General features: G+C 42.2%; 41 protein-coding genes. 31 read left to right on the top strand and 10 right to left on the bottom strand.

Annotated elements, in window-relative coordinates; genetic code table 11:
• The first annotated feature begins 233 nt into the window (after positions 1-233).
• The 5 genes from lexA to CWC18_RS17265 all read left to right on the top strand — a co-directional run bounded on the left by lexA (position 234) and on the right by CWC18_RS17265 (position 5,315).
• Positions 234-851 (top strand): transcriptional repressor LexA, encoded by a 618-nt coding sequence (lexA, locus tag CWC18_RS17285; RefSeq protein WP_138591910.1) that lies wholly within the window; start codon positions 234-236, stop codon positions 849-851.
• Positions 852-1,186: 335 nt separating this feature from the next.
• On the top strand, positions 1,187-2,290 hold the full coding sequence (gene coxB, locus CWC18_RS17280; protein WP_432760758.1) for a cytochrome c oxidase subunit II: 1,104 nt from the start codon (positions 1,187-1,189) through the stop codon (positions 2,288-2,290).
• Entirely contained in the window at positions 2,287-3,873 is a 1,587-nt protein-coding gene (ctaD, locus tag CWC18_RS17275) for a cytochrome c oxidase subunit I (RefSeq protein WP_138591908.1), read from the top strand. Before coxB ends, ctaD begins: the two co-directional genes overlap by 4 nt.
• On the top strand, positions 3,873-4,430 hold the full coding sequence (locus CWC18_RS17270) for a cytochrome c oxidase assembly protein (protein WP_138675782.1): 558 nt from the start codon (positions 3,873-3,875) through the stop codon (positions 4,428-4,430). Before ctaD ends, CWC18_RS17270 begins: the two co-directional genes overlap by 1 nt.
• Before the next feature lie 9 nt (positions 4,431-4,439).
• A complete protein-coding gene (locus tag CWC18_RS17265) occupies positions 4,440-5,315 on the top strand; it encodes a cytochrome c oxidase subunit 3 (RefSeq protein WP_138675781.1) in 876 nt (291 codons plus the stop codon).
• On the opposite strand, the gene CWC18_RS17260 is transcribed toward CWC18_RS17265, so the two are convergent.
• On the bottom strand, positions 5,203-5,523 hold the full coding sequence (locus tag CWC18_RS17260; RefSeq protein WP_138591905.1) for a DUF2909 domain-containing protein: 321 nt from the start codon (positions 5,521-5,523) through the stop codon (positions 5,203-5,205). The two genes, CWC18_RS17265 and CWC18_RS17260, sit on opposite strands and share 113 nt — an antisense overlap.
• 13 nt (positions 5,524-5,536) lie before the next feature.
• Here CWC18_RS17260 and CWC18_RS17255 point away from each other — a divergent pair, with 13 nt between their 5' ends.
• The 13 genes from CWC18_RS17255 (at position 5,537) to CWC18_RS17195 (ending at position 17,921) form a co-directional block, all read left to right on the top strand.
• The gene (locus tag CWC18_RS17255; RefSeq protein WP_138675780.1) at positions 5,537-6,259 is read left to right on the top strand and encodes an SURF1 family protein; all 723 of its coding nucleotides are present in this window, start codon (positions 5,537-5,539) and stop codon (positions 6,257-6,259) included.
• A gap of 5 nt (positions 6,260-6,264) precedes the next feature.
• The gene (locus CWC18_RS17250) at positions 6,265-6,756 is read left to right on the top strand and encodes a transmembrane cytochrome oxidase associated protein (RefSeq protein ID WP_138591913.1); all 492 of its coding nucleotides are present in this window, start codon (positions 6,265-6,267) and stop codon (positions 6,754-6,756) included.
• Between the two features lie 11 nt (positions 6,757-6,767).
• Positions 6,768-7,760 carry a COX15/CtaA family protein gene (locus CWC18_RS17245; RefSeq protein ID WP_138675779.1) on the top strand — a complete coding sequence of 331 codons (993 nt, stop codon included), beginning with the start codon at positions 6,768-6,770 and terminating at the stop codon, positions 7,758-7,760.
• Positions 7,757-8,659: a heme o synthase gene (gene cyoE / locus CWC18_RS17240; protein WP_138675778.1), complete on the top strand. Its 903-nt coding sequence runs from the start codon at positions 7,757-7,759 to the stop codon at positions 8,657-8,659. Before CWC18_RS17245 ends, cyoE begins: the two co-directional genes overlap by 4 nt.
• On the top strand, positions 8,659-9,252 hold the full coding sequence (locus CWC18_RS17235) for an SCO family protein (protein ID WP_138591901.1): 594 nt from the start codon (positions 8,659-8,661) through the stop codon (positions 9,250-9,252). Before cyoE ends, CWC18_RS17235 begins: the two co-directional genes overlap by 1 nt.
• Before the next feature lie 171 nt (positions 9,253-9,423).
• Complete coding sequence (locus CWC18_RS17230) at positions 9,424-9,696, top strand: STAS domain-containing protein (protein WP_138591900.1); 273 nt, start codon at positions 9,424-9,426, stop codon at positions 9,694-9,696.
• Positions 9,697-9,705: 9 nt separating this feature from the next.
• Entirely contained in the window at positions 9,706-10,068 is a 363-nt protein-coding gene (locus CWC18_RS17225; RefSeq protein WP_138591899.1) for a response regulator, read from the top strand.
• A 14-nt stretch (positions 10,069-10,082) separates the two neighbouring features.
• Positions 10,083-12,164: a chemotaxis protein CheA gene (locus CWC18_RS17220; RefSeq protein ID WP_138591898.1), complete on the top strand. Its 2,082-nt coding sequence runs from the start codon at positions 10,083-10,085 to the stop codon at positions 12,162-12,164.
• Complete coding sequence (locus CWC18_RS17215; protein ID WP_138591897.1) at positions 12,161-12,670, top strand: chemotaxis protein CheW; 510 nt, start codon at positions 12,161-12,163, stop codon at positions 12,668-12,670. The genes CWC18_RS17220 and CWC18_RS17215 overlap by 4 nt, the downstream gene beginning before the upstream one ends.
• 12 nt (positions 12,671-12,682) lie before the next feature.
• Positions 12,683-15,391, top strand: a complete 2,709-nt coding sequence (locus CWC18_RS17210; RefSeq protein WP_138675777.1) for a methyl-accepting chemotaxis protein — start codon at positions 12,683-12,685, stop codon at positions 15,389-15,391.
• Positions 15,392-15,437: 46 nt separating this feature from the next.
• Positions 15,438-16,259: a CheR family methyltransferase gene (locus tag CWC18_RS17205; protein ID WP_138591895.1), complete on the top strand. Its 822-nt coding sequence runs from the start codon at positions 15,438-15,440 to the stop codon at positions 16,257-16,259.
• Positions 16,252-16,869, top strand: a complete 618-nt coding sequence (gene cheD, locus CWC18_RS17200) for a chemoreceptor glutamine deamidase CheD (protein ID WP_138591894.1) — start codon at positions 16,252-16,254, stop codon at positions 16,867-16,869. The genes CWC18_RS17205 and cheD overlap by 8 nt, the downstream gene beginning before the upstream one ends.
• A gap of 8 nt (positions 16,870-16,877) precedes the next feature.
• The gene (locus CWC18_RS17195) at positions 16,878-17,921 is read left to right on the top strand and encodes a protein-glutamate methylesterase/protein-glutamine glutaminase (RefSeq protein WP_138675776.1); all 1,044 of its coding nucleotides are present in this window, start codon (positions 16,878-16,880) and stop codon (positions 17,919-17,921) included.
• Between the two features lie 12 nt (positions 17,922-17,933).
• Here the strand turns inward: CWC18_RS17195 and CWC18_RS17190 are convergent, their stop codons facing one another.
• Positions 17,934-18,983: a polysaccharide deacetylase family protein gene (locus CWC18_RS17190; protein WP_138591892.1), complete on the bottom strand. Its 1,050-nt coding sequence runs from the start codon at positions 18,981-18,983 to the stop codon at positions 17,934-17,936.
• A 39-nt stretch (positions 18,984-19,022) separates the two neighbouring features.
• Here CWC18_RS17190 and CWC18_RS17185 point away from each other — a divergent pair, with 39 nt between their 5' ends.
• Positions 19,023-20,291, top strand: a complete 1,269-nt coding sequence (locus CWC18_RS17185; protein ID WP_138591891.1) for an MATE family efflux transporter — start codon at positions 19,023-19,025, stop codon at positions 20,289-20,291.
• Here the strand turns inward: CWC18_RS17185 and CWC18_RS17180 are convergent.
• Positions 20,236-20,511 (bottom strand): hypothetical protein, encoded by a 276-nt coding sequence (locus CWC18_RS17180; protein ID WP_138591890.1) that lies wholly within the window; start codon positions 20,509-20,511, stop codon positions 20,236-20,238. The genes CWC18_RS17185 and CWC18_RS17180 overlap by 56 nt on opposite strands.
• 7 nt (positions 20,512-20,518) lie before the next feature.
• Positions 20,519-21,094: a Fe-S biogenesis protein NfuA gene (gene nfuA / locus CWC18_RS17175; protein WP_138591889.1), complete on the bottom strand. Its 576-nt coding sequence runs from the start codon at positions 21,092-21,094 to the stop codon at positions 20,519-20,521.
• A gap of 146 nt (positions 21,095-21,240) precedes the next feature.
• Between nfuA and CWC18_RS17170 the strand changes: the two genes are divergently transcribed.
• The gene (locus CWC18_RS17170; protein WP_138675775.1) at positions 21,241-23,793 is read left to right on the top strand and encodes a M14 metallopeptidase family protein; all 2,553 of its coding nucleotides are present in this window, start codon (positions 21,241-21,243) and stop codon (positions 23,791-23,793) included.
• Here CWC18_RS17170 and CWC18_RS17165 read toward each other — a convergent pair.
• Positions 23,773-24,453, bottom strand: coding sequence for a ComF family protein (locus CWC18_RS17165; RefSeq protein WP_171041146.1), 681 nt, complete (start codon positions 24,451-24,453; stop codon positions 23,773-23,775). The two genes, CWC18_RS17170 and CWC18_RS17165, sit on opposite strands and share 21 nt — an antisense overlap.
• 63 nt (positions 24,454-24,516) lie before the next feature.
• Here CWC18_RS17165 and bioH point away from each other — a divergent pair, with 63 nt between their 5' ends.
• The 3 genes from bioH to CWC18_RS17150 all read left to right on the top strand — a co-directional run bounded on the left by bioH (position 24,517) and on the right by CWC18_RS17150 (position 26,584).
• Entirely contained in the window at positions 24,517-25,254 is a 738-nt protein-coding gene (gene bioH, locus CWC18_RS17160) for a pimeloyl-ACP methyl ester esterase BioH (RefSeq protein WP_138675774.1), read from the top strand.
• 102 nt (positions 25,255-25,356) lie between these two features.
• Complete coding sequence (locus tag CWC18_RS17155) at positions 25,357-25,665, top strand: hypothetical protein (RefSeq protein WP_138591885.1); 309 nt, start codon at positions 25,357-25,359, stop codon at positions 25,663-25,665.
• A 16-nt stretch (positions 25,666-25,681) separates the two neighbouring features.
• Positions 25,682-26,584 (top strand): putative metalloprotease CJM1_0395 family protein, encoded by a 903-nt coding sequence (locus CWC18_RS17150; protein ID WP_138675773.1) that lies wholly within the window; start codon positions 25,682-25,684, stop codon positions 26,582-26,584.
• 98 nt (positions 26,585-26,682) lie between these two features.
• On the opposite strand, the gene CWC18_RS17145 is transcribed toward CWC18_RS17150, so the two are convergent.
• Both CWC18_RS17145 and greB read right to left on the bottom strand, forming a co-directional pair.
• Complete coding sequence (locus tag CWC18_RS17145; RefSeq protein WP_138675772.1) at positions 26,683-29,004, bottom strand: Tex family protein; 2,322 nt, start codon at positions 29,002-29,004, stop codon at positions 26,683-26,685.
• A gap of 91 nt (positions 29,005-29,095) precedes the next feature.
• On the bottom strand, positions 29,096-29,572 hold the full coding sequence (gene greB / locus CWC18_RS17140; RefSeq protein ID WP_119861755.1) for a transcription elongation factor GreB: 477 nt from the start codon (positions 29,570-29,572) through the stop codon (positions 29,096-29,098).
• A 194-nt stretch (positions 29,573-29,766) separates the two neighbouring features.
• Between greB and ompR the strand changes: the two genes are divergently transcribed.
• The 3 genes from ompR (at position 29,767) to CWC18_RS17125 (ending at position 32,689) form a co-directional block, all read left to right on the top strand.
• A complete protein-coding gene (gene ompR, locus CWC18_RS17135; RefSeq protein ID WP_010366398.1) occupies positions 29,767-30,486 on the top strand; it encodes an osmolarity response regulator transcription factor OmpR in 720 nt (239 codons plus the stop codon).
• A gap of 8 nt (positions 30,487-30,494) precedes the next feature.
• On the top strand, positions 30,495-31,808 hold the full coding sequence (gene envZ, locus CWC18_RS17130; RefSeq protein WP_138591882.1) for a two-component system sensor histidine kinase EnvZ: 1,314 nt from the start codon (positions 30,495-30,497) through the stop codon (positions 31,806-31,808).
• A 122-nt stretch (positions 31,809-31,930) separates the two neighbouring features.
• Positions 31,931-32,689 (top strand): NADP-binding protein, encoded by a 759-nt coding sequence (locus CWC18_RS17125; protein ID WP_138591881.1) that lies wholly within the window; start codon positions 31,931-31,933, stop codon positions 32,687-32,689.
• Here CWC18_RS17125 and hutC read toward each other — a convergent pair.
• Entirely contained in the window at positions 32,686-33,399 is a 714-nt protein-coding gene (gene hutC / locus CWC18_RS17120) for a histidine utilization repressor (RefSeq protein ID WP_138591880.1), read from the bottom strand. The genes CWC18_RS17125 and hutC overlap by 4 nt on opposite strands.
• Positions 33,400-33,508: 109 nt before the next feature.
• Here hutC and hutI point away from each other — a divergent pair, with 109 nt between their 5' ends.
• The gene (gene hutI / locus CWC18_RS17115) at positions 33,509-34,735 is read left to right on the top strand and encodes an imidazolonepropionase (protein ID WP_138591879.1); all 1,227 of its coding nucleotides are present in this window, start codon (positions 33,509-33,511) and stop codon (positions 34,733-34,735) included.
• Between the two features lie 128 nt (positions 34,736-34,863).
• Positions 34,864-36,525 carry a GGDEF domain-containing phosphodiesterase gene (locus CWC18_RS17110; RefSeq protein ID WP_138675783.1) on the top strand — a complete coding sequence of 554 codons (1,662 nt, stop codon included), beginning with the start codon at positions 34,864-34,866 and terminating at the stop codon, positions 36,523-36,525.
• A gap of 5 nt (positions 36,526-36,530) precedes the next feature.
• Here CWC18_RS17110 and CWC18_RS17105 read toward each other — a convergent pair whose 3' ends face one another.
• Both CWC18_RS17105 and rraA read right to left on the bottom strand, forming a co-directional pair.
• Positions 36,531-37,589, bottom strand: coding sequence for a formimidoylglutamase (locus CWC18_RS17105; protein ID WP_138591878.1), 1,059 nt, complete (start codon positions 37,587-37,589; stop codon positions 36,531-36,533).
• Positions 37,590-37,592: 3 nt separating this feature from the next.
• A complete protein-coding gene (gene rraA / locus CWC18_RS17100; protein ID WP_138591877.1) occupies positions 37,593-38,099 on the bottom strand; it encodes a ribonuclease E activity regulator RraA in 507 nt (168 codons plus the stop codon).
• Between the two features lie 166 nt (positions 38,100-38,265).
• Between rraA and CWC18_RS17095 the strand changes: the two genes are divergently transcribed.
• The 3 genes from CWC18_RS17095 (at position 38,266) to CWC18_RS17085 (ending at position 41,849) form a co-directional block, all read left to right on the top strand.
• Positions 38,266-38,787, top strand: a complete 522-nt coding sequence (locus tag CWC18_RS17095) for a phosphatase PAP2 family protein (protein ID WP_138591876.1) — start codon at positions 38,266-38,268, stop codon at positions 38,785-38,787.
• Positions 38,784-39,836 carry an MJ1255/VC2487 family glycosyltransferase gene (locus CWC18_RS17090; RefSeq protein WP_138591875.1) on the top strand — a complete coding sequence of 351 codons (1,053 nt, stop codon included), beginning with the start codon at positions 38,784-38,786 and terminating at the stop codon, positions 39,834-39,836. Before CWC18_RS17095 ends, CWC18_RS17090 begins: the two co-directional genes overlap by 4 nt.
• Positions 39,837-39,968: 132 nt before the next feature.
• Positions 39,969-41,849: a methyl-accepting chemotaxis protein gene (locus tag CWC18_RS17085; RefSeq protein WP_138591874.1), complete on the top strand. Its 1,881-nt coding sequence runs from the start codon at positions 39,969-39,971 to the stop codon at positions 41,847-41,849.
• Positions 41,850-41,902 lie beyond the last annotated feature (53 nt).

Raw genomic sequence — 41,902 nt, 5'->3', positions numbered from 1 at the left:
TTTTGCTTTTTGGGGTTTAGGAAAAGGAATTTGGGATGAAAAGGCAGTGAAAAGCCATGGACCCTGAAACCAGTTCAGGGAGAGGAGTCTCACACATCTGTCCTCCTGACGTAGGTCAGGATCTATAATACTCATACTTTAATTAACAATCATAGTTTTATGTGTGAAAGGTTTGCGATTTTTATGTAACTGTATATACTCACAGTAAATGTACTGTATGGAAAACCAGTTGTATGCGACCTCTGACAAAACGACAAGAACAAGTATTTGAACTAGTTAAAGTTTTTATTAAAGATACGGGTATGCCCCCAACGCGAGCAGAAATTGCGGATGCGCTAGGGTTTAAAAGTGCTAATGCAGCTGAAGAGCACTTGAAAGCATTGGCAAAAAAAGGTGTGATCGAGATGGTACCTGGTGCTAGCAGAGGGATCCGTTTACCTGCAGAAGAAGAACCCGAACAATTAGGCTTACCTTTAATTGGTCGCGTGGCTGCTGGCGAGCCTATTTTGGCTGAGCAACATATTGAAAGCCACTGTCAGGTAGATGCTTCATTATTCAAACCTGCTGCTGATTACCTATTACGTGTAAACGGTATGAGTATGAGAGATATTGGTATCATTGATGGAGATTTGTTAGCTGTACACCGTACTCAAGTCGCAGAAAATGGGCAAGTTGTTGTTGCCCGTGTCGAAGAAGATGTCACCGTTAAACGGCTAGAAAAAGCTGGTAAGCGGGTTTTTCTGCATGCCGAAAATGAAGAGTTTTCAGCGATCGAAGTAGACTTAGAACATGAATCGTTTGCTATAGAAGGCTTAGCTGTTGGTGTTATCAGAAATGGTGACTGGATGTAATTATCCTGATCATGCACAACTTCATATAGTTAAAGAGCAAGTTCACACATGAATTTGCCCTTTTCACTTTTAACATACCTAAATTCACTTATCTAAATTCAAGAACTTCCTCCCAATTCGTTTAAAAATACCTCAAAACTTGCTAATTATTCAATTATTGACTAATTGGTTAATAGTCACGCAGTGTAGTGTTCGACTAAGGTCGTAGCTCATGACAGTTATCCGATAATAAAAACATGATGCGTAATTTTAGTGAAAGGGTCATTTGCTAGCGCAAAATAAAGGGGCGTCACATGAAAGCATACCATGCTGTTGTAAGCTTATTTGTCTTGTTTATGTCTTTTGGGGCAGCAAGTAACAGCGATTACAATATGCGTAAAGGAGTTACAGACATTAGTCAAAATGTCTACCAACTCCATATGACGATATTTCTGATTTGTTGTGTCATTGGAGTCATCGTTTTCGCGGTGATGTTTTGGGCGCTTATTCACCACCGCAAATCAAAGGGCGCGATTGCTGCCCAATTTCACGAAAGTACGAAAGTAGAAATTCTGTGGACGGCGATTCCATTCATCATTCTAGTCGTTATGGCTATTCCTGCAACGAAGACATTAATTGCGATGGAAGATGCAAGCAAGGCAGATCTCACTATCAAAGTGACTGGGTCACAATGGAAGTGGCACTATGAATATATGTCACATGATGTAGATTTTTATTCTGTACTGTCGACACCCCGTGAACAAATGAACGATCAAGCAGAGAAAGGTGAGCATTATTTACTCGAAGTGGATAGGGCATTGGTTATTCCGACTGGAAAAAAGGTGCGGTTTTTGATGACATCAGATGATGTAATTCATTCATGGTGGGTGCCTGATTTTGCTGTTAAAAAAGATGCTAATCCTGGCTTCATTAATGAGGCTTGGACCAAAGTTAATGAAGTTGGCATTTACCGCGGTCAGTGTGCTGAATTATGTGGAAAAGATCATGGTTTTATGCCGATTGTTGTTGATGCCAGATCACCAGAGGAATTTGAATTATGGCTTACTGAGGCTAAAAAGGAAAAGCAACAGCAGGCAGAAGCCAGTGCTGCATTATTAGACAAAACATTGACTAAAGAGGAGTTAATGGCTGTAGGTGAACAGGTTTATATGGGGTATTGCGCAGCATGTCATCAGCCTACAGGGCTAGGCTTACCAGGCGTGTTCCCTGCGATGAAGGGGAGTGCGTTGGTTCAAGGTGATTTGAAGCCACACATTGACATTTTGCTGAATGGTCGGCCCGGGACTGCGATGCAAGCCTTTGGCAAACAGCTGTCAATTAAACAAATTGCCGGTGTGATCACCTACAAGCGTAATAGCTGGGGTAATAATACAGGTGAAGTAATTCAACCAAGTCAAATACAAGCAGAAGTAGACGCTAATAAGGAGAAAGAGCAATGAGTACATTGGTTGATTCTCAAGAACAAAATCCCGAACATCATCATACTCCGAAAGGGTTCAAGCGCTGGTTATATACAACAAATCATAAAGACATCGGTTCACTGTACTTAATATTTTCTTTAACTATGTTTATTGTTGGCGGTGCTATGGCGATGGTGATCCGCGCAGAGTTATTTCAGCCCGGGCTACAGTTAGTCGATCCGCACTTCTTCAATCAGATGACAACTGTACATGGCTTAATCATGGTTTTTGGTGCTGTTATGCCAGCCTTCACTGGGCTGGCTAACTGGATGATACCTATGATGATAGGAGCACCAGATATGGCGTTGCCTAGAATGAACAATTGGAGTTTTTGGATTTTACCATTCGCGTTTTCAATCTTGCTCATGTCGTTATTCATGGAAGGAGGGGGTCCTGCTTTTGGCTGGACATTTTATGCACCTTTATCCACTACTTATAGTAACGATAATACTGCCTTATTTGTATTTGCAGTCCATATTATGGGGATCAGTTCAATAATGGGTGCAATTAACGTGATTGTAACCATAGTGAATCTTAGGGCGCCGGGCATGACTTGGATGAAACTGCCGTTGTTTGTATGGACGTGGTTGATCACTGCGTTTTTATTGATTGCCGTTATGCCTGTCCTGGCCGGCGCGGTGACGATGGTATTAACTGATAAATATTTTGGCACTAGCTTTTTCGATGCCGCTGGAGGGGGAGACCCCGTTATGTTTCAACATATATTTTGGTTCTTCGGACATCCAGAGGTGTACATCATGATTTTGCCGGCTTTTGGTATCATTTCAACTATTGTCCCTACCTTTTCTCGCAAAAAACTATTTGGCTATGCATCTATGGTCTATGCCACCTCTTCGATTGCATTGTTGTCTTTCGTTGTATGGGCACATCATATGTTTACGACGGGAATGCCATTGGCTGGTGAACTCTTTTTTATGTATGCGACGATGCTGATATCGGTGCCTACTGGAGTCAAAGTCTTTAACTGGGTGGCAACGATGTGGCGAGGCTCCATCACCTTTGAGATCCCCATGTTGTTTTCTATCGCTTTTATTGTGTTGTTCACCCTAGGCGGCTTTTCTGGATTGATGTTGGCTATTACACCTGCTGATTTCCAATATCATGACACGTATTTCGTTGTGGCACACTTTCATTATGTTTTGGTTACTGGCGCTGTCTTTTCAATTATGGCCGGTGCTTATTATTGGCTGCCTAAATGGACTGGGCATATGTTTGATATTACTTTGGCTAAATGGCACTTTTGGTTGTCGCTAGTGAGTGTGAATATTTTATTTTTTCCTATGCACTTTGTTGGCCTTGCAGGCATGCCGCGCCGAATTCCTGATTATGCTTTGCAGTTTGCTGATTTTAACGCAATTATCAGTATTGGCGGTTTTGCTTTTGGGTTATCGCAGTTGTTATTTGTGGCGGTGGTTTATAAATGTGCCCGTGGTGGTGAATCGGTTCCTAACAAGGTTTGGGATGGAGCTGAAGGTCTAGAGTGGGAAGTCTCCTCTCCTGCGCCGTATCATACGTTTAGCACACCACCAGAGGTTAAGTAATGGAACATCATGCGTTATTAAAGAAGTTACTATTGAGTGCTCTCGCAATGTTTGCTTTTGCTTTCGCATTAGTACCCCTTTACGACGTTTTTTGTGATGTAACAGGACTTAATGGTAAACCAAGCATGGAAGCGGCCGAACAAAGCCAAGCAATTATTAATTCAAGAACGATTGATGTGAGTTTTACAACTCACGCTCAACAAAGTGCCCCTTTTGCTGTGAAATCGAAGCAATACATGGTGCAAGTGAAACCGGGTGAAATGACAGAAGTCACATTTTTTGCTCAAAATTTAAGTGATAGTGCGCGAGTGATGCAAGCTGTCCCGTCGGTATCACCAGGGAAAGCTGCTAAGTATTTACATAAAATGGCTTGTTTTTGTTTTGATAAACAAGCATTTGCTCCCAGTGAACAACTTGAATTCAAGTTATTGTTTTATGTAGATACTGAGCTGCCTACTGATGTTAAAGAATTAACCCTGTCATATACCGTATTCGATATCAGTGATTCAGTAAATGCCAATATAAATGCTGCTACCGTACACATCGGGGCTAGTTAGGAGAAAGTCGTGGAACAAAAATATGAAAACTACTTTGTGCCAGAGCAGAGTCAATGGCCAATCATAGGCGCAGTCGCCATGTTTTTCATTGCAGTAGGAGCGGGCTTAACGGTAATGCAAATTGATTCTACAGCTTCAAGTGGCAGTTACATTTTGTATGGTGGTATTGGTATTTTGATATACATGTTATTTGGTTGGTTTAAACATGTGATTGAAGAGTCTCAAAAAGGGTTGTATTCAGCGCAAATGGATCGCTCATTTCGACAAGGCATGAGTTGGTTTATTTTTTCTGAGGTTATGTTTTTTTTGGCATTTTTTGGCGCGCTATTTTACGCCCGGGTGCTATCGGTGCCATGGTTAGGTGGTGCTAGTAATAATGCTATGACTTACGAAGTGCTATGGCCAAATTTTGAAGCTGTTTGGCCTCTTTTGACAACGCCTAGCGGTGAAACGACTAATGCTATGGGATGGCAGGGGTTACCGCTAATTAATACCATTATTTTATTAACGTCTTCAGTGACAATGCATTTTGCACATGTGGCTATGGAGCGTGATGAACGTTTAAAGCTGAAAATCTTTTTAAGCCTAACGGTCTTATTGGGGGCGGTGTTTTTGGGTTTGCAGGTTGAAGAATACAGACATGCCTACAACGATTTAAATTTAACATTACAGTCAGGCCTCTATGGTAATACCTTTTATTTACTAACGGGTTTTCATGGCTTGCATGTAACGCTCGGAACCCTAATGCTACTTATTGTTCTCTTGCGCATTTTCAAGGGGCATTTGGATTCAAAGCAGCATTTTGCTTTTCAAGCGGCTGCTTGGTATTGGCACTTTGTAGACGTTGTATGGCTATGTTTGTTTGTATTTGTGTATGTTCTGTAATGACGGGATTACTATTGAGAGGAATAAATCCGAAAAATGCACTGGTTAAAATGAGCGCAATGACTAAGGCTGAGTAAAGCACTCTTCGGCCTAAATAATGCGACATTGGTTTGCCCGATTGGTTATTAGATACCATTAAGTAAAGCGCTCTAAATAAGTTGAATAAGATAAATAATAATAAAAAAACGATAATAAATTTGACCAACATTTTAGGAGCCTCTATGCGAGAAGTAAGTAAATACAAGCTTAGTTCACTTTTGGCAACTGCGACTGTTTTTGTCATTGTCGTGGTGTGTTTATCATTGGCTATGTGGCAATGGCAACGAGCTGAGAATAAAGCACTTTTGCTCGGTCAAGAAGGGGTTATTTTGACGCAAGAGACGGCAAGCCTAGAGTCGGTATTTGCTGATTCAATCGAAACTATCCATAGCGCTAAGTTCAAAGTGTCAGGGGCTTTTCTGACTGATCAAGTATGGTTTTTAGATAATAAAATAGTTGAAGGGAGACCGGGATATGACCTGATCACCTTGTTTCAAGCAAATCATTTAGATGACGTACTGTTGGTGAATTTAGGCTTTATCGCTGCACCAGCACTCCGAACGCTACCGAGTATACGCTTGCCTGAAGAAGACGTTGAGCTTGAGCTACAAATCAAAAGTAAAGATATTAAGGGGTTCACACTAGCCTCTCAGCCAGCAATGAATGCTAACTCTCATAATCTGCTGCAATACTTAGATTTATCCTACTTTACAACACTAACGGGTCTTACAATTTATCCGTTTGTGACTTATCAACTCGGTAACACGATAACTGTGGCAGTGCCCCATTACAAAGCCGTTGTTATGTCGCCGCAAAAGCATCGCGCCTATGCATTACAGTGGTTACTCATAGGACTATCGGCGGCAGTTATAGGGTACTTTTTATACCAAAGAAAGGAGCTGTAGTGATGATGAAAAACAAACCTATGTGGTTATTCCTCTTGTGTTGTGGGGTACCTCTAATACTTGCATACACTGCGCTTTCTTTTAATTGGTTACCGCAAAGTGCAACAAATAGCGGTAAGTTTGTTGATGAAGAAATTACGATTTCTGATTGGCAGCAAGCGCCTGGTGTTTTGTGGACAATTGCTTTAAATGCCCCTGTTCATTGTCAAGCGCCTTGTGAGCGGCAGTTGAACGATTTATCTAATATCCATACTGCTTTAGGAAAGAACCAACAGCGTGTCAATTTAGCTGTATTTGGTAGGGATTTTAAGGTTGGCAAGGCGGTGAGCTATCCAAATCAGCAGAACTTAGAACCAGGTAATTTATATTTGATTGATCATAGAGGATTAGTCGTACTTGAATACCAACCGAGCTTGGATGTTCAGGAAAATAGAATGCGTCACAAGGGAATGCTGAAAGATTTAAAGAAATTACTTAACTATGCGCGTAGTAGCTAAGGGGCTGGGTGATGAACTATAAAAGAATTGCATTGTTTAGTTGTTTACTTGCTGCACTTGTGGTCACTTTAGGCGCATATACACGTTTGAGCAACTCAGGACTTGGTTGCCCTGATTGGCCAGGTTGTTATGGTTTTATCACGGTGCCTACTCATGCGACAGATGTTTTACTTGCTGAGTCATTGTTTCCCAATAGCCAATTAGAGCCAAAGAAAGCATGGATAGAAATGGTACATCGCTATTTTGCTGGTTGTTTGGGATTACTCATCGCGTTTCTTTGTATTATTGCTGTACGTAATAAAAAGCAGAGTGTGTTACCTGTGAAGCTGGTGGCTCTGCTTGCTGTATTGATTGTGCTTCAGGGCGCTTTAGGTATGTGGACTGTGACATTGAATTTACAGCCGTTCGTTGTAATGGGGCACTTACTCGGTGGCTTTAGTATCTTAGCAATCTTGTCATTAGTGTATTTTAGAGTGACGAATAGCCAAGAACCGCTTGAAGATAGAGTATCTCACTATTTTAATTTGACGCTTGGGGTATTGGTGATCTTGAGTATACAAATTGCGTTTGGAGGGTGGGTTGCCGCGAATTATGCTGCTCCCCACTGCACAGGACTTCCAGTGTGCAACAATATAGAGCTGTTTTCTTTAGAGAGCTTGTTTCATTTACCTCTGGGTAAAGAAAACTATGAATATGGCGTACTACCATTTGATACTAGGCTGTCGATACACTTTGTTCATAGGCTGTGGGCACTTGTTACTGCGTTAGCCATTTTTGCAATGGCATGGAAGCTCTATCGAGTCGCAGTGAGTAAAACGTTTAAAATTGCAGTGTTATGGGTGGTTATCCTCTTGCTCATTCAATTAACTGTTGGCTCAGCCATTGTGCATTTAAAATTTCCTTTGTTATTAACCCTTTTTCACAATTTTATGGCCGCGATGCTATTGGTAAGTATGGTTAGACTTTGCTTTTTAATAAAATATCGATGTCAGGTGGCTCTATGAAAACACTATCAATAAATCACATTGTCCCTGTTTCTTTATGGAGTATAGCGCGTAACTATATTGCTATTTGCAAAGCAAAAGTAGTGTTAATGCTGGTGATCACCGCTTGGGTTGGTATAGCGCTTGCGCCAGAGACTGAAAGAACATGGTTTGCGCAGATTATGAGTTTGATTGGAATTGGGAGTTTGGCAGCAGCAGCAGCGGCGATTAATCATGTGGTCGATAGAGAGATAGATCAAAAAATGGCGCGAACACGACATCGACCTTTAGCAACCGAGCGTTTATCAGTGAGGCATGCTTTGGAGTTTGCGTGTGTGTTGACGGTGGCAGGCATATCAGTATTGCTTGTTTGGAGTAATGTTTTATGTACTGTACTTACTTTTATGGCATTACTTGGGTATGCGGTTGTTTATACATTATTCCTTAAACGAGCAACGCCACAAAATATTGTTATTGGTGGGTTAGCTGGCGCTATGCCGCCATTATTGGGTTGGGTGAGTGAAACAGGTCAACTTGATGCCGAACCACTATTATTGGTGATGATGATTTTTGCTTGGACCCCCCCTCATTTTTGGGCGCTAGCCATTGCTCGTCGAAACGACTACAAACGCGCCAATGTTCCGATGCTACCAGTGACACATGGTATCGAGTTTACTCAGATTTGCATGATTGTGTATACCGTTATTTTGGCTCTCATTTGTGTTGTGCCTTATCTGATATCAATGTCAGGTTTGTTTTATTTAGTGTGTTCAAGCATTTTGAATATTTGGTTTATCACAAAGAGCCTAAGTTTGTACTTTTGGCCTTCTGATGAAAAAGCAATGGCACTTTTTCGTTTTTCAATTAGCCATTTACTGTTACTCTTTATCGCTCTTTTTGCTGATAAATGGATTGTTTAATGCGCTCTTTTTTATTGATTTCTATTATGTACTTGATGCTAGGGTGCGCTGAAGAGCCGCAAATATCGGATCTAGTGGTACAGTATCAAAATCCTAAAATAATTAAGCCGTTTGCATTAAATGATGAAAATGGCCAGATAACGACTGAAAAAAGCTTACATGACCAGTGGACGCTTCTTTTTTTAGGTTACACCAGTTGCCCTGATATATGCCCGATGACATTGGTTAAACTATCACAAGTTTATCAGCAACTCGAAAAAGACTACCCAATATCAGTATGGTTTGTGTCTGTTGATCCGCAACGAGATACACCCGCTAAACGTCACGCGTACATCAATTATTTTAATCATGAGTTTAAAGCATTAAGTGGTCCACATGCTCAGTTATTTCCATTTGTCCGAGATATTGGACTGATATATGCAATTAATAACAGTACGGAGCAAGAGTATTATGTTGACCATAGCGCTTCTGTGGCTTTAATTAACCCTCGAGGTGAATTGGCTGCAATCTTTAAAGCAAAATATACGGTAAATGAAATTCCGCTAATCGACATTACTACCTTGGTACGTGATTTTAAAATAATCGCAATTTAGTGAACCGCTTAATAGTATTAACACTTTAGATGAGCTAGTTATTACCTTTAGAATTAACCTCTAACACGCTAATTATTTTTACCTTTTTTGTCTTAAGTTTAATGGCATTTTTTATATCTACGTCTAAGCTAAATTTATAAAGATAAAATTTACAAGGACAGTGCTACGCACATGTTAAAGCTTTCACCCGAATTGACAATCAGTCAAGTTGAAGATTTACATCAACAGCTTCGTCAAGAACTTCATGTGGAGCATGATATTTGTATTGACATATCAGAGGTAAGTAGAGCAGATACTGCCTCAATACAATTGCTATGCGCATTACAAAAGCATCTTCTGAGTATTAATCATCAAATAGTTTGGCATGGGCAAAGTACTGCGTTTCGTAATGCGGTTGATGAGTTAGGTCTAGTAAAGTTCTTAGCCCTAGATAGCGTTAATTAAGAGGTCTGTATGAAAAAGATTTTGGCTGTAGACGATTCAGCATCTATGCGACAAATGGTCGGGTTTACATTAAAAAAGGCAGGGTTTGATGTCACTGAGGCAAAGGATGGCAGTGAGGCATTGGCAATTGCAAAACAGCAAGGGTTTGATGCAGTCATTTCTGATATAAATATGCCAGTGATGGATGGGATTACACTGATACGCGAATTGCGTTCATTACCTAATTATAAGTTTACCCCATTATTGATGCTGACGACTGAATCTGGTTTAGATAAAAAAACCGAAGGCAAAGCCGCAGGCGCAACGGGTTGGATTGTTAAACCCTTTAATCCTGAGCAGTTGCTCGCCGTGTTGAAAAAGGTTATTCGTTGATCTAGGAGTGCCTTATGAGTATTGATTTAAGCCAATTTTTTGAGGTTTTCTTTGAGGAGAGCTTTGAAGGATTAGACGTAATGGAAGCTGAGCTGCTGAACTTAGAGCCGGGGACCGAAGATTCGGAAACAATCAATACCATTTTCAGAGCTGCGCATTCCATTAAAGGCGGTAGTGGTACATTTGGTTTTACGTCCGTTTCCGATTTTACGCATGTGCTTGAGACGTTATTAGATCAGATAAGAGACGGGCAGCGTCAGCTTACAGCAGAACATGTTAATTTATTATTGAAGTCAGTTGATTGTTTACGAGCCCTCTTAAGTGCACTTCAAGTAGAACAGACACCAGATCTGGGCGATGCGAATGATTTGCGGCAAAGGTTTGAAGTTATTCTTGGTATGAGTGAAGGTTCTGAAAGTCAAAATATACAAGAAACTGTGCAAGTAGAAAGCGAGTCTACCTTTCAAATCGATTTTAAACCCCATCCCCATTTATTTAAAACGGGTAACGAACCACTCTATATGATCAGTGAATTGTTAGAGCTTGGTGAATTAGAAACCAATGTATTTTATGATGCGATCCCTGACTTTGAAAATTTAAGTCCAGATGAGTGCTTTTTAAGTTGGCGGTTTTTCTTAACAACAGCTCGCTCTGAAAGCGCAATCAAAGAAATATTTGAATGGGTAGAAGATGATGCTCATATTGAAATTACAGTGTGTGGCGGGCTGTTTGAATCTGAAGGGCGCAGTGGTATAAATTTAACTGAAGATAGTTCAAGCGCTAATGCGGCGGTTAGCGTGTCTTCTTCCTCACCTGCTACAAAGGCAGCAACCTCTGCAAAAAAAGTCGAAACTAAAAAGCCTGCTGAGCAAAGCACAACATCAATTCGGGTTGGAATTGATAAAGTTGACTCTTTGATCAATATGGTTGGCGAGCTGGTCATAACGCAAGCAATGCTTAGTCAAATTGGCGAGCAGGAGATAAGCGAAACTACAATTACTTCTTTACAAGAAGGGCTTGCGCAGTTGGCACATAATACGCGAGATTTACAAGAAAATGTCATGCGGATCAGAATGCTCCCTATCAGTTTTGTATTTAGTCGATTCCCAAGGTTAGTGAGAGACATATCACAGAAGTTAAATAAGCAAGTTGAACTTAAACTAGCTGGAGAGCAAACCGAGTTAGATAAAACCGTGATGGAGAAAATTTCAGATCCTATGGTTCATTTGGTCAGGAACTCATTGGATCATGGTTTAGAAACTCCGGAAGAGCGTGTTGCTGCAGGTAAAGACCCTGTGGGTATTGTTACGCTTAACGCTTTTCATCAAGGTGGCAACATTGTGATTGAAATTATGGATGATGGACAAGGGCTCAATACACAGAGAATAAAAGAAAAAGCCATTGCTAATGGGTTGGTACAACCTGAGGATGAACTAACAGCCGATGAAATCAATGAGCTTATTTTTATGCCAGGCTTTTCAACCGCTGATGAAGTGAGTGATATTTCAGGGCGTGGCGTAGGGATGGACGTTGTACGACGTAATATTCAGGCACTAAACGGTTCGGTGGAGGTGTCGTCTGCACCTGGGGTTGGCTCTACATTTACTATTCGTTTGCCATTAACACTAGCAATACTGGATGGTCAATTAGTTAAAGTTGCGCAGCATACCTATATTATTCCTTTGATTTCAATTGTCGAATCGTTACAGATTGATATTACTAAAGTGAGTAGAGTAGGCAAAGACCTAGATGTGCTGCGGCTGCGAGATGAATATATTCCTATCTTAAGACTTTACGACATCTTTACCCACCAAGGAGCAATAGAAGAGCTCGACAAAACGCTGCTAGTGGTTGTCGAAAGTGATAATCATAAAGTTGGTTTACTGGTTGATGATTTACTGGCACAGCAGCAAGTAGTGATCAAAAGCTTGGAAGCGAATTATCAAAAGGTGGATGGCATTTCTGGCGCGACGATTTTGGGTGATGGGCGGGTATCGTTGATCATTGATATAAGCGGTCTTATAAAGCTCAGTGGCCTCAAGCGCCCAGGCTCTCAAGAGCTGTTAGTTGAAGCTAAAGCGATAGAGGTTGCATGATGAGTAAGCAAGCGGAGCTAAATCAGCAATTGATATTAGGTGGGCAGCAAGACGAAAATCAATACCTCACTTTCATGATGGCTGGTGAAGAATATGGCATGGATATTTTAGCTGTGCAGGAGATTCGAGGGTGGGAAGATGCCACGGTGATCCCGAACGCACCACCATTTGTTAAAGGCGCTATTAATTTACGGGGCACGATAGTCCCGATTGTGGATTTACGGCTAAGGTTTGGTATTGATAGTGTCGCTTACAGCCCTCTGACGGTTGTGATAGTTGTGTCTGTGGAAATTAAAGAGCAGCATAAAGTGATGGGGCTAGTCGTGGATGCTGTTTCTGATGTTTATAGTATTTCTGAGGAAACCGCAAAAGATGTGCCCGACTTTCAAGATTCAGATAATACTCAGTATGTGCATGGTCTGGTGAATGTGGGTGAAAAAATGGTCGTGTTATTAAATTTGGCTAGGGTGTTAGATTTAAGCGCAAATTATATGCATCATGGGTAAACTGGAGAAGATATGAGTACTTATAACGTACAAAGTGCGATAAGCAATAAGCTAATTTATGTTGGTATCGCTCAAGTAACCTGTATTGCTTTGGCATTTAAGTTTATTGGTATTGAGTTGTCATTACTCACGAGCTTACTTATGTTATTGCCTATTGTCGTGACCTTATTAGGGGTTTTATATTTAAAGCAAAATTTAAATCTTTATGCCGCCAGATTAGATTGTGTTGAATTGTTGATGCCACAGCTTAAAGTGAGTGAACTCGATGCGATAGCTCAGGTAGATTTCAGTTATTATCCGCAGCTAAAGCAAGCTTTGTATATGCAATCTGACAATCAAACTTGTTCCGAACAAAGCCATCTAGATGGGTTACTTCGTGCATTACAGGTGTGCCAAGCAAACATTATGGTAGCCGATGCGGATTTGAATATTACATACTTGAATGACTCTGTGACCTGTATGTTCAGAGAAAATCAAATTAAACTGAGGGAAGATTTACCAGGTTTTAATGTTGATGATCTGGTTGGTCAAAATATTGATGCTTTTCATAAAAACCTAGCGCATCAACGAGGCTTGTTAAGCACTTTAACTGAGGTATACACAACAACGATAAAATTGGCTGGGTTAACGTTTGAGTTAATCGCTACGCCGGTATTTAATGATGACAATGAGCGAATTAATACGCTAGTAGAGTGGAAAGATATTAGTCGTAGGCTAGAAGCAGAAATAAAGAGACAGGAATTAGCTGAATTTAACTCAAGAATTTTAAGTGCATTAGATGTATGCCAAACAAACGTAATGCTAGCTGATGAGGATCTAAACATTATATATGCTAATCACTCTGTATTAGAGATGCTCAGAAAAAATCAAGCGCAACTTAAGACGTCAATCCCTAACTTTGATGCAAACAACTTAATCGGAGAGTGTATTGATGTTTTCCATGTTAACCCCAGTCATCAAAGACATTTGCTGGCTAAATTAACCCAAACATACAACACTGATATTCAGGTAGCTGGGTTTACGTTCGGGCTCATCTCAACTCCTGTATACGGTGACAATAATCAACGCTTAGGGACTGTTGTCGAATGGGATGATAAGACCGAGCGACTAGTGAGGGCGCGAAAAGAGCAAGAACAAGTGAATGAGAATTTACGTGTGAAACGTGCGCTTGATAATGTTGCCACCAACATTATGATTGCGAATGATGAACATAACATTGTGTATATGAATAAGTCGGTTGTGCAAATGATGAGTAATGCAGAGAGTGACATAAAAAAAGACTTACCTCATTTTGATAGCCGAGCGTTGTTAGGCGCAAATATCGATATATTCCATAAAGACCCGTCACATCAACGCAGTATGTTAGAGCGACTCACATCGGTATATAAAACAGAGATCTTGGTCGGTGGCAGAACATTTGGTTTAGTTGCCAATCCGATCATCGATGGTGACGGCGAGCGGATTGGCACTGTTGTTGAGTGGTCAGACCGTACCGCCGAAGTCGCTATTGAGTCTGAGGTGAATGGGCTTGTTATGTCTGCAGGCCAAGGTGATTTGAGTGTACGACTGCAAGAAGCTAATAAAGACGGGTTTTACTTACGCCTAACACAAGGCTTAAACGAATTTGTCAGTATTGTTGATGGTGCTGTGTCTGATACCGCACAGATGTTAGATGGATTTGCGACCGGAGACCTAACTCGAAGGGTTAAAACCGAATACCAGGGAGCATTTGATAAGTTAAAACAAGATGCGAATGCGACGGCGAACAAGTTAACCGAAGTGCTCAATAGAATAAATTCGTCAGCGTCTTTGGTGGCCAGTGGTGCTGAAGAAATATCACAAGGAAATACTGATCTAAGTCAAAGAACAGAAGAGCAAGCTTCGTCTTTAGAAGAAACAGCGTCGAGTATGGAAGAGATGACAGGTACCGTAAGGCAAAATGCAGATAATGCAAAAATTGCTAATGGACTTGCTGAAGAAACCTGTGATAAAGCCATGCTAGGCGGGGAAGTGGTAAATAGAGCTGTGTCTAGTATGTCGGCCATTAATGAATCGAGTAAAAAAATATCCGATATTATAGGTGTGATTGATGAAATTGCTTTTCAAACTAATTTACTAGCATTGAATGCAGCTGTTGAGGCAGCAAGAGCAGGGGAGCAAGGGCGTGGCTTTGCGGTCGTTGCAGGTGAGGTTCGTAATCTTGCGCAGCGTTCAGCTGGCGCCGCAAAAGAAATAAAAGACTTGATCCGTGACAGTGTTGGTAAAGTAGAAGATGGCACGATTTTAGTGAATGAGTCAGGCGAAACACTCAAAGATATTGTGGCGTCAGTTAAACATGTGACACAAATGATTTCTGATATAGCTGAAGCGTCAGTTGAACAAAGTTCGGGAATTGAACAAGTAAATAAAGCTGTGTCGCAAATGGATGAAATGACGCAGCAAAATGCTGCATTAGTGGAAGAAGCCTCAGCTGCTGGTGAGTCCATGTCAGAACAGGCCAACGATATGAAGCGGTTACTTAATTTCTTTTCATTAAGTGAAAATATGCAGGTCATGAATTCAGAGTCACCTGCGCAATCAAGCCAAGCACAGCGAACATTGGCAGCTCGCACGCCGCAGCCTACAGAGCGTATGGAATTGTCAGCCCCTTCTGCATCTGCCAGCTCTGTTGCAATGGGAAATCAACTATCTGATGGTTCAGAAGAGTGGGAAGAGTTTTAACAGTAGTATGGCTTTTTCCTCTCTGTAATGTTGTGGAGAGTGAAGGATGCGAGAGTTTGCATTTACAGATACTGATTTTAAAGTAATTTCGGAGCGGGTATATCAAGCATGTGGCATTGTGCTTGGCCCGCATAAAAGGGAAATGGTCTACTCGCGTCTAGCACGGCGTATACGTACGAATGAGCTAACTTCTTTTGCGGCTTATTTGGATTATTTAGATACACATAGCGGCGCTGAATTTAGCCACTTTATAAATGCCATTACGACAAACTTAACGTCTTTTTTTCGCGAAAATCATCACTTCAAACATGTGAGTGACACGATAATTCCTGCCTTATTAGAGTCGAATAAGACGTCTAAACGGGTCAGAATTTGGTCAGCAGGCTGCTCCACCGGTGAGGAACCTTACAGTATTGCAATGACATTAGTCGGGCGCTTTCCTGCCTCTTGGGATGTAAAAATTCTGGCGACTGACTTGGACTCAAATGTATTGGCCAAAGCGCAGCAAGGCATTTATGAACCGGTGACGATTACAGGGCTTAGCCCAGCTCAGTTAAAGCGGTTCTTTTTAAAAAGTACAGATGGCAACGCGTATAGGGTGAAGCCTCAATTACAACAAATGATTTCGTTTAAGCGGCTAAATTTACTTGAAAAATGGCCAATGAAAGGGCCGTTTGACGTTATATTTTGTCGCAATGTACTGATTTATTTTGATAAAAAAACAAAAGGTAATTTATTTAAAGGTTATCATCGCATGTTGGCACATGATGGACATTTATTTATTGGGCACTCTGAAACGATGGGAAAAGAGCATAGTGAATTCAAGAACCTAGGCAAGACTATGTATAAGAAAATGAATAGTGAATAATGAATTTAAGCCGGTAATAAGTGGATTTGAACATGTAAAACGGTTTTGGGATTCAAGTCGCTGTATGGTTGTTGCAAAAGTTTTACCGGGTGAGTTTTATGTGTCTAAACACAATGAGCTGATTTCAACGGTACTTGGCTCATGCATTGCGGCGTGTATTTATGACGAACAACTCGGTCTTGGTGGGATGAATCACTTTATGCTACCCGGAGTTAAGGGCATGGAAGACATTAATGCAGATGACTTGAATTGTAGATATGGAAACTGGGCAATGGAATATTTGATAAATGAATTAATTAAAAATGGTGCATGCAGGCATTCTTTAAAAATAAAGCTGTTTGGTGGTGGTAAGATCATTCGTTCAATGACGGATATTGGCATCGGTAATATTCGTTTTGCTAATGCTTATATTCAAGATGAGGCATTGGAGTTGGTTTCTCATGATGTAGGTGGCCCTTGGCCACGCAAGGTGGTTTTTAATCCCCAGACTGGTAAGGCACACGTTAAAAAGTTGCGCCAAATGCATAACGACACCATTGAGAAACGAGAAGTTCGTTATTTACATGATATTGAAGCACAAGATGCGAAAACCAATATAGAACTCTTTTAGGGGGCACCATGATAAAAGTATTAGTGATTGATGATTCTCCTCTCATTAGAGGGATATTAACCGAAGTTTTGAAACAAGCGCGCGACATTACCGTAGTGGGATGTGCAGAAGACCCTTACCAAGCAAGACAGATGATAAAAACACTTAACCCTGATGTGTTAACTCTCGATATAGAAATGCCGAAGATGGATGGGCTAAGTTTTTTACGCAATTTAATGCGGCTAAGGCCTATGCCTGTGGTGATGATCTCGACGCTAACTCAGCAAGGCTCACCAGCTACATTAGAGGCTTTGGAGATTGGTGCGATTGATTTTATTGCAAAACCCACGTTGAATATAGCAGACCAACTGCAAGCGTACGCTTATACACTACAAGAGAAAATAAGAGTGGCATCGCAAGCGCGGATCCGCGCTTTTAAGCCAGCAGCAAATGCATCGTTTCAGATACAGGGTGAGACAGAAAAGTTTGACCTTAATGCCATTATCGCAATCGGCGCATCGACTGGCGGGACGGAAGCAATTAAAGAAGTACTCATGACATTTCCAAAGCATGCACCGCCAACTGTTATTACACAGCATATTCCCCCGGTATTTAGCACTTCCTTTGCGCAACGCATGGATCGCTGTTGTACTGTTGCGGTAAAAGAGGCTGAACATGGTGATGTATTAGCATCGGGTCAAGTATTCATTGCACCAGGAGGTAAGCACTTAAAGATTGTAAAACGCGGCTCAGTTACTGTGTGTGAACTAGATGACACAGCCCCTGTAAATAGACATAAGCCTGCGGTAGATGTGTTGTTTGACTCTTTAGTACCTATGGCTAAATCAGTTAGTGCTGTACTCTTAACTGGTATGGGCAGTGATGGTGCAAAAGGCATGTTAAAACTGCGTCAAAGCGGAGCTAAGACCGCTGCGCAGGATGAAAAAAGTAGTGTCGTTTGGGGGATGCCTCGAGCGGCTGTGCAGTTAGAGGCTGCACAAAAAGTGATCCCCTTAAGTAAAGTGACTCAAACCTTATTGTATTCCGTGGCAAAGCCATGTCGTAAAGTTTAACTTACTGGAAATTTAGCTATCAGCCAGTGAATTTTGTATGATCACCCATGGCTGAGAGTACCAGTAATATGTACCTGGGAGACTTTTCACGGGTGCCGTGCAGTTATATCTAGAGCGACCTATAGGTAACTTTTTAGGTGAAGTGACAGATACGGTGCTGTCATTTATCCACTTCAATGTAGCCGCTCCAATTCCGGATACAAAGCATGCAAATTGCGAATTCTGAAAAGGCTTTTCGGCAAAACTAAGTGTCACAGTTGGATGTGTTTGCGTGGTGACTGAATCACTATATTTTACGGTATCGATGGCAAAAGGGTGAGCGTGTATTTTAGTTTTTAGAGTATTTAAATTGCTATAAATACCTGATGCTGGGAAGCGAGGCAGACGGGTAAAGTCTGATGTTACTCCAACCGCCCCAGAGTGTTGCCCGATACCGGTATATCCCAAATCAGACACCAGGCGCTGTAAGGCATTGTTAAACTCGCCATAAGGGTAGGCCAATAATTTCGCATGGTGACCTATTTCTTTATGAATCCGCTGCTCTGACCAAGTAATGTCGTGACTAATGCGGCGATACCATTGTGCTTGGCTTTCACCTTGTAAGTGCTTGTGCAGATAATCATGCTTAGCACTGTGGTTTGCTATGAGTGCACCGCGTTTAGCGAGCGTCCTTAATTGATCCCATGTCATAACATAGCTTTGTTGCTCGTCGATGAGTTGTGGGTTAACAAAAATTGTATAGGGATAATTAAAAGCTTCGAGAATCGGGGCTGCATCGGTAATATTGTTATCATAGCCATCATCAAAGGTGATCGCCACAGTATTGGCACTGACTGTTTCTCCCTCTTTAAGATTACTTAATAGCGTGTCGAGAGGGACAACATTAAAGTTGTTGGTTTTTAAATATTGCAAATGAGACTTAAATGTCTCGCTATTGACCGAGGTTACAGCAGGCAGCTTTTCGCTAACGTGATGATACTGTAAGATCACGGCTGCAAATACATTGTGTGTCATTAATACTAAGGCCAACCAAATAATATGGGTCACTTTTTTAGCAAACATAAGTCCTACCACTTCGCTTTACTCCTACTTGCGGGACCAATGATTTTATCAAATATTTCAGTGCCGTTACTAGGGCTGGTTGATACTGCTGTGATTGGTCATCTATCAAGTGCACATTATTTAGCTGGTATAGCATTGGGTTCTAGCAGTATTGCGGTATTATTTTGGCTAGCCAGTTTCTTACGTATGAGTACCACTGGCGTAATAGCTCAGGCGTTTGGTGCCAAAGACTTTGATAAAATTAAGCAATTGTTAGTCAGTAGTTTACTGTTGTCTTTGCTATTCGCATTAACTTTAATAGCACTGAGTCCGACGTTACTTTCGGTGATCGCTTCCTTATCTCAATCATCTGAGGAAGTTATGGTGCAAGCTAGTACTTACTTTTCTATTCGTATTTGGAGTGCACCAGCTGCTTTAGGCAATTTAGTGCTGCTGGGTTTGATGCTGGGTATGCATTATGGCAAAGGACCCTTTTATCTGGTGCTATTTACTAATTTGGTGAATATTGTACTTGATGTTGTACTTGTGTTAGTGCTTGACTTAGGGGTTGCTGGCGCGGCGAGCGCTTCTGTAATTGCTGATTATAGTGCGTTGTTCCTGGCCATTTATTTAATCAAAAAATTATTTAGACGTTATGGCGTTATTTGGAACATTCAGTTTCCATCAAGAGGCAGTATTGCGCGGTTATTAACTTTAAACCGTGATATTTTCATTCGCTCTTTGTTATTACAGTTGTGTTTTAGCTTTATGACCTTTTACGGTGCACGATTAGGGGAAGTGACACTTGCAGCCAATGCTGTGTTGTTAAATTTTCTGATGTTGGTCAGTTTTGCATTAGATGGTATTGCCTATGCAGCAGAAGCGAAAGTAGGCGCAGCTAAAGGGGAAGGTGATCCTGTACAAGTAAGATTGTGGGTTAATGTCAGTGTTTTTTGGGGGGCGTTATTTGCTTTGGGTTACTGTGCCTTTTTTGCCTTATTCGGGTCATCAATAATTAGGTTACTGACAAATATCCCCTCAGTTATCACTGAGGCAAGTCTGTATTTACCTTGGCTAATAGTGCTCCCAGTTGTCGCTATGGGCTGTTTTTTATTTGACGGTGTGTTTGTGGGTTTGACTCGCGCTAAGGAAATGCGTAACTCAATGTTTATTGCGGTTGTGCTTGGGTTTTTTACACCAGTTGTGCTGACATTAGAATGGGGCAATCATGGCTTATGGTTCGCAATGAGCTGCTTTATGGCAATGCGTGGTGCTACTTTGTTTTACCGTTATCGGCAGATCTGTCATCAGGGTGCATTGTTACAATGACTTGCGAAAAACGGTTAGCAAATATGCCAACATAGCCCCAGCCGGAAAAAAAGAGCGCCGGGGCGAGTAGCCCTAAGCCAATAAGCTGTACCCAAGCATGCTGGTAATAACCATAGGCAATGGCTAATAAACTCAGTGCGAATAGCCCTAAACCAATAAAAAAGCGTTTAAGGCTGAGCTTGGGGTGCTGGCCCAATTTATAAATGACGGATTTTAACATCGAGCGTTTAGTAGTATGAGTGATCGCCAGCTTGGTGTTCAGTAATATCACGTACTCCAGTGATTTCATCAAACTTAGCCACCATTTCTTTTTCGATCCCTTCTTTGAGGGTGACATCTATCATTGAGCAGCCATTACACCCGCCACCAAATTGTAAGATTGCAACACCTTCCGCTGTGATCTCAACCAAGCTAACTTGACCGCCGTGATTAGCAAGTTGCGGGTTTACTTCTGATACCAACATATGTTCAACACGTTCGTTTAAATCAGCATTTTTACTGAGCTTTTTCGCTTTGGCATTCGGTGCTTTTAGCGTCAGTTGAGTGCCCATCTTGTCTGTGACGAAATCAATTTCTGCTTCTTCTAAAAACGGTGCACTTTCAGCATCGACAACGGCATCGAAGCCATTAAATGGTAGGCGAATATCGCTTTCTTCTACGGCATCTGCTGGGCAATAAGAGACCCCACACTCTGCCTGTGATGTACCTGGGTTTACCACAAATACACGAATATTGGTCTCTTCTGCTTGATCGGAAAGCAGTTTAGCAAAATGGGATTGAGCTGTTTCTGAAATGGTTATCATAACTGTGACTATTACTTGACTAAATTACTCGGATACTTCATATGATACTCCCCTCATCGTATTGTCGCTAGTGTTGGACGTAAAAATTTGGCAACTTATGATTAGACTGTTAGCGTTTAAACAATCATCAGTTTTAAGGTCTTGATATGCGGCTTGTATTATTATGTTTGGTAATGGTCATTTATTTGCCCTTTACAGTAGTGGCAAAACCACTGAATTATTATTTTTCTGAGGATGTGCAGTTTGATCCGACTATTCCTACACCCAGTGATGTTTTGGGGTATGAGGTTGGGCAGTGGCATGTACGGCATGATCAATTAGTACAGTATATGCGCGTTTTGGCAGATAAAAGTGATCGTGTTGACATAAAAACTATTGGTTATAGTCATGAGCAGCGACCTTTACTACTTTTAACGATTACGGCACCAAATCAACTACAGCGCATTGAGCAGATCAGAGCACAGCATTTAGCACGACTTTCGTCTTCAGAGGTAAAGACAGAGACACCTGCAGTGGCGTGGATGGGGTATAGCGTACACGGTAATGAACCCTCAGGCAGCAATGCCGCACTGCTGGTGGCCTATTATTTGGCTGCGGCTCAAGGAGACGCAGTACAGACGTTACTTAAAAATACGATAGTGTTGTTAGATCCTTCTTTAAACCCCGATGGCTTGGCGCGTTTTGCGCAATGGGCTAATAGTAATCGAGGTATGAATTTGTCTGCTGATCCGCAGCACAGAGAGCATGTTGAAACTTGGCCTTCAGGGCGCACCAATCATTATATGTTTGACTTAAATAGGGACTGGCTGTTGTTGCAACATCCAGAATCACAAGCAAGAGTGGCGCAGTTTCATCATTGGAAGCCTAATATATTGACAGATTTTCATGAAATGGGATCCAATAGCAGTTATTTCTTTCAACCTGGCATTGCGTCACGTACCCACCCTTTGACGCCAAAAATGAATGTTACATTGACAGAAATATTAGCGACATTTCATGCTAAGTCGTTAGATAAAGATAAACAGTTATACTTTACCCAAGAGAGTTTTGATGATTTTTACTATGGCAAAGGATCTACCTACCCAGATGCCAATGGCGCGATTGGTATTTTGTTTGAGCAGGCAAGTAGTAGGGGGCATGTTCAAGATACCGTTAATGGCCGGTTGAGTTTTTCTCAGACCATAAAAAACCAGTTAACGACCAGTTTATCGACGTTTGAAGGCGTTATAAAAAATAAGGTGAAGTTACAAGCATATCAACAGCAGTTTTATACGGGGGCGAGCGCACTCGCAGAGAAAGAAAAATTTGAAGGTTATGTGGTGGCTGCAGGCCACGATAAACAAAAATTTGAACAATTTTTGTCAGTGTTGTCACAGCACAAAATTGAGGCATTTGAACTGACAAAAGAGTACAAAGTGGGTAAATATCAGTATCAAAAAGGCGATATGTATGTACCTTTATCACAATCTCAGTATCGTTTAATCAAAGCGATATTTTCAGAACAGCAGTCCTTTCAAGATAATACCTTTTATGATGTATCAGGGTGGACTTTGGCACATGCGTTTAACCTACAGTTTTCTCAGGCAGCTAGCACATGGGGACTGAAGGTTGCAGATGAGCCATGGCGGTCACCTATAAAAGAGCAATTCTCAAAATTATCAGAAACCTATGCCTATGGATTTTCATGGCAAGCATGGAATGCACCAAAAATGCTGAATTACCTACTGAGTAATAACATTGCAGCACGTGTTGCTATGAAATCATTTACAGCGGAAACAGCGGGCTTACAACATGATTTTTCAGCGGGAAGCATCATTGTTCCAGCAGGGTTACAACGTAATGCACAGTGGTTGTCAGTGCTCAATAATGCTCAATCGAAGTTTGCTGTAAAAGTCCACCCAATAGACACGGGTTTGACGAGTAAAGGTATCGATCTTGGTTCACGTAATATGAGAGCATTGTCTTTACCTAAAGTTTTATTGGTAGGCGGGCAAGGGAGTAGCCAATATGAAGTCGGAGAGGTTTGGTATCATTTAGACAAGCATCTAGGGATCGCACCGACGTTAATAGAACAACATAGATTGGGTAAGGTTGATTTGACACGCTATAGCCATGTGATATTGACGGATGGCCGCTTCAATAAACTTTCTGATCGAGCCAAAGTTGCGCTGACTGGATGGGTGAATAAGGGGGGTGTTATTTGGGGTCATAAGCGGGGAGCAAAGTGGCTGATGGATAGCCAGCTTTTAAATGCACAAAGCATCACTCGTAAAGAGATGGCTGAGCAGTTTAATACTGAGGGGTTACAATATGGAACGCGTGATGCGCTAGCTGCAAAGCAGCGTATTGCAGGGGCAATATTTGCGACTGAATTAGACTTGTCTCACCCATTGTCTTTTGGCTTTCAACGCCGCTTACTGCCCATGTTTAAAAACAGTACATGGTTACTTAAGACCCCTGAACAGCCATTTCTACTGGTGAATAAATATACCAAAGATCCTCTGTTATCAGGGTATGCTGCAAAGGAGAATGTCGCGAAAATCAGTGAAAGTGCAGCAGTGGTTGCACACAGGTATGGCCAAGGGAGTGTCATTGCAAGTTCAGATAACCCCGTATTTAGAGGTTACTGGTATGGTAGTAGTCGGTTATTGACTAACGCACTCTTTTTTGGTCATACGCTATCTGTGCAAGGGCGTTAGTGCCGTTGCAATAGCATCAACTTGCAGCGCACCAGCATCTAAGCATGCTTGCGCTGCAGCATTCATTGTCGCCCCAGTGGTTATAACATCGTCGACGATGACGACTTTTAGGCCGGTCATTGCGCCTTTGACCTGAAAGGCATCGCGTGTATTTTTTCGTCGTTGTATACCTGTTAGGTTGCTTTGAGCCTTAGTTTTATGGGTACGAAGTAAGTTTATTTTTGAGGTTAAATAGGGGTCGATACTGCATTGCCATGTTTGGTTGACTTGATTGAATCCCCGATTAACTAACCGAGTAGTGTGCAGTGGCATGAGCACGGCGATATCAGGAGCAGTGTGCTCATGTAACAAGTACTGCGTCCATTGGTGCACAATCACTTGTTGTAGCGCCGCTTGGTAACGAGTTTGATGATGGAACTTGTAGCCACTCAGCCAACTTTTAAGCTGGCCTTCATACCAGCCGCAAGCCATTAACCTTGTTATATTGTCTAACTTAAAATCCCGACAAATATCTGGCCGATTGAGGAGGTTCCCTTGTGAGGGGTCAAATAAACTCAGCTCATCGAAACAGTGTTGGCATATTGCTTGGTGCTCAATAAGGGGGTTTTGGCAACAAATACAATAATTGGGCACGAGCCAATTAGCTATTTTCCTTAGCATGTTGGTTACTTTCCTTGGTCTTGTCGGTATCATTGTTGTAAGTTTGGTTTAGGGCCTAAAAGAATGCAAAAAGAATTAGTCCTGTTGCACGGTTGGGGAATGAATGCCCAAGTGTGGCAGATGGTAAAGCCTGAGATTGAGCAGGTTTTTAGTGGTGACGTACGGAGTATTAATTTACCAGGTTTTGGCGGTGCCCCAAGTCCTAAACTGGACTATACTTTAGAAACGGCGGCTAAGTTAGTGGCTGAACAATTACAACCAGAAAGTATCATTATTGGCTGGTCATTAGGTGGCTTGTTTGCATTGTATTTGGCGCGTAATTTTCCTGATAAAGTCAGCAAGGTTATCTTAATTGCGGCTACGCCTTACTTTAATGAAGTAACGCAGTGGCCTGGTATACAGTCAAATGTATTAGATGCTTTTCAGGTGCAACTTGAAAAGAACGCAACTAAGACTATTGAACGTTTTCTCGCTATTCAAGCGATGGGGAGTGAACATGCCAAAGAGGACATTAAAAGCTTGCGGGCTTTATTAGCGCAGGCCCCAGCTCCAGATCCTATTGCATTAAAAGCTGGTTTAGATATTTTGAAAACACAGGATTTGCGTGCTGACATGGCTATGGTAGAGCAACCTATATATGGTTTATTTGGTCGCTTGGACTCTTTGGTGCCAAAAGCTGTAATAGAAAAGATACGTGGTTTAAATTCGAATTTTTACAGTGAAATTTTACCAAAAGCATCTCATGCGCCTTTTATTTCTCATCGTTCTGAATTTATAACTTTCCTAAAATCAGTACTTTAAAATTATGGTATCGCGTTAGGTGAAAAAGACGTAAATCATGCTTTATTTTTATGACTTTTTGCGCAATAATTAACCACACATAAAAAGTTTTTGGAGCATGCTATGCCAATCGGTGATGTACTCAACAATGGGATAGAAGGCTTTAACAGAGCAACACAGGGTATTGAGCGCGCAAGCGCTGAAATAAACCGTGCGACAATTGAAACACAAGATGAAAACCAGCAGGCACAGCAGCGTCAGTTGCAAGGTGCTCGCCCGGAAGAATCTGTTACGGCACCTGTGTCTCAACCTGCAAAAATTGATGAAGCATTGGTCAACTTAAAAGTAGAAGAATTTAATGCTAAAGCAAATGTGCAAACTATTCGCACTGCTGATGAAGCATTGGGTACTTTAATTGATATAAAGGCATAAGTTTTACTAAAATGGTATGAGTATTGTAACGCCACCTCCGGCGATGAATTTAAATACTGCCAACGTCTATACTGAAACAGCTAGGCGCGATAACCAGCTGCGTGAAGTCATCCCAAAAACGGCCCCTCCCTCTGCATCTTTCACTGAGAACAAAGCGGTTAACGACGGTGATAAAGCAAAAGCGAACTCACCAGACGAGAATGCTTTGTATGATAGTTATGGCAAATTAGAACAGAACAAAACAATTGATGACAAAGGTGCTCAAGATGGCGATGAACGCCAACCTAAATCTGATGAAGATGCACGCAGCGAGCAAGAACAGGCTGATGAGCAAGCTGAGCAAAAGCAAATACAAGAGCTTAAAGCGAGAGACACCGAAGTACGTTTGCATGAGCAAGCACATGCACGCGTAGGTGGGCAGTATGCCGGTTCTCCGAGTTATGAATACCAACGTGGTCCAGATGGTAATAACTATGCGGTAGGTGGGCAGGTAATGATTGATGTGGCAGAGATCCCAGGGGATCCCGCAGGCACAATCGATAAAATGCAAACTGTACGAGCTGCTGCGTTAGCACCAGCTGACCCCTCTGGTGCTGACCGAGCGATTGCAGCCGACGCAACACAAAAGCAAGCAGCAGCGCAAGCTGAATTAGCCACCCAAGTTATTAGTGGTAGTAGTGAAGAAGCGCAGCAAGATACGACACGAATTAGAGGCTATGAGACGCGGCGACTGACCGAAGATGATGACGAAATTGTTGAACGCGATGCCGCCACATTAAAAACAGACGGTGGTCCTTACTCTGTTGCGTTACCAATAGAGCGAGATCCGCAAATACAAGCGCGGTCTTTACGCATTAGCGATTTCTACCAACAAGCGGTACAACCTGAGGGGGCTGCTTCTTTATCACTGCAAGCGTAATTCGATGGTAACGCGTATAGTTAGAATGTGGTAGATACCAGAATAATCAGACACAAAAAAGCCCATTTAACGATGGGCTTTTTTATTGTGTTGATTAATTACTTCTTCATTTTGGCAAAGGCTTCGGCAAATGCATTCCCCATGGCTGCATTACCCAAGTCTTTTTTCGGTTTTGCGCTGCGGTTGTGCTGCTTAGGTGCTGCCGATTTTTGCGTGCTTGGCCTGCTCTTAGCTTGTGTGTCTTGTGATGTAATTTCATCATTCAAGCGCATTGTAAAGCTAATTCGTTTGCGGGCAACGTCAACTTCAATCACTTTTACTTTTACAATATCACCCGCTTTAACCACTTCACGAGGATCAGAAATAAACTTATTGGTGATGGCTGAAATATGCACTAATCCATCTTGATGAACCCCTACATCAACGAACGCACCAAAATTAGCAACATTGGAGACAACCCCCTCAAGGATCATACCAACTTCTAAGTCTGATATTTTTTCAACACCGGCTTTAAACTCTGCTGTTTTAAACTCTGGGCGTGGATCTCGGCCAGGTTTATCAAGTTCTTTAATAATGTCGGTGACCGTTGGCAAACCAAACTTTTCGCAGGTAAAGTCATTGGCTGCTAATTGATTTAATAATGTGCTGTTACCGATAAGCTCTGTGACGGGAAGTGCTTTTTGTTGTGCAATTTTTTTTACGACTGGATAAGCTTCAGGGTGCACAGATGAGGCATCTAGTGGGTCTTTACTATCGAGTATACGCAAGAAGCCTGCAGCTTGTTCAAATGCCTTTGGCCCCAACCGTTCCACTTTTTTCAGCTGGTTACGTGCAGTGAATGAACCGTGCTCGTCACGATATTTAACAATATTGTTAGCCAGTGTTTTATTTAAACCTGACACACGTGTTAATAGGGGTGCAGAAGCCATGTTGACGTCGACGCCAACAGAGTTAACACAATCTTCTACGACCGACGTCAGTGTTTGACCGAGCTGACTTTGCGATACATCATGTTGGTATTGACCTACACCGATAGATTTAGGCTCAATTTTTACTAATTCAGCCAACGGATCTTGCAAACGGCGCGCGATAGAGACAGCCCCACGTAGTGACACGTCTAAGTCAGGAAATTCATTCGCGGCAAACTCGGAAGCTGAGTATACCGATGCGCCAGCTTCACTGACCATGATTTTACTCAGGGCAAGTTCTGGGGCTGCTTTTAATAGCTCAGAAGCCAATTTATCAGATTCACGAGAGGCGGTTCCATTGCCAATGGCAATTAATTGCACTTTATGCTGACGGCATAATTGCTCTAGTGTACGAAGCGATTTGTCCCAATGATTTTGAGGCGCATGTGGGAAAATAGTGTTCGTGGAGAGTAACTTCCCCGTGCTATCGACCACAGCGATTTTACACCCTGTTCTAAGGCCTGGGTCAATCCCTAAGGTAACACGAGGTCCAGCCGGTGCAGCCATCAGCAAATCTTTTAAGTTTTTAGCAAATACGTCAATGGCACCTGTTTCAGCGGTTTCACGTAGCGACCCAAGAAATTCGTTTTCTAAATGCAGTGATAATTTTATTTTCCAGGCCCATTGCACAAGGGTCATTAACCATGCACTGGCATTGGCGGATGTAACATTCAGTTGGTAGTGATCGGCTATCATTTGCGCGCAAAACTGTTGGGGCTCTGCAACGTCTGGTTCTGGGTTAATAACCAATTGTAAAATACCTTCGTTACGTGCTCTGAGCATTGCTAATGCCCTGTGAGAAGGAACTTTGGCTAATTTTTCGCTGTGCTCGAAATAGTCTCGGTATTTGTTTCCTGAGTCTTCTTTTCCTTTAACGACTTGTGCCTCAAGTTGACCATTTTGTTGAATATGTCGACGAAATTTAGCAAGTAGTTTGGCATCCTCAGCAAAGCGTTCCATTAGAATGAACTTGGCACCATCTAACGCCGCTTTACTATCACGGATCCCATTCTGGTCATTCACATAATCTTGCGCTAGCTGCTCAGGAGATAACGTGGCATCATTAAATAATGCCTCAGCCAGTGGTTCTAACCCAGCTTCAATCGCGATTTGGCCTTTTGTACGGCGCTTTGGCTTGAATGGTAAATATAAATCTTCTAACTCAGTTTTACTTTGTACGTTATGAATGTCGGCTGAGAGTGAGTCAGATAACTTACCCTGCTCGTTAATGGTAGAGAGAATAAAGCTTCTACGTTCCTCTAGCTCTCGTAAATAGCCTAAACGTTGTTCTAATAAACGTAGCTGCGTATCGTCTAGTCCGCCAGTGACTTCTTTACGATAACGGGCGATAAACGGTACCGTTGCCCCTTCATCAAGTAATGCCGTTGCAGCGATAACTTGCTGCTCTTTTGCGTTTAGCTCGTGTGCTAAACGTGCAGAGATATTGCTCATGCAAAATCCTTATAAAGTTCAATGCTATACGCGATTTTTATTGACGTATGTCTATGGTCTAACTATATCACAGCAGAAGGGAATAAGAAGCTTAGCTGATCACGTAATCTATTTTGTTAACAAACCAAGTTTTTTCGCCCTCTGGGGTGTTAACGGTAAAGTCATCATCCACTTCTTTTCCGAGTAAAGCCCGCGCCATGGGAGAGTCGATGGAGATGTAATCGTTGCGCTCATATATTTCATCTGGCCCAACAATTCTAAACTTTTTGCACTCTTGCGCGTCATTTTCAATTTCGACCCACGCACCAAAAAACACTTTGCCAGCCTGTTGCTGGGAATATTCAATAATTTTTAGATCGGGTAGTCGTTTCCTCAGATACCTAACTCGCCTATCTATTTGCCTTAAAACACGTTTATTAAATGTATAGTCGGCATTTTCAGAGCGGTCGCCTAAGCTCGCAGCCCACGATACTATTTTGGTTATTTCAGGGCGCTTTTCATGCCACAAGTGGTCATGTTCTTGCTGTAACTTTCGGTACCCTTCAGGGGTGATCAGATTGGTTTTCATTTACTTGATATGCTCTGAGTTAGTGCTGTGACAACTTAAATAAAAAATAAATATATGTCGAGCTTTCTAGATTAAACTACCTAATTTTTTTGTTTGTAACGTTCCGTAACAAAACTTCTTTAAATGTATGGTGTCTAGATGGCATTTTTTCAATTATATTAAGCCAAGGTATTCAATAAAAAGAAGAATCAACAATGGGTAATGAAACGACCAAAGTGTTAGTCGTAGATGATGATATGCGTTTACGTAGCTTGTTAGAGAGATACTTGGTTGAACAAGGTTTTATTGTTCGTACTGCAGCCAATAGTGAGCAGATGGATCGTTTACTAGAGCGTGAAAACTTTCACTTGATGGTGCTTGATCTGATGTTGCCAGGTGAAGATGGGTTATCTATTTGTCGCCGTTTAAGACAAAAAGAAAATGAGATCCCCATTGTGATGTTGACGGCAAAAGGCGATGAAGTAGATCGAATTATCGGTCTTGAATTAGGGGCAGATGATTACATACCAAAACCGTTTAACCCCAGAGAGCTGTTAGCAAGAATTAAAGCGATTTTACGCCGCAGGGCAAAAGAAGTGCCTGGAGCGCCTGCTGCTCAAGAGAATGAAGTGGTATTTGGTATTTTTAAACTCAACCTAGCAACACGCGAAATGCAAAAGGGGGATGAAGTGATTTCGTTGACTAGCGGTGAGTTTGCTGTCCTTAAAGCATTGGTTAATCACCCTCGTGAGCCACTCAGCCGAGACAAGTTAATGAATCTGGCGAGAGGGCGCGATTATAGTGCGTTGGAAAGAAGCATTGACGTACAAGTCTCCCGACTTCGTCGCATGATTGAAGAAGACGCCACCAACCCTCGCTATATTCAAACGGTTTGGGGACTCGGCTATGTCTTTGTACCTGACGGACAAGGCTAGTTGTATTTATGAGTTTATTTCCAAAAAGTGCATTCGGGCAAACCGTTTTTTTTGTTGGGGCATTATTACTCGTAAATCAAATAATGTCTTACATTACGGTGACTCTTTACGTTATTAAACCAACATTTGAGCAAGCGAATTTAATGCTCGCAAAGCAAGTGAAAACAGTCTTTATTGATTGGGAAGATGGCGTTGAAGTGTCTTCAGGGTTGTCTGATGTATTTTTTGAGATAACGGGTATAGAGGTGATGACGCAAAGAGAGGCCTATATTAATGGTCTTGGTGACGCCAAAGAGTACACATTATTGTCTCAGAGCATGTCTGAGCAATTAAATGGTTCAGCACGCGTGAGGATAAGCCAAGGAGACCCCATTGTGTATTGGGTTGAGGCACCACAAGCTCCAGGATATTGGGTGCGGGTGCCCTTAACTGGTTTTAGTGAAGCAAAGCTCGAATTTTTGGTTTTTTATCTTTCCAGTATCGGTTTTTTAAGTGTGCTTGGTGGGTGGTGGTTTGCCCGGCATCTTAATCGACCGCTAAGGGCATTACAAACAGCGGCAGGGCGAGTCGGTGTTGGGGATTTTTCTACCCGCCTGGTAGAAAGTGGTGCGACTGAAGTCATTGAAGTGACGAAGGCATTTAATCAAATGTCGAAAGGGATCGCTGAGCTTGAAAGTGATCGTCGTTTGTTGATGGCGGGGGTGTCGCATGATTTACGAACACCGTTAACTCGTATACGGCTGGCAACAGAGATGATGTCAGATGATGAGGATTACCTCAAAGAAGGGATCATTGACGATATCGAGGATATGAATGCGATTATCGATCAATTTATTGAATATTTACGGCATCATAACTCCAGTGAGATGATGCTAGAAGATATTAATACTGTGGTAGAAGATGTGGTCAATGTAGAGCAAAAGCATCAACGGACGATACAGCTTTCAACGCAAGCATCCTTACCGTCGGTATTGTTAAACACTGTCGCATTAAAGCGGGTGTTAACGAACATGATTGAAAATGCAATTCGCTATTCAGACGGCGCTATTTCAGTGTCTACGGAGTTCAGTAAAGAGCACAGATCAGTCCTAATTAAAGTACAAGATAGAGGTCCAGGTATTCCAGAGAGTGAATTGGAAACGGTGTTTGAGCCGTTTAAGCAAGGAGATCAAGCGCGCGGCAGTGAAGGGAGCGGTTTAGGGCTTGCGATCATTAAACGCATTGTAACCACGCATGGAGGAACTGTGAGGTTACGCAATCGCAAGCAAGGCGGGTTAAGTGCAGAAGTGCTGTTGCCGGTGATGCATGTAAACCAAAACTAGTATCGTGGATGTGTCACCTCTGCTTGTTTAAGCAAAATAATCGTGAAGGCCTATTAAGGGCCTTTTTTAGGGCCATGACAGCACCATGCTGAAGGCCGATACCTGTCTTTGGAATTAAAGTTATGACGCAGTTAGTGGTAGTAGGCGCAGGCTGGTTAGGGCACCCTTTATGTCAACAAGCCAGTGAGTTAGGTTGGCAGGTGGAAGGTACTCGCCGTAGTCCAAATGATGCAGTCTCGTTTGAGCGTTATTTAGCTATGCCAAATGAAAACATAGAGCATACGTTATCATTACGCGATGCTTGGTGGGTCTGTGCTTTGCCACCAAGAGCAAGGTATGCTGATAGTAATTACTTGCCAATGTTACAACAGACTTTAGCACTCAGTAAAAAAATGTCAGCAAGGGGGTTTTTGCTCTGTTCAAGCACTGGGGTATATAGCAATGAGAATGGTCACTATCATGAACTAAGCGCACTGGATACCAGTACCGAGCGCCAGCAGGTATTGGTCAGTGCCGAAGAGCATGTTACAAAGCAAGGTGGCAAAGTGTTACGTTTAGCAGGGCTAGTTGGTCCAGGTCGAGAGCCGGGTAATTTTGTCGCAGGAAAAATATTAAAAAGTTCTTCGCAAAGCTTGGTAAACATGGTTCATCAGCAAGATGTGATTAATGCTATCTTTACGGTGTTGTCTCAGTGGCAAATAGCCCAGCCAATATACAATGTGTGTCATGAGTGGCACCCGACGCGCGCACAGTACTATCAACAAAAATGTCATGCACTTAATACCGAAGTCCCTGAGTTTAGTTCTGCAGAGGCAGTGGAACGTATTATTGATGGTTCGGCTATTTGTCAGCTGGGATTTGCATACAATTACGCCATTTAATGGCGTTTAAAGGTTAAATGTCCACCTAATCGGTATTTACTCCCAGGAGAAATAAGGCGCGCAAAACTAACGATACCCTCCGATGACCATGTGCGTCTTATGACCTGTAAACAGGGCTCTTCATTGTATAAACTTAGCCATTGACAAACCTCACTGGTTGGCATGATGGCTTCCACAGTGTGGCGAGCTTCAGTTAATGGGGCAACTTGTGACAAGTATTCATGCGGAGTAACGTGATTAAAATCTTGCTGTAAATAGTGTATCGCAAGTGCTGGATTGACAAATCTTTCCTCTACTTGAAGCGGTTGTTCGTTTTCATTATGTACAAGTACGCTTCGATAGACTTGGCTGTTGATCTCTACTCCCAGAGCAATTGCAATTGGTGCGACGGCCGAGATTGATTCTAGCGATAAAACACTACAAGAGTAGACACCATTGCGTGCCTGTACTTCATCAGCTATGTTTTTTATTTCCAGTAAAGAGGATTGCGACTTAAGGCTAGCAACAAAAGTCCCTAAGCCTTGACTGCGAGTGAGAATGCCCGCTTCTGTCAGCTCACTGAGAGCTCGTCGAGCGGTCATTCGACTAACAGAAAATTGCTCAGCGAGTTCATTTTCAGAGGGGACACGCTGATTCTCTACCCATTTTGCAGCTTGAATATTATCAATGATATGTTGTTTTATAAGGGCAAACTTGGGTCTTTGTGTCATGGTGAGAATACCAATTTTTATGAAGATATGAATAAAGGTGGCACAGATGCCTTGTATATACAAGCAAGCTTGTTAAACTCGAACCAGATATTTTTTCGGAGTAGTAGCAATGATTGAGCCTGATTTAGTAATTACAGATGTTAACCTTGCAACAATGGATGGAGAGCGCTCAGCCCCCTATGGCATGATAGAGCAAGGGGCAATTATGATTAAAGAGGGCATGATCAGTTGGCTAGGTCTACAGGCTGAGATGCCTGAATTTGATGCATTGGCAACACCCGTTCACAGCGCAAAAGGGGCTTGGCTGACACCAGGTCTCATTGATTGCCATACCCATATCTTGTTTGCAGGGGATCGAGCTACTGAGTTTGAGCAGCGGCTGCAAGGTGTTTCGTACCAGCAAATAGCTGAACAAGGTGGTGGTATCGCAAGTACTGTTAGGGCAACCCGAGAAGCCGATCATGAAACGTTATTTGTTAATGCCAAAGGACGTTTAAACAGTTTATTACGTGAAGGCGTCACGACAGTTGAGAGCAAAACAGGCTATGGATTAGACACGGAAAATGAATTGAAGTTATTAGAAGTGAATAAGCTGCTTGCTGAGCATCACCCAATTGATATACACAGCACGTTTTTAGGCGCACACGCATTACCGCCTGAATATAAGGGTCAAGCTGATGCGTATATTGATATTGTATGTGACGAAATGTTACCTCGGGTTGCAAAGCTAAACCTGGCCAGTGCAGTGGATGTGTTTTGCGAAAACATCGGGTTTAGCTATGAACAAACTCGTCGAGTCTTTGACGCTGCGACCAAGTTAGGGTTGAAAGTGAAATGTCACGCTGAGCAGTTATCTAACCAAAGGGGCACGGAGCTGGTGGCGGAGTTTGCCGGGCTGTCTGCGGACCATATTGAATACTTAGATGAACCAGGTGTGGTGACAATGGCAAATGCAGGCACCGTTGCTGTGCTGTTACCGGGGGCATTTTATTTTTTACGAGAGACACAGTTACCCCCGTTAGAGTTACTGCGTAAGCACAAGGTACCCATGGCCATTGCCAGTGACTTTAATCCTGGTACCGCACCCCTGTGCTCATTACGTCTAATGTTGAATATGGGGTGTACGCTATTTAGAATGACGCCGGAAGAAACCTTGCAGGGAGTGACATGTCATGCGGCAAAAGCACTTGGTTTATCAGATAGAGGGGTACTGAAAGTGGGAATGCGAGCTGACTTTGCGTTGTGGAATATCAGTCACCCAGCACAATTAAGTTACCAATTTGGCGTAAATGATCTGTTAAATCTCTGGATATTAGGTAAACTTATTCAGAGCTAATTATTTATATTGGGGTGTTGATGTCGGTTTTCACATATGTGTGGTCCGTCACAACTATTCCTGTAATCAACGGAATGCAACAGGGGGAGCCCCCCCTTCTAGCGGCGCTGCTAGCGGGTATAGTATTGATGGGCAGTCTTGCTGTTATCGTATTAACTAAAGCCGCAAATTTACGTATACTACATGCGTTGACTGCTTGCATAAGTCTGGCAATACTAGCGCTGAACCTAGAATGGTTGCAGTATTTTTTAGGGCTTTCCTTACTTGGCCACATCCTATTTAGCCTGCGTCATAATGACGATAGTTACTTATTCTTGGCCTGTTTTGCCAGTGTGATCTTTATTGTATTACTGGGTGGGCAGATTTTATGGTCTTGGCCAGGTGTATTAACCGTATCAGTGGTCACTATTCTCTACTTAGGGCAATTATTGGCCTTAAATCATATTCCAGAAACGGTCCCAGCCAAACACGAAGTAGTGAGCGATCAAGCTCATGATATTCTTGGTTTACCTGATAGAGCCAGTTTAAGAGCCGCATTTACAGAATACAGAGTCACAGAACCAGGGCCTGCTATGTTAGTGATGGTTCGCCTTGAAGGCTTTGAGCAAGTGAACTTGCATCTGGGCCGAGAATTCGGCGATTTACTTTTAGCGCAGTCGGCCAATCGAATCAAACAACAATTACAAAGCCATGATGTCGTTGCCATTGCTAATGGGGATGCCATGTCACGGGTGGCGCATTTAGGTGGGCTTCATTTTGTCTTTGTCTGTGGGCTGAGTAATCAAAAACACCTGCATGAGCAGTTAATAGACGACATCATTCGCAGTACACTGAAACCTTTCAATGTGGGTAATTGCACACTGGAAGTAAGTGCGCGAGCGAGTTACGTGAATTGCGACGAAGAACTCGGCCAATTTGATAACCTGATCACCTGTGCATTCTTGGCGTTAGATAGCCAGCCTAATCGCTCTGTGTGTGCTTATCAACAGCAAATGCAAATTACGAAATTAGAGCAACAAGCACGTCTTGCCGAGCTGGCACACATTGATTTTCGCAGTGAGTTTGAATTGTATTTTCAGCCAGTGATCCGTCACAGAGATGGCGAAATAGAATTTTTAGAGTTGTTATTACGCTGGCAACACCCAAAGCAAGGCATTCTAGCTGCGGGTCAATTTATAGAAGATATTCGACTGGCAGGGCTGGCTGTTCCTGTGGCATATTATGTGATTGAACGTGCAGCAGAGATTGCGATGGCATTGAGGATGGATAACATTTATATGCCATTGAGTGTGAATGTTTTTGGTCCAGAGATGTTACATGAAGAGTTCATTGAATTTCTGGATAGAATATTGCTTGAGCATCATTTATTACCTGGTGATTTGATCATTGAATGTCCATCCGCGTTATTTATGTCGTTAGATGCGCAAGGCGTGGCAATGGTCGCGCGCCTGAGAAGCATTGGTGTGCGTTTGTGCGTCGATGGATTTGGCGAAGCGCCGCTCATATTAGCAAAATTGCCAAAATTGAGTGTTGATTATGTGAAAGTGGGTCGCTCTTTGACCGCAGAACACCAGCAGCAAGGTCAGTTTAAAAGTGTGGTACGTGGTATGGTAGAGATGCAGCAGCAATTGAACAGTAAAGTGATCTGCGAAGGGGTTGAAACACAAGAGCAGCTCAATTTTGTGAAAAGTCTTGATACCTTTGCTGCTCAGGGTTACTTTTTTGCAAGGCCTCTGAGTAGTGTCGGTATGATCAGTTGGTTAAAACAATGGAAAATAGAACATGAGTAAATAAGCTATTGCTCAACCCGGGCTCGACTTGATAAGTAACTACATACTAAACCACTGAGCACTTGCCCTGCTTCTATCATCCCTTGCGCAAGGCCCTGTGGATGATTCGCTGGCGCAGCTTCACACAGATGTAAATAAGCCACACTGCGTTGCTCTGCTGATAACGACACAAAATGCTCAGCATCATTCGTACTAAAGCCACAATTGGTAAACGCACTGACTGGCATACCGCTAATACTGTCAACGTCTACTTCAATACCCAATGGTTTATCGTCGTTGAAACGTTTTAATCCGGTGGTAATTGCTTGGGTTAATGTTGCCCTTCGCGTGACTAAAATATCTTGATAGCTAGTATAAGTGAACTGCGCTTTGTGCAAACCGTCTATGATTGCCTTGTTGTTTTTTTGTTCATGCAAACCGACCACATGATAGTCATTGAGCATATTACGCTGGTAAGCATAATGAAATCCATTGCCACTGTGCCGACCTTCTATTGCTCTAAAGTCAGCATGTGGATCAAAGTTAATCGCATTACATGATTTACCACTTACTTTGTACAATGCCTGTAAAATACCAAAGCAATTATTATGACCACCCCCAATAATAATGGGTTCCAACCCTGCTGAAAATATTAAGGTTAGGATATCATTGACACGCTGATCTATTTCGGCGCATAAATCTCGTAACTGTACTAACTGATCAGGGTGCGTGTTGCATAAGTCTGCACTGGCTGTTTGTAAGTCGTCACAAATTATTTCACCTAATAACAAGACGTTTTTTGGGTCTAAAAATTGATTACACGGGAGGTTTAAGAAACGTTGTAAAAAAGCCTGCCATCCAAGGGTCGCACCACCTTGGCCGCAATTAGCTCTAGGGCCGATATCTTCGTTTACGCCAATAAGTACGTACTTTATGCCAAAGGCCGCGGCATCTTTTAGTGCCTGCAAGGTTGCACTGTTAGTATCTAAGAAGGTGAGTGATTGCCAAAATTTACGCTCATTCTCACGTTCTGTGACGAGGCTGCTAATGTCAGCCTCATGGTAAATATGTAGGTATTCTGTCATGGTTTACGCGTCTAGGATGTCATCTACTTCAAGGAGTAATTCTTCAGCTGAGATAATAATCCCAGTACTGTCAGCATATAAATAGTCGTCGTCGAAAAAAGAGACTCCTGCAAAGTTCACGGGAATACCTTGCTCGCCAGCTCCTGAACTGTCTGCCGATACGGGAATTGACGTGATAGCTTGAATACCGATATTACATTCTTCAAGTTCGTCCACATGACGTACCGCGCCATAGACAACGATGCCTTGCCAGTTATTTTCAACAGCCAGTTCAGCAAGGTCAATATCAATAAGGGCACGTCTCGTTGAGCCTCCGCCATCTATTAGCAGTATGCTATCGCTCCCATCTTGCTCTAACATTGACCTGATCAATTCGTTATTTTCAAAACATTTTACAGTTTGAATACGGCCACTAAAGGCGGTTTGTCCACCAAAGTTAATAAACATAGGTTCGAGAACATCAACCACGTCAGCAAAATGATCACACAGGTCGGAAGTGCTGTAATCCATACTTTAAATCCTCTGAAAAATAACAAAAGTCAGTTTCAGTATACTCCCATAAATGGTCATAGCAATGCTAAACAGTAACTTACATATTAGTGTCGCAAAACTGTCACCGCTTTGTTATTTAGCTCTTCTATGCTGAAAATGTAGGCAAATAACAGGTGCACATACTATGAAAGGCAAATTAGCACAGTTAGACACAGTACTATATTTTGCGGTGTTTACACCGAGCCCAAAACATTGGTGGAGAATCATTGCATTGGCCTTTTCCAAAAGTGGCAATGGCGGCTTATATATTTTATTGGCATTAGTTTGTGCGTTGTTTTTTGAGCAACTGGGACAACAGTTTGCATTGACGGCTATTTTGGCGTTTGCGATCGAGCGCCCGCTGTATTTTTATCTGAAAAAACGTATTGCCCGAGTTCGGCCCTGCGACTGTTACGCGTTAAAAGCACTATTAACACCTGCGGATAAATTTAGCTTACCTTCTGGGCATAGTGCAGGTGCATGGCTTTACGCCGTGTGCATTGTGGAGCATTTGTCGGTGCATTGGTGGTTATTGTTTACCTGGGCAGCAGGGGTTTCTCTGTCCCGTGTCGTGATCGGGGTACATTACCCACTAGATGTTGTGGTGGGAGCTTTGATGGGGATCTGCTGTGCGAGTTTATCTATTTTTTTAGTAGGGATGTTATGAAAATACTATATGGCGTACAAGGCACTGGAAATGGCCACATTACTCGAGCCCGAGTTATGGCGGAGTGTTTTGCAAGAAAGAATGTGGATGTTGACTATATATTTTCAGGTCGTGACAGTAATAAGTATTTTGATATGGCATCTTTTGGTGATTATCAAACTAAAACTGGGTTGAGTTTCAGTACACGTAACGGCCAAGTGAGTCAGATTGATACTATCAAAAACATTAAGTTAGGGCAGTTTTTTAAAGACGTACGTCGTTTAGAAATAGACCAATATGATCTAGTATTCAATGATTTTGAGCCGGTTAGTGCATGGGCCGCTAAGCTGGCTAAAGTTCCTGTCATTGCGATGAGCCATCAAGTAGCATTTCTTAGCCCAGAAGTACCCATGCATAGTAATGGCTTTTTAAAGCGTACTTTTCTAAAGCAATTTGCGCCGGCAGATATTCATCTTGGCGTACATTGGCAGCCCTTCTCTAAAAATATAATCCCGCCTTTCATTCCTTATGAAAAACCGATTAACACTTGTCGTTCGATTGAAAATAAAGTCTTGGTTTACTTGCCATTTGAAGATTTAAATCGGGTTTTGGAGTTGTTGCGAGATTTTCCTGACACGGAGTTTTATTGCTATCACCCTGATGCGAAAGATTGCTCAAAAACACACATTCATTTACGAGCGCCGAGTAGAAAGGGGTTTCTTAAAGACTTAGCCAATACCAGTGGCGTTGTGGGTAATGCCGGGTTTGAGCTCTCAAGTGAGGCACTTAAATTTGGAAAAAAATTATTACTAAAGCCGTTAGAGGGGCAATTTGAACAGCATGCGAACGCACAGACACTTCAAGACATGGGGTTTGCGCGTGTCATGCACTACTTAAGTTCAGATGCACTTGAAGAATTTTTGGCTGAACCCAGTGGAAAGAGTATCGATTTTCCAGCTGATCCGTGTGTTCTGGTTGATTGGCTCCTTTCTAAGCAGTGGCATGACTTAGACACACTACATCAATCACTTTGGCAAGGGTTATTTGCGCAACCTCATAAAGCTGCTTAATCCGCTGCTTTACCCTGTATTTTTGCAATAGTTATGCTGATTTTTTTCTGTAATGTAATGCATTTCTAATACGCATTGGCACATATTCTCGGCTATACTGTCAGTCAGGTAGAAAAAAATATAGGTAACAGTATGGCTTTATTGGAAAATTTAACCATTAAACGACGCTTGCAACTGAATGCCCTTGTTGTGGGTATCGCAATGTTAGTGATGCTGTTCGTGATAATTCTAGAAGCAAAAACAATGCTCAGGCTCAATGAAACCATTGAGTATGCTGAAGAGTTAGACGTTCATGAATTGGCTATGCGTAAGTATGAGAAAAATTTCCTGTTTTATAAGGACACGGACGCCCTAGAGAAATTTGAAGCAGAGTATGCAAAATTACAGCAAAAAATCGTGTACTTAGCGGAAATATTCACTGAGTTTGACATTGACGCAACGCAACTTAGTGAATTCAAACGCCTTTCATCGGCTTATAATCAAGATTTTCATGCTGTTGTGGAACTGCAAAAAGTTATTGGCTTGCACCCAAAAGATGCGCTATACGGCGAGTTAAGGGGGGCAGTACATAAAGTTGAGACATTATTAAAACAACGCAAAAACTTTGAGTTACTGACCACAATGCTGCAGCTAAGGCGAGCAGAAAAGGATTTTATGCTGCGATTCAATCTTAAGTATTTAACTAAGTTTGATAAGTTGATTGCCACTTTTAATACACAAATTACACAGGCTGGGTTTGAACGGCCATACCAAGATAATTTGTTAGTGTTAGTGGCTGAGTATCAACAAAAGTTTGGGGCATTAGTCAGTGCACAGCAAACATTAGGGCTCAGCCTTGACGACGGTGCGTTGGGTAAAATGAAACTTAATGTACAAAAAAGCGACAAGGTAGTTGCCGATATTGTAGAGCAAACCAAACTAGAAATTAAGCTTAATGTTGAGCAGACTCAATTTATGGGTGTCTCAATATTTATTGTTGCTGCCGTCATCGTAATGATTTTAGTGCTATTAACGAGTCGCTCAATCATTCAACCAGTAGAGCGGGTTTACCAAACAATTGAACGTATTCGCCGTGAAAATAATTTGAGTGTGACGATTGAGCAATCTGGTAATGATGAAATAACGGTGATGACGCGTGATTTTAATAGCTTAGTGGGAGATTTTAGGATCCTCATTGCAGAGGTAAACTCAGCACTAGGGACGATTAATGATGCAACGCAGCATTTAACAGAAACAACAGCACAGACTAGCTCTGGTATGCATGAGCAACTACATGAAGCTGATATGGTAGCCACCGCAGCGACTGAGATGCAGGCAACAATTCAAGATATTTCTCACAATACAGAAGCTGCGGCGCAAAAAGCTGAATCAACTAATAATAACGCCCAACAAGGTCGCAATGAAGTAGATGCGACCATTAAGCACATTATGGTTTTATCTGACTCACTTGCGGGTGCGTCAGATGTGGTTTCTCAGTTAGAAAAAGATGGTGAAACGATTGGTTCTGTTTTAGATGTTATTCGTGGTATAGCGGAGCAAACCAATTTACTTGCATTAAACGCGGCTATAGAAGCAGCGCGAGCAGGTGAGCAGGGTCGCGGATTCGCAGTAGTAGCAGACGAAGTTCGCTCATTGGCACAACGCACACAAGATTCTACACAAGAGATTGAAAGTATCATCTCGACGTTGCAACAACGAACGAGAGAGGTTGTAAATATTATGGAGCAATGCCGACTGCAGGGGAGTGAAAGCGTATCGCAGGCTGAGAAAGCGGGCGAGTTACTGACATCTATCACAACAGATGTACAAACTATTATGGATATGAGCACACATATCGCCACTGCCATTGATGAGCAAAATCAAGTTGCCTCTGAGGTGAATAAGAATGTGGTGCGCATTAGAGATATTGCACAAGTTGCGTCTGAACATGCGCAGTCGAACGCACAAAGTAGTGAAGAAGTATCAGAGCAGGCGAGTGTGCTTCATCAGGCTGTTGCAAAATATAAAGTGTAAATGATTAATAGATGATAAAAAAACGCAGCGCAAGGCTTAATGCCGATCAGATA

Source organism: Pseudoalteromonas aurantia (assembly GCF_005886875.1).
Lineage (GTDB): Bacteria > Pseudomonadota > Gammaproteobacteria > Enterobacterales > Alteromonadaceae > Pseudoalteromonas > Pseudoalteromonas aurantia_A.
Note: the sequence above shows the minus strand (reverse complement) of the source record. Positions and strands in the feature narration are given on the sequence as shown.

Coding starts and splice junctions, on each gene's coding strand:
- lexA (WP_138591910.1), top strand. CDS start 234: ATGCGACCTCTGACAAAACGACAAGAACAAGTATTTGAACTAGTTAAA.
- coxB (WP_432760758.1), top strand. CDS start 1,187: ATGTCTTTTGGGGCAGCAAGTAACAGCGATTACAATATGCGTAAAGGA.
- ctaD (WP_138591908.1), top strand. CDS start 2,287: ATGAGTACATTGGTTGATTCTCAAGAACAAAATCCCGAACATCATCAT.
- CWC18_RS17270 (WP_138675782.1), top strand. CDS start 3,873: ATGGAACATCATGCGTTATTAAAGAAGTTACTATTGAGTGCTCTCGCA.
- CWC18_RS17260 (WP_138591905.1), bottom strand. CDS start 5,523: ATGTTGGTCAAATTTATTATCGTTTTTTTATTATTATTTATCTTATTC.
- CWC18_RS17255 (WP_138675780.1), top strand. CDS start 5,537: ATGCGAGAAGTAAGTAAATACAAGCTTAGTTCACTTTTGGCAACTGCG.
- CWC18_RS17250 (WP_138591913.1), top strand. CDS start 6,265: ATGAAAAACAAACCTATGTGGTTATTCCTCTTGTGTTGTGGGGTACCT.
- CWC18_RS17245 (WP_138675779.1), top strand. CDS start 6,768: ATGAACTATAAAAGAATTGCATTGTTTAGTTGTTTACTTGCTGCACTT.
- cyoE (WP_138675778.1), top strand. CDS start 7,757: ATGAAAACACTATCAATAAATCACATTGTCCCTGTTTCTTTATGGAGT.
- CWC18_RS17235 (WP_138591901.1), top strand. CDS start 8,659: ATGCGCTCTTTTTTATTGATTTCTATTATGTACTTGATGCTAGGGTGC.
- CWC18_RS17230 (WP_138591900.1), top strand. CDS start 9,424: ATGTTAAAGCTTTCACCCGAATTGACAATCAGTCAAGTTGAAGATTTA.
- CWC18_RS17225 (WP_138591899.1), top strand. CDS start 9,706: ATGAAAAAGATTTTGGCTGTAGACGATTCAGCATCTATGCGACAAATG.
- CWC18_RS17220 (WP_138591898.1), top strand. CDS start 10,083: ATGAGTATTGATTTAAGCCAATTTTTTGAGGTTTTCTTTGAGGAGAGC.
- CWC18_RS17215 (WP_138591897.1), top strand. CDS start 12,161: ATGATGAGTAAGCAAGCGGAGCTAAATCAGCAATTGATATTAGGTGGG.
- CWC18_RS17210 (WP_138675777.1), top strand. CDS start 12,683: ATGAGTACTTATAACGTACAAAGTGCGATAAGCAATAAGCTAATTTAT.
- CWC18_RS17205 (WP_138591895.1), top strand. CDS start 15,438: ATGCGAGAGTTTGCATTTACAGATACTGATTTTAAAGTAATTTCGGAG.
- CWC18_RS17195 (WP_138675776.1), top strand. CDS start 16,878: ATGATAAAAGTATTAGTGATTGATGATTCTCCTCTCATTAGAGGGATA.
- CWC18_RS17190 (WP_138591892.1), bottom strand. CDS start 18,983: ATGTTTGCTAAAAAAGTGACCCATATTATTTGGTTGGCCTTAGTATTA.
- CWC18_RS17185 (WP_138591891.1), top strand. CDS start 19,023: ATGATTTTATCAAATATTTCAGTGCCGTTACTAGGGCTGGTTGATACT.
- CWC18_RS17180 (WP_138591890.1), bottom strand. CDS start 20,511: ATGTTAAAATCCGTCATTTATAAATTGGGCCAGCACCCCAAGCTCAGC.
- nfuA (WP_138591889.1), bottom strand. CDS start 21,094: ATGATAACCATTTCAGAAACAGCTCAATCCCATTTTGCTAAACTGCTT.
- CWC18_RS17170 (WP_138675775.1), top strand. CDS start 21,241: ATGCGGCTTGTATTATTATGTTTGGTAATGGTCATTTATTTGCCCTTT.
- CWC18_RS17165 (WP_171041146.1), bottom strand. CDS start 24,453: ATGCTAAGGAAAATAGCTAATTGGCTCGTGCCCAATTATTGTATTTGT.
- bioH (WP_138675774.1), top strand. CDS start 24,517: ATGCAAAAAGAATTAGTCCTGTTGCACGGTTGGGGAATGAATGCCCAA.
- CWC18_RS17155 (WP_138591885.1), top strand. CDS start 25,357: ATGCCAATCGGTGATGTACTCAACAATGGGATAGAAGGCTTTAACAGA.
- CWC18_RS17150 (WP_138675773.1), top strand. CDS start 25,682: ATGAGTATTGTAACGCCACCTCCGGCGATGAATTTAAATACTGCCAAC.
- CWC18_RS17145 (WP_138675772.1), bottom strand. CDS start 29,004: ATGAGCAATATCTCTGCACGTTTAGCACACGAGCTAAACGCAAAAGAG.
- greB (WP_119861755.1), bottom strand. CDS start 29,572: ATGAAAACCAATCTGATCACCCCTGAAGGGTACCGAAAGTTACAGCAA.
- ompR (WP_010366398.1), top strand. CDS start 29,767: ATGGGTAATGAAACGACCAAAGTGTTAGTCGTAGATGATGATATGCGT.
- envZ (WP_138591882.1), top strand. CDS start 30,495: ATGAGTTTATTTCCAAAAAGTGCATTCGGGCAAACCGTTTTTTTTGTT.
- CWC18_RS17125 (WP_138591881.1), top strand. CDS start 31,931: ATGACGCAGTTAGTGGTAGTAGGCGCAGGCTGGTTAGGGCACCCTTTA.
- hutC (WP_138591880.1), bottom strand. CDS start 33,399: ATGACACAAAGACCCAAGTTTGCCCTTATAAAACAACATATCATTGAT.
- hutI (WP_138591879.1), top strand. CDS start 33,509: ATGATTGAGCCTGATTTAGTAATTACAGATGTTAACCTTGCAACAATG.
- CWC18_RS17110 (WP_138675783.1), top strand. CDS start 34,864: ATGGGCAGTCTTGCTGTTATCGTATTAACTAAAGCCGCAAATTTACGT.
- CWC18_RS17105 (WP_138591878.1), bottom strand. CDS start 37,589: ATGACAGAATACCTACATATTTACCATGAGGCTGACATTAGCAGCCTC.
- rraA (WP_138591877.1), bottom strand. CDS start 38,099: ATGGATTACAGCACTTCCGACCTGTGTGATCATTTTGCTGACGTGGTT.
- CWC18_RS17095 (WP_138591876.1), top strand. CDS start 38,266: ATGAAAGGCAAATTAGCACAGTTAGACACAGTACTATATTTTGCGGTG.
- CWC18_RS17090 (WP_138591875.1), top strand. CDS start 38,784: ATGAAAATACTATATGGCGTACAAGGCACTGGAAATGGCCACATTACT.
- CWC18_RS17085 (WP_138591874.1), top strand. CDS start 39,969: ATGGCTTTATTGGAAAATTTAACCATTAAACGACGCTTGCAACTGAAT.